Annotated in this window: 48 protein-coding genes and 1 rRNA gene; 15 read left to right on the top strand and 34 right to left on the bottom strand. The window is 44.1% G+C overall.

What is annotated here, in order from left to right; all coding sequences use genetic code 11:
* Both IQ209_RS13495 and gmhB read right to left on the bottom strand, forming a co-directional pair.
* Positions 1-89: ribosomal RNA gene (locus tag IQ209_RS13495) — 16S ribosomal RNA — on the bottom strand; the annotation flags it as partial.
* A gap of 366 nt (positions 90-455) precedes the next feature.
* Positions 456-1,022: a D-glycero-beta-D-manno-heptose 1,7-bisphosphate 7-phosphatase gene (gene gmhB / locus IQ209_RS13490; protein ID WP_193851789.1), complete on the bottom strand. Its 567-nt coding sequence runs from the start codon at positions 1,020-1,022 to the stop codon at positions 456-458.
* A 178-nt stretch (positions 1,023-1,200) separates the two neighbouring features.
* Here gmhB and metN point away from each other — a divergent pair, with 178 nt between their 5' ends.
* The 6 genes from metN (at position 1,201) to proS (ending at position 6,873) form a co-directional block, all read left to right on the top strand.
* Positions 1,201-2,232 carry a methionine ABC transporter ATP-binding protein MetN gene (gene metN / locus IQ209_RS13485; protein WP_193851788.1) on the top strand — a complete coding sequence of 344 codons (1,032 nt, stop codon included), beginning with the start codon at positions 1,201-1,203 and terminating at the stop codon, positions 2,230-2,232.
* On the top strand, positions 2,225-2,878 hold the full coding sequence (locus IQ209_RS13480; RefSeq protein ID WP_193851787.1) for a methionine ABC transporter permease MetI: 654 nt from the start codon (positions 2,225-2,227) through the stop codon (positions 2,876-2,878). The genes metN and IQ209_RS13480 overlap by 8 nt, the downstream gene beginning before the upstream one ends.
* Positions 2,879-3,044: 166 nt before the next feature.
* On the top strand, positions 3,045-3,860 hold the full coding sequence (locus IQ209_RS13475) for a MetQ/NlpA family lipoprotein (RefSeq protein WP_193851786.1): 816 nt from the start codon (positions 3,045-3,047) through the stop codon (positions 3,858-3,860).
* Between the two features lie 88 nt (positions 3,861-3,948).
* A complete protein-coding gene (rcsF, locus tag IQ209_RS13470; protein ID WP_193851785.1) occupies positions 3,949-4,344 on the top strand; it encodes an Rcs stress response system protein RcsF in 396 nt (131 codons plus the stop codon).
* Between the two features lie 22 nt (positions 4,345-4,366).
* Positions 4,367-5,074, top strand: coding sequence for a tRNA (N6-threonylcarbamoyladenosine(37)-N6)-methyltransferase TrmO (gene tsaA, locus IQ209_RS13465; RefSeq protein ID WP_193851784.1), 708 nt, complete (start codon positions 4,367-4,369; stop codon positions 5,072-5,074).
* Positions 5,075-5,151: 77 nt separating this feature from the next.
* Positions 5,152-6,873, top strand: coding sequence for a proline--tRNA ligase (gene proS / locus IQ209_RS13460; RefSeq protein ID WP_193851783.1), 1,722 nt, complete (start codon positions 5,152-5,154; stop codon positions 6,871-6,873).
* Between the two features lie 77 nt (positions 6,874-6,950).
* On the opposite strand, the gene nlpE is transcribed toward proS, so the two are convergent.
* Positions 6,951-7,637 carry an envelope stress response activation lipoprotein NlpE gene (nlpE, locus tag IQ209_RS13455; RefSeq protein ID WP_339378883.1) on the bottom strand — a complete coding sequence of 229 codons (687 nt, stop codon included), beginning with the start codon at positions 7,635-7,637 and terminating at the stop codon, positions 6,951-6,953.
* A 306-nt stretch (positions 7,638-7,943) separates the two neighbouring features.
* Here nlpE and rof point away from each other — a divergent pair, with 306 nt between their 5' ends.
* Positions 7,944-8,207, top strand: a complete 264-nt coding sequence (rof, locus tag IQ209_RS13450; RefSeq protein ID WP_193851781.1) for a Rho-binding antiterminator — start codon at positions 7,944-7,946, stop codon at positions 8,205-8,207.
* A 129-nt stretch (positions 8,208-8,336) separates the two neighbouring features.
* Here the strand turns inward: rof and tilS are convergent, their stop codons facing one another.
* The 19 genes from tilS to rpsB form a co-directional block, all read right to left on the bottom strand.
* Positions 8,337-9,683 (bottom strand): tRNA lysidine(34) synthetase TilS, encoded by a 1,347-nt coding sequence (gene tilS, locus IQ209_RS13445; RefSeq protein WP_193851780.1) that lies wholly within the window; start codon positions 9,681-9,683, stop codon positions 8,337-8,339.
* A 32-nt stretch (positions 9,684-9,715) separates the two neighbouring features.
* Positions 9,716-10,633 (bottom strand): DMT family transporter, encoded by a 918-nt coding sequence (locus tag IQ209_RS13440; protein WP_193851779.1) that lies wholly within the window; start codon positions 10,631-10,633, stop codon positions 9,716-9,718.
* Positions 10,634-10,847: 214 nt separating this feature from the next.
* On the bottom strand, positions 10,848-11,807 hold the full coding sequence (accA, locus tag IQ209_RS13435; RefSeq protein WP_193851778.1) for an acetyl-CoA carboxylase carboxyl transferase subunit alpha: 960 nt from the start codon (positions 11,805-11,807) through the stop codon (positions 10,848-10,850).
* A 12-nt stretch (positions 11,808-11,819) separates the two neighbouring features.
* Complete coding sequence (dnaE, locus tag IQ209_RS13430; protein WP_193851777.1) at positions 11,820-15,302, bottom strand: DNA polymerase III subunit alpha; 3,483 nt, start codon at positions 15,300-15,302, stop codon at positions 11,820-11,822.
* Between the two features lie 27 nt (positions 15,303-15,329).
* The gene (gene rnhB, locus IQ209_RS13425) at positions 15,330-15,923 is read right to left on the bottom strand and encodes a ribonuclease HII (RefSeq protein WP_193851791.1); all 594 of its coding nucleotides are present in this window, start codon (positions 15,921-15,923) and stop codon (positions 15,330-15,332) included.
* Positions 15,920-17,104 carry a lipid-A-disaccharide synthase gene (lpxB, locus tag IQ209_RS13420; RefSeq protein ID WP_193851776.1) on the bottom strand — a complete coding sequence of 395 codons (1,185 nt, stop codon included), beginning with the start codon at positions 17,102-17,104 and terminating at the stop codon, positions 15,920-15,922. Before lpxB ends, rnhB begins: the two co-directional genes overlap by 4 nt.
* Before the next feature lie 7 nt (positions 17,105-17,111).
* Positions 17,112-17,909, bottom strand: coding sequence for an acyl-ACP--UDP-N-acetylglucosamine O-acyltransferase (gene lpxA / locus IQ209_RS13415; RefSeq protein ID WP_193851775.1), 798 nt, complete (start codon positions 17,907-17,909; stop codon positions 17,112-17,114).
* 3 nt (positions 17,910-17,912) lie between these two features.
* On the bottom strand, positions 17,913-18,365 hold the full coding sequence (fabZ, locus tag IQ209_RS13410; protein ID WP_193851774.1) for a 3-hydroxyacyl-ACP dehydratase FabZ: 453 nt from the start codon (positions 18,363-18,365) through the stop codon (positions 17,913-17,915).
* Between the two features lie 162 nt (positions 18,366-18,527).
* Positions 18,528-19,556 (bottom strand): UDP-3-O-(3-hydroxymyristoyl)glucosamine N-acyltransferase, encoded by a 1,029-nt coding sequence (gene lpxD / locus IQ209_RS13405; protein ID WP_193851773.1) that lies wholly within the window; start codon positions 19,554-19,556, stop codon positions 18,528-18,530.
* Between the two features lie 4 nt (positions 19,557-19,560).
* Entirely contained in the window at positions 19,561-20,058 is a 498-nt protein-coding gene (skp, locus tag IQ209_RS13400) for a molecular chaperone Skp (protein ID WP_193851772.1), read from the bottom strand.
* A 72-nt stretch (positions 20,059-20,130) separates the two neighbouring features.
* Positions 20,131-22,512, bottom strand: a complete 2,382-nt coding sequence (bamA, locus tag IQ209_RS13395; RefSeq protein ID WP_193851771.1) for an outer membrane protein assembly factor BamA — start codon at positions 22,510-22,512, stop codon at positions 20,131-20,133.
* A gap of 34 nt (positions 22,513-22,546) precedes the next feature.
* Positions 22,547-23,899, bottom strand: coding sequence for a sigma E protease regulator RseP (gene rseP, locus IQ209_RS13390; RefSeq protein WP_193851770.1), 1,353 nt, complete (start codon positions 23,897-23,899; stop codon positions 22,547-22,549).
* 9 nt (positions 23,900-23,908) lie between these two features.
* Positions 23,909-24,772: a phosphatidate cytidylyltransferase gene (cdsA, locus tag IQ209_RS13385; protein ID WP_193851769.1), complete on the bottom strand. Its 864-nt coding sequence runs from the start codon at positions 24,770-24,772 to the stop codon at positions 23,909-23,911.
* 9 nt (positions 24,773-24,781) lie between these two features.
* Positions 24,782-25,474, bottom strand: coding sequence for a polyprenyl diphosphate synthase (gene uppS / locus IQ209_RS13380; RefSeq protein ID WP_370588422.1), 693 nt, complete (start codon positions 25,472-25,474; stop codon positions 24,782-24,784).
* Positions 25,475-25,796: 322 nt separating this feature from the next.
* Positions 25,797-26,993, bottom strand: coding sequence for a 1-deoxy-D-xylulose-5-phosphate reductoisomerase (gene ispC, locus IQ209_RS13375; protein WP_193851768.1), 1,197 nt, complete (start codon positions 26,991-26,993; stop codon positions 25,797-25,799).
* 184 nt (positions 26,994-27,177) lie between these two features.
* A complete protein-coding gene (gene frr / locus IQ209_RS13370) occupies positions 27,178-27,735 on the bottom strand; it encodes a ribosome recycling factor (RefSeq protein WP_193851767.1) in 558 nt (185 codons plus the stop codon).
* Positions 27,736-27,906: 171 nt separating this feature from the next.
* Positions 27,907-28,635 carry a UMP kinase gene (pyrH, locus tag IQ209_RS13365; RefSeq protein ID WP_099133484.1) on the bottom strand — a complete coding sequence of 243 codons (729 nt, stop codon included), beginning with the start codon at positions 28,633-28,635 and terminating at the stop codon, positions 27,907-27,909.
* Positions 28,636-28,778: 143 nt separating this feature from the next.
* Positions 28,779-29,636, bottom strand: coding sequence for a translation elongation factor Ts (gene tsf, locus IQ209_RS13360; RefSeq protein ID WP_189759670.1), 858 nt, complete (start codon positions 29,634-29,636; stop codon positions 28,779-28,781).
* A gap of 168 nt (positions 29,637-29,804) precedes the next feature.
* Positions 29,805-30,530 (bottom strand): 30S ribosomal protein S2, encoded by a 726-nt coding sequence (gene rpsB, locus IQ209_RS13355; protein WP_193851766.1) that lies wholly within the window; start codon positions 30,528-30,530, stop codon positions 29,805-29,807.
* 401 nt (positions 30,531-30,931) lie between these two features.
* Here rpsB and map point away from each other — a divergent pair, with 401 nt between their 5' ends.
* From map to dapD, 3 genes are all read left to right on the top strand, one after another.
* Positions 30,932-31,729, top strand: coding sequence for a type I methionyl aminopeptidase (gene map, locus IQ209_RS13350; RefSeq protein WP_193851765.1), 798 nt, complete (start codon positions 30,932-30,934; stop codon positions 31,727-31,729).
* 152 nt (positions 31,730-31,881) lie between these two features.
* Complete coding sequence (gene glnD / locus IQ209_RS13345; protein WP_193851764.1) at positions 31,882-34,536, top strand: bifunctional uridylyltransferase/uridylyl-removing protein GlnD; 2,655 nt, start codon at positions 31,882-31,884, stop codon at positions 34,534-34,536.
* Positions 34,537-34,573: 37 nt separating this feature from the next.
* Positions 34,574-35,398, top strand: a complete 825-nt coding sequence (gene dapD / locus IQ209_RS13340) for a 2,3,4,5-tetrahydropyridine-2,6-dicarboxylate N-succinyltransferase (protein ID WP_193851763.1) — start codon at positions 34,574-34,576, stop codon at positions 35,396-35,398.
* A gap of 111 nt (positions 35,399-35,509) precedes the next feature.
* Here the strand turns inward: dapD and IQ209_RS13335 are convergent, their stop codons facing one another.
* Positions 35,510-36,145 (bottom strand): hypothetical protein, encoded by a 636-nt coding sequence (locus IQ209_RS13335; protein ID WP_193851762.1) that lies wholly within the window; start codon positions 36,143-36,145, stop codon positions 35,510-35,512.
* 271 nt (positions 36,146-36,416) lie between these two features.
* Between IQ209_RS13335 and IQ209_RS13330 the strand changes: the two genes are divergently transcribed.
* Complete coding sequence (locus IQ209_RS13330) at positions 36,417-36,803, top strand: DUF3461 family protein (protein WP_193851761.1); 387 nt, start codon at positions 36,417-36,419, stop codon at positions 36,801-36,803.
* A 185-nt stretch (positions 36,804-36,988) separates the two neighbouring features.
* On the opposite strand, the gene IQ209_RS13325 is transcribed toward IQ209_RS13330, so the two are convergent.
* From IQ209_RS13325 to syd, 4 genes are all read right to left on the bottom strand, one after another.
* Entirely contained in the window at positions 36,989-37,435 is a 447-nt protein-coding gene (locus IQ209_RS13325; protein WP_193851760.1) for a flavodoxin, read from the bottom strand.
* Between the two features lie 35 nt (positions 37,436-37,470).
* On the bottom strand, positions 37,471-38,223 hold the full coding sequence (gene truC / locus IQ209_RS13320) for a tRNA pseudouridine(65) synthase TruC (protein WP_193851759.1): 753 nt from the start codon (positions 38,221-38,223) through the stop codon (positions 37,471-37,473).
* 1 nt (position 38,224) lies between these two features.
* A complete protein-coding gene (locus IQ209_RS13315; protein ID WP_193851758.1) occupies positions 38,225-38,551 on the bottom strand; it encodes a YqcC family protein in 327 nt (108 codons plus the stop codon).
* Positions 38,552-39,145: 594 nt separating this feature from the next.
* A complete protein-coding gene (gene syd, locus IQ209_RS13310) occupies positions 39,146-39,697 on the bottom strand; it encodes a SecY-interacting protein (RefSeq protein WP_193851757.1) in 552 nt (183 codons plus the stop codon).
* A gap of 413 nt (positions 39,698-40,110) precedes the next feature.
* Here syd and IQ209_RS13305 point away from each other — a divergent pair, with 413 nt between their 5' ends.
* The 4 genes from IQ209_RS13305 (at position 40,111) to xni (ending at position 45,145) form a co-directional block, all read left to right on the top strand.
* Positions 40,111-41,802 carry a cholesterol oxidase substrate-binding domain-containing protein gene (locus IQ209_RS13305; protein ID WP_193851756.1) on the top strand — a complete coding sequence of 564 codons (1,692 nt, stop codon included), beginning with the start codon at positions 40,111-40,113 and terminating at the stop codon, positions 41,800-41,802.
* Between the two features lie 240 nt (positions 41,803-42,042).
* Positions 42,043-42,888, top strand: a complete 846-nt coding sequence (queF, locus tag IQ209_RS13300; protein WP_193851755.1) for an NADPH-dependent 7-cyano-7-deazaguanine reductase QueF — start codon at positions 42,043-42,045, stop codon at positions 42,886-42,888.
* A gap of 112 nt (positions 42,889-43,000) precedes the next feature.
* A complete protein-coding gene (gene ppnN, locus IQ209_RS13295; protein WP_193851754.1) occupies positions 43,001-44,368 on the top strand; it encodes a nucleotide 5'-monophosphate nucleosidase PpnN in 1,368 nt (455 codons plus the stop codon).
* A gap of 21 nt (positions 44,369-44,389) precedes the next feature.
* Positions 44,390-45,145 carry a flap endonuclease Xni gene (xni, locus tag IQ209_RS13290; protein ID WP_193851753.1) on the top strand — a complete coding sequence of 252 codons (756 nt, stop codon included), beginning with the start codon at positions 44,390-44,392 and terminating at the stop codon, positions 45,143-45,145.
* A 93-nt stretch (positions 45,146-45,238) separates the two neighbouring features.
* On the opposite strand, the gene IQ209_RS13285 is transcribed toward xni, so the two are convergent.
* The 7 genes from IQ209_RS13285 to IQ209_RS13255 form a co-directional block, all read right to left on the bottom strand.
* Entirely contained in the window at positions 45,239-46,648 is a 1,410-nt protein-coding gene (locus IQ209_RS13285; protein WP_370588421.1) for a TolC family outer membrane protein, read from the bottom strand.
* 12 nt (positions 46,649-46,660) lie between these two features.
* Positions 46,661-47,998: an HlyD family type I secretion periplasmic adaptor subunit gene (locus IQ209_RS13280; RefSeq protein ID WP_193851751.1), complete on the bottom strand. Its 1,338-nt coding sequence runs from the start codon at positions 47,996-47,998 to the stop codon at positions 46,661-46,663.
* Between the two features lie 51 nt (positions 47,999-48,049).
* Positions 48,050-49,810 (bottom strand): type I secretion system permease/ATPase, encoded by a 1,761-nt coding sequence (locus tag IQ209_RS13275; RefSeq protein WP_193851750.1) that lies wholly within the window; start codon positions 49,808-49,810, stop codon positions 48,050-48,052.
* Between the two features lie 175 nt (positions 49,811-49,985).
* The gene (locus IQ209_RS13270) at positions 49,986-50,570 is read right to left on the bottom strand and encodes a tetratricopeptide repeat protein (protein ID WP_193851749.1); all 585 of its coding nucleotides are present in this window, start codon (positions 50,568-50,570) and stop codon (positions 49,986-49,988) included.
* A complete protein-coding gene (locus IQ209_RS13265) occupies positions 50,567-51,889 on the bottom strand; it encodes a hypothetical protein (protein WP_193851748.1) in 1,323 nt (440 codons plus the stop codon). The genes IQ209_RS13270 and IQ209_RS13265 overlap by 4 nt, the downstream gene beginning before the upstream one ends.
* A 199-nt stretch (positions 51,890-52,088) precedes the next feature.
* Positions 52,089-52,397, bottom strand: a complete 309-nt coding sequence (locus IQ209_RS13260; RefSeq protein ID WP_193851747.1) for an AprI/Inh family metalloprotease inhibitor — start codon at positions 52,395-52,397, stop codon at positions 52,089-52,091.
* A gap of 170 nt (positions 52,398-52,567) precedes the next feature.
* Complete coding sequence (locus IQ209_RS13255; protein WP_193851746.1) at positions 52,568-54,001, bottom strand: serralysin family metalloprotease; 1,434 nt, start codon at positions 53,999-54,001, stop codon at positions 52,568-52,570.
* Positions 54,002-54,175: the final 174 nt, after the last annotated feature.

The raw sequence follows: 54,175 nt of genomic DNA, 5'->3' as shown, positions 1-54,175 counted from the left end.
AAGCACGCTTTCCCCCGCTGCCGCCCGACTTGCATGTGTTAGGCCTGCCGCCAGCGTTCAATCTGAGCCATGATCAAACTCTTCAATTAAAAGTTTGATGCTCAAAGAATTCTACTGTTAGTTCATAATGAATTAACTGCTTAGTCACTCTTTAAGACTTGAATCTTGCTCGCCTTTCGGCGTATCGATAGTCTCTTGCGAGTGCCCACACAGATTGTCTGATTAACTTGTTAAAGAGCGTTGGCAACCGGAAATCACTTCCGGGTTGCGAGGCTGCGTATCTTACGCTTTCCTCTTACCGTGTCAAGCCTTATTTTTCAGGGCTTTTCACGTTGTCATCCCGACCGGTTTGTGTGTTTGTCGTGACAACGGAAGCGCATTATAGGGAGCCTTCTAATTTAGGCAAGTCTTTTTTGTGATTTTTTATTTAAGCGTTCACAATTTAGCCCAAAAGGTCATTTTTGCCTATTTTTTATTACATTTGGCAAGTCTGACAGACTATTAATGACCAAATCCGCAGCTTGTTCTGCCTCTTCTGTTATCGGTTTTCCTGTGCGAACGAGAACGCTGGTTCCAACTTTCGCAGCTTTGGCTGCCAACATATCTTCTATTTTGTCTCCTACCATATAAGAAGAAGACATATTGATATGTAATTCTTTCTGCGCATCTAACAACATACCTGGTTGTGGTTTACGACAGTCACAGCTCTTCCTATATTCTTCATCCTCTGCTTCTGGATGATGCGGACAATAATAGATGCCATTAAAATCAACACCTCTATCCGCCAATGACCAATCCATCCACTCTGTTAATTGCATAAACTGATCTTCAGTAAAAATCTTACGAGCAATACCTGACTGATTGGTCACCAAAACCAGAGCATAGCCCATTTTTTTCAATTCCAGCATGGCTTCAATAGCACCATCAATAAATTGAAAATTATCTATCTCATGTACATAACCATGATCGATGTTAATTGTGCCGTCACGATCTAAAAATACGGCGGGAATACCTTGAGTCACCTGATTACTCCAAGAATGTACCAAGTGGACAGTATCGCATGATTTATTACTGATTGAGAATGCAGCATTTAATTTATTCCTAGTTGACTTAGACGTCTAGACGCCTTAACATCCACTTTAATTCATGACTTGTTGAAATGTTCTCAAGTCATTCATCTTTACATCTAATAAGAAAAAAATGATAAGACTGACTCAGATAAATAAGATATTTCAACAAGGAAAGCGCACGATAAAAGCGCTTTCAGATATCAACCTACATGTCCCGCAGGGGCAAATATATGGCGTTATTGGTTCTTCGGGTGCAGGCAAAAGTACCTTAATTCGCTGTGTGAATATGCTTGAACGGCCAACTTCTGGTCAGGTATTAGTGGCAGGGCAAGATCTCACTTCTCTTTCAGAACGTGAGCTTACTCGTGCCCGTCGCCATATTGGTATGATTTTCCAGCACTTTAATTTGTTATCATCCAGAACCGTGTTTGGCAATGTTGCGTTACCTTTGGAACTTAATAACACACCTAAAGCCGAAATAAAGGCCAGAGTTAACGAATTACTAGAGTTAGTTGGCCTTGCTGAAAAACATGATGCTTATCCTGCCAATTTATCAGGTGGTCAAAAGCAGCGTGTTGCGATTGCACGGGCCCTGGCAAACTCGCCCAAAGTGCTTTTGTGTGACGAAGCCACCAGCGCTCTGGATCCAGCAACAACACGTTCTATTCTGGAATTATTAAAAGACATTAACCGTCGCTTGGGTTTGACCATTCTTCTTATTACCCATGAAATGGATGTCGTTAAACGTATTTGTGATCAAGTTGCTGTCATCAGTGGTGGACAATTGATCGAACAAGATGTTGTGAGCGAGATATTTTCGCATCCCAAGACACCGGTTGCTCAGGAATTTATCAAATCTACGTTGCATTTGGATATTCCAGAAGATTACTTGCAGAAGTTGCAACCGGAATACGCGCCTGATCGCAGTCCATTATTGAAGCTGGAGTTCACAGGTAAATCCGTTGATGCACCTGTAATCTCGATAGCCGTTCGCCGTTTTAATATCGACATCAGCATATTAAGTTCCCAAATTGACTATGCCGGTGGTGTTAAATTTGGGGTTATGCTGGCTGAATTAGATGGGGAAAGCGATAGCATCAAATCAACAATTGCATTTTTAGAAGAGCATCATGTGAAAGTAGAGGTTCTCGGTTATGTCTGAAGGAATGATTTTATTAATGGCTAAAGGAGTCTGGGAAACCCTCGTCATGACTTTCGTCTCTGGTTTCTTTGGCTTTGTTATTGGATTGCCGGCGGGTGTGCTTCTATATGTTACTCGCCCTGGGCAGATAATTGAAAATGGTACGTTTTATCGCATACTTTCTGCATTGGTAAATATTACGCGTTCAATACCTTTTATTATTCTATTGGTATGGATGATCCCATTTACCCGTCTGATTGTGGGAACATCAATCGGTTTGCAGGCAGCCATTGTTCCGCTGACTGTGGGTGCTGCACCATTTATTGCCCGCATGGTGGAAAATGCATTATTGGAAATTCCGACTGGTTTAATTGAAGCAGCGCGTGCAATGGGAGCAACCCCATTTCAAATCGTCAAAAAGATCTTATTGCCGGAAGCATTACCCAGTTTGCTTAATGCCGCCACTATCACTTTAATTACATTAGTTGGCTATTCCGCAATGGGTGGCGCTGTTGGTGCCGGTGGTTTGGGCCAGATTGGCTATCAATATGGTTATATCGGCTACGATGCAACAGTGATGAATACCGTATTAGCATTATTAGTTGTTTTAGTGTTCTTGATTCAGGTCGGCGGTGATCATTTAGTGAAAGCCGTTAATCGCAAATAAATTATTTTCAACAAAGTGGCAAGGCTTATACCTATACCCGACAAATTTCAAGTTGCTGCTTTATTGGCTGCAATTTGAAAGATGAAGGGAATAAGAGCCTCATTATAGTAGTACGCAGTAACTTGATAAGACAGGTTATAAATCAGTATTCAATAGGGGTGAAAATATGTCAGTAAAATTGAAATCTATTGCAGCAATCAGTGCATTGTTAGGTACATTAATTCTTGCGGGTTGCGGACAGGAACAACGTGATCCAAACCATATCAAGGTTGGCGTTATTGCAGGACCTGAACTTAAAGTTGCTGAAGTGGCTAAACAAGTGGCTAAAGACAAATATGGCCTTGATGTTGAGCTGACGACATTCAATGATTACGTTCTGCCAAATGAGTCATTGAGTAAGGGGGATATTGATGTGAATGTCTTCCAGCATAAGCCTTTTTTAGATCAGCAAGTGAAAGAACGTAACTATAAATTAGCCATTGTTGGTAACTCTTTCATTTTCCCAATGGCGGCGTACTCCAAAAAAATTAAGTCACTGGATGAACTGCAAGAAGGTTCTCAAATTGCCATCCCTAACGATCCGACGAACCAAGGCCGCGCTCTGTTGTTATTACAAAAACAAGGTCTTATCACTCTGAAAGAGGGTGTGGGTCTACTGCCAACTATTTTGGACATTACCAGCAATCCTAAGCACCTGGATATCGTACAGTTGGAAGGTCCACAATTACCACGTGCACTGGACGACCAAAAGATTGTTTTCGCTATTATCAATAATACCTATGCGGGGCAAATTGGTTTAACTCCAGAGCAAGATGGCATCTTTGTTGAAGATAAAAACTCACCTTACGTCAATATCATTGTCAGCCGCGAAGACAATAAGGACGCTGAAAACGTGCAAAAATTTGTGAAAGCGTATCAGTCTCCAGAAGTAGCAAAAGAAGCCAATGAAGCCTTTAAGGGGGGAGCAATAAAAGGCTGGTAATCTTTCCTATTTAGTTAATCAAGCTTAAAATCATTGGGTGGATATAAAAATATCCACCCATTTTTAATTTTAATGAGGATTCAACTCGATGCGTGTGTTATCTGTCTGTTTCATAGCGCTCTTTATAGCTGGGTGTACTTCACCATCAACCCAGTTCAATAAATCTAGTATGTCAGATCCGAAGTTGAAACATCAGTCAGTCAAAAAAAGCAAGGTATCCTCTTATGTTCGCCTCTATACCAAGCCGGATGAGCTTTTAGGTTTACCATTTAAAGAGTTAGGTATTGTAGCCGGAGAATCCTGCCGTAATACGTTGCAAGACTCTCCCGCCAGTATTGCAACCGCACGACAAAATATGCTGGCAAAAGCCTCTTATCTAAACGCAAACGCAGTCTTACTTCATCAATGTGCAATTTTACCGGGTCAGGGTTGCTACCAAATTGCTATTTGTGAAGGCACTGCATTACTGACAACCAATAAATAATTGTTATTAATAAAAAGCGCTCATGGCAGATTTTCATTTTACGCAAATAGGGACCATTCATTCTCCTTACAAAGAGAAATTTGCCATTCCCCGTCAACCGGGTTTGGTCGAAGATGGTAAAGGGCAGCTAGAGTTACTTGCGCCTTACAATCAGGTTGATGCAGTACGCGGGCTGGAGCAGTTCAGTCATTTATGGATTATTTTTGTTTTCCACCAAACCATGAATGGTGGCTGGAATCCATTAGTGCGCCCACCCCGTTTAGGCGGAAATGCCAAAATGGGTGTTTTTGCCACTCGTTCAACCTTCCGCCCCAACCCAATTGGCATGTCACTGGTAGAATTGAGAGATATTCAGTGCAAGAACAACCGAGTCATTCTGGAACTGGGTAGTTTGGATTTGGTGGATGGGACACCGGTTATCGACATCAAGCCTTACCTGCCTTTTGCCGAATCACGACCAGAAGCCAAGGCGGGTTTTGCCCAAGCCGCACCAGAGGCAGATATGACAGTGAATTTCTCACCAGAAGCGGAATACCAACTTTTATCCCACAAAACCCATTATCCTCATTTGAGGCGCTTTATCAGCCAAGTATTGGCTCAAGATCCTCGTCCTGCCTACCGTAAAAAAGCGCAGGAAGACCGCATATATGCTGTTCATCTCTTGGATTTTAACGTCCGCTGGCGCGTTTTTAATGCCATAACCGAAGTGGTTTCTATCGAACACCGCTAAAACTCCTTTTGACATCGCAATCTCACTGGTAGACTAGCGATTTGCCTTTATTTTTCGCTATCCAATGGAAACTTACTATGCGTACTAGCCAATATCTGCTCTCTACGTTAAAAGAGACACCTGCTGATGCAGAAGTCGTCAGTCATAAACTGATGCTTCGTGCTGGAATGATCCGTAAACTCGCTTCAGGCCTGTACAACTGGATGCCAACAGGTGTTCGCGTATTGAAAAAAGTTGAAAACATTGTTCGTGAAGAGATGAATAATGCGGGAGCGGTTGAGGTTTCCATGCCAGTCGTTCAGCCAGCAGATTTGTGGCAGGAAAGTGGCCGTTGGGAACAATATGGCCCAGAATTACTGCGTTTTGTTGATCGCGGTGAACGCCCTTTCGTTTTGGGACCAACCCATGAAGAAGTTATCACTGATCTGGTTCGTAACGAAGTCACTTCCTATAAGCAGCTTCCACTGAACCTGTTCCAGATCCAGACCAAATTCCGTGATGAAGTTCGCCCACGTTTTGGTGTCATGCGTTCACGTGAATTTATCATGAAAGATGCATACTCTTTCCACACCAGCCAGGAGTCCCTGCAAGAAACTTACGATAAAATGTACGATGCCTACAGTAAAATCTTTACCCGCATCGGCTTGGATTTCCGCGCAGTTCTGGCTGATACGGGTTCCATCGGTGGCAGTGCTTCCCATGAATTCCAGGTCCTGGCAGACAGCGGTGAAGATGATATCGTTTTCTCTACCGAGTCTAATTATGCGGCTAATATTGAATTGGCTGAAGCAGTCATGCCATCTCAAGAGCGTGCGGCTCCGTCTGAAGAAATGCGTCTGGTCGATACACCAAACGCCAAAACCATTGCTGAGCTAGTAGAACAATTTAATCTGCCAATTGAAAAAACCGTTAAGACTCTGATCGTTCATGCCGCAGAAGAAAGCGGGCATAAATTAGTTGCCTTGCTGGTACGTGGTGATCATGAACTGAATGAGATCAAGGCAGAAAAACTGTCTTTGGTCGCCAGCCCACTGACTTTCGCGACCGAAGAAGAAATCCGTACCATCGTGGAAGCAGGCCCTGGCTCTTTAGGTCCAGTCAATCTGCCCATGCCTGTCATTATTGACCGCAGCGTATCTATCATGAGTGATTTTGGCGCAGGCGCTAATATTGATGACAAACACTATTTCGGCATTAACTGGGAGCGTGATTTACCACTACCAGAAGTGGCTGATATCCGTAATGTCGTTGAAGGTGACACCAGCCCAGACGGTAAAGGAACACTGTTAATCAAGCGTGGTATTGAAGTTGGTCATATCTTCCAATTAGGCACCAAGTATTCTGATGCCTTGAAAGCCACTGTGCAAAATGAAGATGGACACAATCAAGTTATCACTATGGGATGCTATGGTATTGGTATCACCCGTATCGTTGCAGCAGCCATTGAGCAGAACCACGATGATCGTGGCGTTATCTGGCCAGATGCTATTGCCCCATTCCAAGTGGCTATTCTGCCAATGAACATGCACAAATCTTACCGCGTGAAAGAAGTCGCTGAAAAATTGTATGCCGACTTACGTGCCAGCGGCATTGATGTCATTTTTGATGATCGTAAAGAACGCCCTGGTGTTATGTTTGCTGATATGGAACTGATCGGTGTACCACATTCCCTGGTTATCGGTGATCGTAACTTAGATAACGGTGAGATCGAATATAAATACCGCCGTACTGGTGATAAACAGATGCTGAAACTGGAAAATATTGTTGATTACCTGAAAGGCCATATTCAACAAGCTTAATTTTGTTTGTCAGCTTTTAGAAAACCTGCGTAATGAATACGCAGGTTTTTCAATAGATTATGCACCGCTGTTGTGTGTTATTTCTTAGTATGGCAGGAAGAGGCTTTATCAAAATGAATTTTACCTGTTTGGACCACGGCATTATCAAACAAGCCATCTTCCATTGAAGGACGAACCGTATAATAGCCTTCTATTTCCACATAAACAGGGGTTCCACCTTCTACGCCCATGGCGCTATAGCCACGTTCTAAATCGATATTTTCCGCAGCATCATAACGCTTTCCTGTACCACATTCTGTAAAGAGAGCGGAATCAGCAAAATAGCTGTATTCTCCGGCCAGTTTTTTCGGTTTGACTTTATCTAATTCATAATTGAAGCTTGATTGAATTGGCTCGCCGTCGATATCCAGCATAACCAAATTTTCGCCTTTCATCTGATAATAAGATTTTTGGCCATCTTGCTGACTTAAGACAATCTTTTTACCGTTTATCACCCAATGACCGGTTTCAAAAAACGTATTTTCTTCATTTTTGGCTTCTAAATAGGTTTGCCCCAATATATATGTCCCATCTTTAGCAAGTTGTAAGGTAGTCTCGATACCTGCACAATCCGCACAAGGTACAACACCACTAAACACGTTTTCGGTTGGCGGAGACTTTTCCTCAGATACAAGGCTATCCTGGGTTACGGAGGTATTCTGGCATCCTGTAGCGGTGAATACACCAGCAACCAACAATGCAAGCAATATTTTTTTATTCATCATTTGATCCAATAAATTCAAAAAGATAATTACCGACTTCCAAGCAAAGCATAAACTTTACCTAATAAAATTGACATTACTCTACTGGGTTCCAAAATGCACGGAGAGAGCAATCGAATAGCATGACTTTATTTTATTGCATACTGGTAAGATACAGATTTCATCCGCTTTCTGTTTCAACGAAAGTCTCACCGACTTATTCGTATAACGGGAAGCTTACTGTGCTATAGTCGTAAGTAGCATTTTGCATTTGATTTTGGTCAATCACGGGCGGCACGATAACCGCCACTAACATAGTGGTGAGCAAATATGTCTATAGATAACGAAGAATATCAACCAATTAACTGTGATGATTACGATAACCTTGAGCTAGCATGCCAACGCCAGCTACACTTGCATCTCCAATTGCGAGATGGTGAAACACTTGAAGGAAAAGCTAATAAGCTGATTTTAAGAAAAAAAATTGAATATCTTCTCGTCGATTCAAATGAAGGAACCCGTGAATTAAGGTTAGATTACATTATTAGTTTCAGCAATCCAGAAATTGGAACGATTGTTATCGAGCATTCTTAAATCTGATCGCGAATAACGATTAGCACCTTCTGCCCAAAGTCCTTATTAAGATAAGGACTTTTTATGTAAAAATATTTATAAATCAAGGAGTAATACTCTACAACCCACGTTATGTCACTCACCCTGCCATTAAATATGGTGGGTAATTTTCTTCCACTGAACTGAAATTCCTTCGTTATCAGGCAAATTCTGCCCTTCTTTAGTGATGAAAACCCCCAACGCGGCTATCAGTTTTTCGTTGTAATAGAGCAAAGGTGTTCTCTCTCTGAGCCAAGGCGCAACCCCAAATTCTTGCCACAGTTTTTTACTGTGGCGGGAATGTTGTCGTCCCACAATACTAATATTCCCCTGAACACCAAAACGAATTGTCACTTGCTCATTAGCGGTTGGCTTTCTGACTGTCATGCCATTTTCTTTAGCGCAGAGCAGCGTTCCCAACCCATCTGGTAACGTCAATGCCTGTTGTAAATCCCATGCAAGAATAGTTCCCGCCAGATTTTGATATTGCGGAAGTAACCAAAGTTGCTGCCGATAACGACGAATATCATAGTGCCCTAACCTAAAACGCGGTTCTGCATCTTGTCTGGCGAGTGCCACTTCTGACCAAATACGTTGAAGCTGCTCTCGTGCCGGCATTTTTACCCCACACTGACTGAGCCATCGCCGCAACAATGCATTTCGTTTTGCCTCAGAACTGCTTTCCAAAGGAGGAATAGATATCGAACCTTCTGCGGTAATCAATGAATCCAAAGACTCTTGCAGCAATTCATCCAGTAATTGTTCTTGCTCACCACACAAGCTGGCGCTACGGGAAACTGCCTGGGGGAAATGAGGCCAACGCTGATTGAGTAATGGCATGATATTCAGACGCAGGAAATTACGGTCATAACGATCATCTTGATTACTGTCATCCTCTACCCATGGTAATTTTTGTATCAGTGCGTATTCTTCCAATTCTGCACGGCTTACATTTAACAATGGACGAATTAATGTCGTTCCTGCAAATGGCATTCTGGCAGGCATGGAAGATAATCCCGCCGGGCCACTGCCCCGTTTCAATGCTAATAAGAACGTTTCTGCCTGATCATCAAGATGTTGTGCCGTGATTAAAATTTCATCCGGTTGTAACTCACGTTGGAAAGCGTGATAACGTGCATTTCGAGCCGCAGCTTCAATCCCATTCTGGCGAGTATTAAGCTGAACTTTTTCGGTTCGGAAATCCACCTGCCAGTCAGCACAAACCTGACGGCAATGCTCGCCCCATAAATCCGCCTTTGGATTTAAGCCATGATGAATATGGATTGCCCTTAACGCCATTCGTTCACGACTCAATTGATAAGATTGGATTCGCAAACGAACAAGCAAATGCAGCAATACCGTGGAATCTAAACCGCCACTAAATCCGATCAAAATCTTTTTATGCTGACCAATTTGCTCTGCCAACGCCGTGAGTAGAAGATCATGAGTACTTGCCATTATAGAGCCAAACCTTTTTTCATTTTGCCTGATCAATCCTCAATCAGATCATCCATCAATTCATCTTGTTCAGAAGTCTTTCTCTTAGCACTGATACAGAGTAATCCAGAAATGATAACCAACACTAACCCAATCACATAAGCAGGGACAAACGCATCACCAAAAAACAAAATAATCCACATCATCGACAAGACGGGTGATAAAAATAAGATTGAGGCAATCTTATGAGAATCTGGGCTATTCATGGCCTTGAACCAAATAATATAAGAGACTCCATTCAGTATGATGCCATTAAGCAATGTTGGCATCAGTGAATCACCGACAGGTAAATTAATGCTACTAAAAGCAAACATAAATACCGAAGAGACAAAGGTAGAACAGAGGAATACCCAGAATGTACTAATATAGGGATCAATAGCAAATTGCCTCGATAATACCGACATTAATGCAAAACAAAATGATCCACTAAATACCAACAACAATGCCTGCGGATGCTCTACCGCAATTTCGGTAATATTTCCTTTCGTGAAAGTGATCACAACAGCCATAAAACCCATGGCAATGCCAATCATTTGCCTGATCGTTAATTTTTCTTTAAACAGGAAAAATGACAATGCAATAATCATTAACGGCCAGCTATATTGGATCACCAAAACAGCAACACCATTTTCAATGGAATAACCATAGTAAAGCAGCAAATAGAAGAAACAATCCAAAGCACCTAAGATCAAAACCTTAAGCATAACGGGCAAAGGAATGAATAAAATGCCCTTCCAACTTCTCCCCATCATGAGAGCAACGACAAATACCGCTAAAACAGACAAAATATTTGACCAGAATAAATATTGAAAGTGATCCATTTCTTTCTGACCAAAACGCGATATAGAAGGAATAAAGCTCCAGATAAACACGCAAGAAAACGCATAAATAATATATTTATATTTGGCCATAGAAAACTCAACTTATTATTTTAAAGCCCAGCCCACAAGGCACCCATTCCATCCCAATATCATTGGGCATGATAATATTAGATTAGATACGCCGTGATGATTTCGCCCTCACAAACAGCAAAACAGGCGGAAATACCAGGGAGCTATCACTCCTTAGTATTTCCACCTGATAAATACGTTCAAGCCGCTATTAGCGATTCAAATATTTCAGATCTTAGCAGTAACCGTATTGCATTAAACGTTCATAACGACGGTTAACTAATTCTTCACTGTCCAGTTCACTCAATTCAGAAAGATCAGCCAACAATTGAGCCTTCAAGGTTTCGGCGATTTTTTCATAGTGACGGTGTGCTCCGCCCAATGGTTCAGGAATAACAGTATCAATCAGATTCAATTCTTTCAGGCGTGGTGCGGTATTCCCCATTGCTTCAGCCGCCAATGGTGCTTTTTCAGCGCTTTTCCACAAAATGGAAGCACAACCTTCAGGAGAGATAGTAGAGAAGGTGCTGTATTGCAACATGTTGACTTTATCACCAACACTAAGCGCCAATGCACCACCAGAACCCCCTTCGCCAATCACAGTACAGATGATAGGTACAGAAAGATGAGACATTTCACGCAGGTTACGTGCAATAGCCTCTGACTGACCACGCTCTTCTGCACCTACCCCAGGATAGGCACCAGGAGTATCAATGAAAGTAATGATTGGCAATTTGAAACGTTCGGCCGTTTCCATCAACCTCAGCGCCTTACGATAACCTTCCGGTGATGGCATACCAAAATTACGGCGGATCTTCTCTTTGGTTTCACGCCCTTTCTGGTGGCCTATTATCATGACAGGACGGCCATCAATACGCGCTAATCCTCCCACAATAGCCTTGTCATCTGCGTAAGCACGATCACCCGCTAACTCTTCAAAGTCAGTAAATATACGCTGAATATAATCCAGTGTATAAGGACGCAGAGGATGGCGTGATAGCTGGGAAATTTGCCATGCCCCTAAATCAGCGAAAATTTTGCGAGTCAGCTCCAGGCTTTTTTCCCGCAGACGCTGGACTTCTTCATCCAGATTGATATCTAGCTTTTCATCTTGACGGCTAACTGCGGTAAGCGAATCAATTTTCGCTTCCAGCTCGGCAATCGGCTGTTCAAAATCCAGAAAATTCAGACTCATAATGTTCCTATTCTAGTCAAATTCTAATTCTACCTGCTCATTACCCAGCAGAGTTCGCAGATCGGTCAAAAGGGTGTCTGTTGGCGTTACCCGCCATGTCGCCCCGAATCGTAAACGGGCGCGGGCATCTACCCGCTGGTAATAAAGATGAACCGGTATCGTACCTGAACGGTGTGGCTCCAATGCACCACGAAGACGGCTCAATAATTGTTCATCAATTTGCCTGTCTGATAACGAGATAGCAAGCCCACGTGCAAATTTTTCACGTGCCTCGCTGATATCCATTAATTCACGAACTGTCATTTTAAGCCCACCGCTGAAGTCATCAAAGCTGACTTGTCCGGTAGCAATCAAAATTTTGTCCTGTTCCAATAAATGCTGATACCTTTCCAGCGCATCAGAAAACAGCATGACCTCCAGGCGTCCTGAACGATCATCCAATGTACTGATACCAATCCGGTTTCCCCGCTTGGTCGTCACTATTTTGGAAGCTAATACCAAACCTACCACAGTTGTTACCTGGCCACGAGGTGTCGGGTTCACATCTTTTAGACGCAATCCATTGGTATATCGTTCAATCTCTTTCAAATAACCTGTGATTGGGTGTCCCGTTAAGTACAAACCCAGAGTCTCCCGCTCACCATCCAATACCACCTGATCTGGCCATTTCGGAGTACTGGCATAGGAACGCTCAACTTGTTCTGGTTCTTCAGCCAACACACCAAACATATCGGTTTGCCCTGTAGCTTCGGCTTTGGCATGTTGATCCGCTGCTTTCAGCGCTCCTTCCAGGGAAGACATCAGTGCCGCACGATGTGGCCCCAACCGATCAAAAGCACCGGACATGATCAGTTTTTCCATCACCCGACGGTTTATTTTTTTGGTATCAACACGTGCGCACAGGTCGAATAGCTCTTTGAAATGCCCCTCTTTCTGTCGGGCTTCGAGAATCGCTTCAATCGGTCCTTCACCCACACCTTTAATCGCACCAATGCCGTAAACAATTTCGCCATCATCATTGACATGGAAATGATACAAGCCGCTATTAATATCAGGAGGAAGAACTTTCAGCCCCATGCGCCAGCACTCATCCACCAGCCCAACGACTTTTTCAGTGTTATCCATATCCGCTGTCATTACGGCAGCCATAAATTCTGCTGGATAGTGCGCTTTCAACCATAACGTTTGGTAAGAAACCAGTGCATAAGCTGCGGAGTGAGATTTGTTAAAGCCATAACCCGCGAATTTCTCTACCAAATCGAAGATTTTCATGGCGAGCGTACCATCAACGCCCTGTTTTACCGCTCCCTCTTCAAATACCGACCGCTGTTTAGCCATCTCTTCTGGTTTTTTCTTACCCATCGCACGGCGCAACATATCTGCCCCACCAAGGGTATAACCAGCCAAAACCTGCGCAATCTGCATCACCTGTTCCTGATACAGAATGATACCGTAAGTCGGCTCCAATACAGGTTTTAAGGATTCGTGCTGCCATTCAACATCAGGATAGGAAAGTTCTTCCCGACCATGTTTACGGTCGATAAAGTTATCTACCATGCCTGATTGCAACGGCCCAGGACGAAACAGTGCCACCAATGCGATCATGTCTTCAAAACAGTCAGGGCGCAGACGTTTGATTAAATCCTTCATTCCGCGGGATTCAAGCTGGAATACGGCCGTGGTTTCAGAGCGTTGCAGCATATCGAAACTTTGCTGATCATCCAGCGGAATAGCTGCAATATCAATCGGTTCCAGCCCTTTTCTGGCACGACGTCCATTCACCATCTCAAGTGCCCAGTTGATGATGGTCAGGGTTCTCAGGCCAAGGAAGTCAAACTTAACCAGGCCTGCGTATTCCACATCGTTTTTGTCAAACTGGGTAACCGGGTTTTGCCCTTCTGGATCACAATAAATCGGTGCAAAATCAGTAATTTTAGTTGGTGCAATAACAACACCACCGGCATGCTTACCTGCGTTACGAGTGACACCTTCCAGTTTGCGCGCCATGTCTATCAGCGCTTTAACCTCTTCATCCGCTTCGTAAATTTCAGGTAACTGTGGCTCGGCGGCAAACGCTTTTTCCAGTGTCATACCCGGATCAGAAGGCACCAGTTTCGATATCCGATCCACAAATCCATAAGGGTGCCCAAGTACACGCCCAACATCGCGGATAACCGCTTTCGCCGCCATCGTACCAAAAGTGATGATCTGCGATACCGCATCTCGCCCGTACATATCTGCAACGTGATCGATAACCTGATCACGTTTTTCCATACAGAAATCGATGTCAAAATCGGGCATGGAAATACGTTCAGGGTTAAGGAAACGTTCGAACAGCAGATCGAATTCCAGCGGATCGAGGTCGGTAATTTTTAACGCATAAGCCACAAGGGAGCCGGCACCAGAGCCTCGCCCTGGACCAACGGGAACACCGTTGTCTTTCGACCACTGGATAAATTCCATTACGATCAGGAAGTAGCCAGGAAATCCCATCTGGTTGATAACGTTCAGCTCAATATCAAGACGCTCATCATATTCTGCACGTTTTTGCGCCCTGACTTCTGGATCGGGATAGAGAAATTCCAGACGTTCTTCCAACCCTTCCTTGGATTTTTCAATGAGAAAATCTTCAGTACTCATTTCTCCCGTCGGAAATTGCGGCAGGAAATATTCACCAAGACGGATCGTGACATTACAGCGTTTAGCAATTTCTACGCTATTTTGTAGCGCTTCAGGAATATCTGAGAAAAGCTCGCACATCTCCTGCTCGCTGCGTAGATATTGCTGAGGGCTGTAATTTTTAGGACGTTTCGGATCAGACAGTGTATAACCATCGTGGATAGCAACCCGAATCTCGTGAGCTTCGAAGTCTTCGCTTTCAAGAAAACAAACGTCGTTGGTTGCCACAACAGGAAGATTTTTTTCTGACGCCAGTGCCACTGCCGCATGAAGATAGTTTTCTTCATCCTGACGTCCAGTACGGATCAACTCAAGGTAATAGCTGTCAGGAAAATGTTCCTGATAAAAATCGAGGCATTGCTCCACCATCGCACGATTGCCACGCAACAGGAATTTACCCACATCCCCCATGCGCGCACCCGACAGCAGGATCAACCCTGTTTTGTATTTCACCAGCCATTCCCGCCGGATAGTCGGGCCAATCGCGCCATAACCTTTTTGGTAAGCTTGAGAGATCAGCAAAGTCAGATTTTGGTAACCTTCATTATTACGGGCAAGGATCGTCAGATGGGCATATTCATCCCCCAACAAATCACTTTCCACATAAAAATCTGCACCAATAATGGGCTTGATACCGGCACCATGAGCGCTGCCATAGAATTTCACCAATCCACATAAATTGGTAAAATCCGTGATCGCAAAAGCTGGCATCCCCAATTTGGCGACTTTTTTCACCAATGGGCCGATCTTAGCCAAGCCATCAATCATTGAATAATCACTGTGAACACGTAAGTGTACAAAACGTGGTTCTGTCATAATCTGTCCAGATACTTACCCCAGATTTTATCCAAGACCTAGCGCCCGTTTAACTGGCGCAAAACTCTTACGATGATGCTCCGTAGCGCCCAAAGAAGCCAATTTTTCCAGATGCAGGGCGGTTGGATAACCTTTATGTTGCGCAAAACCGTAGCCAGGGAACTGTTTATCCAGTTCTGCCATTTCCCTGTCACGTGTTACTTTGGCAAGAATGGAGGCGGCGCTGATTTCTGCAACCAGGCTATCGCCCTTCACGACAGCTTGGGCTGGCATGGCTAATGCCGGACATCGATTGCCATCAATCAGAACATAATCCGGTATGAGTACCAACCCCTCAACGGCTCTTTGCATAGCCAGCATGGTGGCGTGGAGAATATTAAGCTGATCGATTTCTTCCGGCTCTGCACGCCCCAGGCTCCAACACAAGGCTTTTTCTTTTATTTCCCAATATAGGGCTTCACGGCGCTTTTCCGTCAGTTTTTTCGAATCCATCAAGCCAGCAATGGGCTTAGCCGGATCAAGAATAACCGCCGCAGTCACTACAGCCCCTACCAATGGGCCACGCCCAACTTCATCAACACCGGCAATCAAATTCGCCTGTGGATAAACAAAATCCATTATCTTCTCGCTAATTCCAGAACGGCTTGCGCAGCCTGTTCATCGGCATCACAGCGAATGCTTTCATGCAAATGCAAGAACGTTTGTTTCAACGCTTCCACATCTGCACCACCTTGCACAAGAGGTAACAGTGCCTCTGACAATGCCTGAGGTTCGCATTCATCCTGTAGTAATTCTTTGACTAATTCTTTTCCTGCCAGCAAATTAGGCAAAGAAACATACGGTGTTTTCACCAAACGTTTTGCCAGCCAAAATGTAAAAGGTTTCATTCTATAGCCCACCACCATTGGGCATTTGGCTAGCATACATTCCAGCGCAGCCGTACCGGATGCCAGTAAAGTAGCATCACTGGCAATCATGGCTTCACGCGCTTTGCCATCCAATAAATGGAGCTGCAAATCCGGTGCTATCTCGTTTTTAATGCGCTGAAACTGTTCACGCCGTTTGGCATTAACCAGAGGAACCAATACATGCAAGTCGGGAAATTTTTCCCGCAATAATTGTGCGGCTTTTAAAAAGTCAGCACTGAGCATCTCTACTTCAGCATGACGACTGCCAGGCAAAATCGCCAGACAGTGCGCAGCCAAGGAAATATCCAATATTTTTCTGGCGGCGGCTTTATCGGGTTGCAAAGGCATCGCATCTGCCATTGTGTGCCCAATAAATCGGCACGGAACGTTAAATCGATCGTAGAAGGCTTTTTCAAAAGGTAAAAACGCCAATACCAAATCCGTTGCCCGCCCCATTTTAAACACTCGTTTCTGACGCCATGCCCATACTGATGGGCTAACGTAATGGATCGTTTTAATTCCCTGCTGTTTAAGCCTGCCTTCCAAAGTAATGTTAAAGTCAGGTGCATCAATGCCAATAAACACATCAGGCTGCAACGCGGTAAAACGCGCGGTTAAGTCTTTGCGTATTTTCAACAAACGGGGTAAACGTCCCAAAACTTCAACGATCCCCATTACGGCCAGCTCTTCCATCTCATACCAGGCTTCACACCCTTCTGCCTGCATAAGTGGACCAGCAACACCCACAAAGCGGACGTGCGGAATTTTTGCTTTCAATGCGCGGATCAGCCCTGCCCCAAGGATATCACCGGATGTTTCTCCGGCGACCAAACCAATTGTCAGCGTGCGCTGATTATCAACAGAAGAAAAGGTAGTCAAAGGAATATCCTTCATCTACTTATTAACGAATGATGCCACGGCTGGATTTTACGGAATGTTCCAGAAAATCACTAAATACTTTCACATGCGGGTTGTTTTCCGCCTGGAGATCAATCTCTTGTCTGGCTTCTTCCAATGTTTTTCCGCTGCGATAAAGCGTCTTATAGGCATGACGAATTGCATGCAGAGATTCTTTGTCAAACCCACGACGTTTCAGGCCTTCGATATTCAGCCCGAAAGGTGTTGCATGGTTTCCCTGTGCAATGATGTAAGGAGGAATATCCTGAGCAACGCCGGAACAACCACCAACCATCACGTGGGAACCAATTTGACAGAATTGATGCACGGCTGTCATTCCACCAATAATGACATAATCACCCAAAATAACATGTCCACCCAATGTCCCATTGTTCGCAATAATACAATGATCACCAATGATACAGTCATGGGCGATATGGGCGTTGATCATCAACAGATTGTCACTACCAACTTTAGTCACACCCCCACCCTGAACAGTGCCTCTGTGGATAGAAACACTTTCACGAATGCGATTACGGTCACCAATTTCAACGCGGGTTGGTTCACCCTGATATTTGAGATCCTGATTGACCTCACCAATGGAAGCAAATTGATAAATCTGGTTATCACAACCAATTTTAGTTATCCCATTAACCACAACATGGGATTTCAACTCAGTCCCTTCACCAATCTCAACTTGGGCACCGATATAACAAAATGGGCCAATGCGAACATTGGCACCAATAACAGCACCCTCTTCAATAATGGAAGAGGGATGAATAACAGCGGTCTGATCAATCATGGATTAAGCCTCACGACGGCGAGCACACATCATTTCAGCTTCGCAAGCCACTTCTCCATCGACTTTCGCTACGCCCCTGAAACGCGCAACACCGCGACGTTCTTTAATAAATTCTACTTCCATGACCATTTGATCACCTGGCAGAACCGGACGCTTAAAGCGAGCGCCATCAATCGCTGCAAAGTAATACAATTCACCTGGCCCCAGTGATCCAACACTTTTGAACGCCAGAATGCCGGTAGCTTGAGCCATTGCTTCAAGGATCAAGACGCCAGGAAAAATAGGCTTACCAGGGAAGTGTCCCTGAAAGAATGGTTCATTAAATGATACATTCTTGACTGCGCGCAGAAATTTACCTTCCTCAAAGTCTAAGACGCGATCTACCAACAAAAATGGGTAGCGGTGAGGCAGTAAATCTAAAATCTCTTCAATTTGCAGAGTATGATTATCACTCATCTAAATACTCTTCCTGTCATATAAGAATCATAATATTAACGACACGGCCTGCGTTAACTCCAAATTCAGAGCTATCAGGCAGGCCGCAAAAATCAAAAGCACAACCAAAAATGCTAATTAAAAACGTTTAATCAAAAATGTCTATCCAAAATGCGGGTATGATTACTCGTTTTCACCTTCCAGTTGACGTTCAACTGACTTCAAGCGCTTATTCATCTCATTGATGTTCATGATTAAAGCGGCAGTCTTGCGCCAAACTTTGTTCGGTTGTAACGGGAACCCCGATGAGTATACGCCAGGCTCTGTGACTGAACGTATCACCATGCTCATACCCGTCACGGTCACTTTATCACAGATTTCCATGTGCCCATTGATGACACTGGCTCCACCAATCATACAGTAACGGCCAACTTTCAAACTACCCGCCATAATGACGCCACCCGCCACTGCGGTGTTGTCTCCTATCGTCACGTTGTGGGCAATCTGACATTGATTGTCTATGATAACACCATTACCGATGACAGTGTTATCCAATGCGCCGCGATCAATTGTTGTGCAAGCGCCGATTTCAACGCGATCTCCGATGATCACTGTGCCTAACTGTGGAATTTTAACCCAATTTCCACGCTCATTGGCATAACCAAAACCATCAGAACCGATAACAGTCCCTGACTGGATCAAACACGACTCACCAATTTCAACATTGTGGTATATCGATACATTGGCCCAAAGACGGGTTCCTGCACCAATCCGCGCATTTTTTCCAATAAAACAACCCGCACCAACGATAACATTATCACTAAGCATAACGCCGGATTCGATAACCGCATTTGCACCAACCGCCACATTTTTGCCCAGTACCGCCTCAGAGGAGATAACGGCTGATGGGTGGATATCCTGTGCAGGTTTCGGGGTCGTATCCATAATTTGCGCCATGCGTGCATAGGCAAGGTAAGGATCATTAACCACCAACGCGGCAACTTTGCAGTGAGGGAGGTCTGCTTCACGCAGCACAACAGCCGCAGCCTGACAGGTAGCAAGTTTGTCAGTATAACGACTGTCGGATAAAAATGTAATTTGCTCGTTATTTGCTGAATACATCGGCGCAATACCGGCGATGACAATATCGCCATCACCGTGCAATTGCGCATTCAACTGCTGAGCGAGATCAGCCAATCGAATTGAAACCATTTACTTACTTAACCTGTTTCAGTACTTCGGCAGTGATATCTTTACCAGACGTAGAATACACCACGGTATTCGCATCCAGAACCAGATCGTAACCTTCTTTGCCCGCAACCACTTTAACTGCATCCTGAATACGGTTCAGAATCTTACCGCGTTCTTCCATCTGACGACGGCGGTTGTCGTTTTCAAAACTTTGCGCTTTCTGAGCAAAGTCATCACGTTTCGCCATCACTTCTTTTTCCAATTTTTCGCGTTCACTGGCCTTCATGGTTGAGCCATCACGCTGTAATTTTTGGATTTTAGTTTGCAGCTCAGATTCCATACGTTGTAATTCGGTTGCGCGGCCTTTAAATTCGTTTTCCAACTGTTTTGCCACAGCTTCACGGGCAGGTAACTGTTGAAAAACTTCAGCAACGTTCACTAAAGCTATTTTATCTGCCGCCTGCGCACCCGCAGAAAACGCTAATGCGATCCCCAAACCTGCTGCACACAATATTTTCTTCACTATAAACTCCTTTGACCTACGCTATTTTTACATATTAATAATAGGGCGATTTTTACCAAAAATGATTAATAATTACCAAACTCCACCAATATTGAACTGGAACTGCTCCGCTCTATCACCTGCATATTTCTTAATGGGCTGCGCATAAGAGAAGCTCAATGGTCCTAATGGTGATATCCATTGCAAAGCAATACCGGCCGAAACCCGGATGTTATTTGGCTTGCTGTAGTCCGGCAACCCAGCGTCAGTCTTATCCCAATTGGTGTCCCACACGGTCCCCGCGTCCACAAATAGCGAAGTTCGCAGAGAGTTGGCATATTTAGCATCCAAGAACGGTGTCGGGGTAATCAGTTCGAAACTCGCAACCGCGGTCGCGTTACCTCCTACTGCATCACGGGATGGGCCATTTTTCTCTGGATTACCACTTTTATCTAGATAAACCGCTTTCGGGCCAATATTATTCGAGCGAAAGCCGCGAACACTGCTGGAACCACCGGCATAGAAGTTTTCATAGAATGGCATTTCCTTGCCACCAAAACCACCACCATATCCCAGACGTGTACGTCCCATCAGCACCCATGCGTGATCATCATCCAATGGATAATAAGCGGCTGAGTTCCAGGTGATTTTATAGAACTGGTTGTCTGAACCAGGAATGGTCACTTTCGTATCCAGAGAGGATTTCAGGCCAGATGTCGGGAAGAAACCACGGTCAAGGTTGTTGTAAACCCATCCTACTGTGACGGTGAAGTCATTAGAATCAAATTTCGCTTTGTCTTCAAAATTTGGATGTTTACCCATTTTACTCCAATAACGCCACATCGCGCGCTGTGGTCGCATGTTAGACAGAGAGTTATGGATATAACCCAGTCTAAACGACAGGCCGTTATTTTCATTCAATGGGAAGCCGAGCGTTCCCTCAGTACCGTATGCTTTATTGGTATAATTCGAAAGATCAGCATCATCAGCGCGGAAATCGTTATAGAACACACGCCCACCCAAACTGACACCATCGACAGTGAAGTAAGGGTTAGTCATCGATAAATCGGCGGATGTTGAATAGTCATTTTTACTGGCGTTGATGCTCATGGAGTTCCCTGTTCCCAGCCAGTTGGCCTGCTGAAGACCAACCTGGAAACCCATGCCACTTTCTGTGCCGAAACTCACACCAAAGTTCATAGAACCCGTATTGCGTTCTTTGACTTTGTAAACCACATCAACTTGATCTGGACTGCCTGGTACACGTTCCGTTTCCATATCAACAGACTCAAAATACCCTAATCGATTGAGGCGTTCTTTACCCTGTTCAACCAAATCACTCCCCAGCCAAGCGCCTTCCATCTGACGCATTTCACGGCGTAATACCGAATCTTTACTCACATCGTTGCCTGAAAAACGGATTTTACGCACGTAGAAGCGATTGCCAGCATCAACATTCACATGCAGCTTAACCGTCTTATCGGCGTCATTGATTTCAGGTTGGGTCATTACGCGAGGATAAGCATAACCGTGGCGACCAAGCAGGTTTTTGATGGCGGTTTCCATCTTGGTGACTTCTGCACCGTTATACAGCGAACCTGGTTCGATTTTAGTCAATTCTTCGATTTGGGACTGGTAACCCGCTAAATTACCATTCAAATCAACCCCAGCGATTTTATACTGATCGCCTTCGGTGATATTGACAGTGACATAAATACCTTTCTTATCTGGTGTCAGGTTAACTTGAGTTGAGTCAATATTGAAACGAGCATAGCCTCGATCAAGATAGAAACTGCGCAAGGTTTCAAGGTCACCTGCCAATTTTTGTTTCTGGTATTTCTGGTCAGCCGTCACGTTCCACCAAGGAACATCATCCCTCAGTTGGAACTGGTTAAGCAGCTCATTGGTTGAGAAGGATTTATTACCAACAATATTAATTTGTTGGATCTTGGCAGAAACCCCTTCAGAGAAAACAAGCTTCAAATCAACACGGTTACGGGGCAGTGGCGTGACAACCGCTTTTACTGTCGCGTTGTATTTACCCACACTGTAATAGAAATCTTCCAGTCCCTTCTCAATATTGGACAGCATAGTGCGGTCAAGGGCTTCACCAACACGAACGCGAGAGGCTTCAAGGTTTTGCCTGAGCATATCATCTTTCACCGATTTGTTGCCGGTGAAAGTAATGCTGGCGATGGTTGGCCGTTCTTTTACCTGAACAACAAGTGAATTGCCATCACGTAAGACACGAACATCTTCAAAGTTTCCAGTTGCGAACAATGAATGAATTGTGCGGCTAAAATCTTCATCACTAACCGTATCACCCACTCGAACTGGCATGTTCAGTAATGCTGCACCAACGGTGACGCGTTGAAGACCCTCAAAGTGAATGTCCCGAACTACGAATCCGTCTGAACTGTATGCAGTGGCGCTGCCGAACAGCAGCGACGCTATGAGCAACTTTTTCATCGCCATCGTTGTTATGCGTTTTCCTAACCGGTCTCCCACCTTAAAAGCGGGAGAAATCATTGAAAAGTGCAAGCCCCATTAATAACACCAGTAATATAGCACCAATGCGATAACTGAAGTCTTGTACACGCTCGGAGACTGGCCCCCCCTTGATCTTTTCGATAGCAAGGAAAAGCAAGTGTCCACCATCTAGTACAGGTAATGGGAACAAATTAATGATCCCAAGATTGACGCTAATCAGCGCCAAAAACATTAAATAATACACCAAGCCAGAATCAGCCGATACTCCGGCGCCTTTAGCAATGGAAATCGGGCCGCTCAGGTTATTCAGTTTTAAGTCACCCACAATCAATTTGCCGATCATATTGACAGTCAGCTTCATTAATTGCCACGTTTTGTCTCCTGCCTCATAAATGGCAGAAAAAGGTCCATATTGCTGAATAACCTTGTATTCATCCGCCAATGGAATGATTTTCAGTTCGGTGCCAGCAAACCCCTCCTCATGGCCGTTGGATAATTTTCTGACTTCAGGGGTCAGGGACAAGGAGAGCATTCCCCCCGCTCTCGCAACGTCCAATTTTAGAGGAACATTAGGATTCTTCCTGACAAAAGATGAAAAAGTGTGCCATACATCGACATCTTGATCGTTGACTTTAACGATCCTGTCCCCACTTTGTAAACCTGCTTTTTCAGCGGCTGAAGCAGGATAAACTTTTTCCACTTGCGAACTCAGCCGTGGTACAACAGGCATAATGCCCAAAGACAGCAAAACATCCTGCTTGGACGGATCAAAGGTCCATTTACTCAAATCCAGTGTTTTTTGCACATTATCAGGCACATTCAGAGGCAAAACATCCATAGTGACCGATGTCGCCCCCACTTTACCTATCATGACAAGACGTACTGAATTCCAATCAGGAGTTTCGATACCATTAACGGCTTTTAGTTCCATTCCAGGCAAAATATTTGCCTGTGCAGCAATCGAGTTTGGCTTAACATCCAACACTACCGGGCGTACAGATGGCACGCCAATCACAAAAACCAGCCAATAAGCGATCACCGCCAGAATGAAGTTTGCGATTGGTCCAGCGCTGATAACTGCCGCGCGCTGGCCAATGGTTTTGTTATTGAATGCCATATGACGACGTTCGGCAGCAACTTCCCCTGCCCGCTCGTCGAGCATTTTGACATATCCACCAAGGGGGATAAGAGCGATAACGTATTCGGTTCCCTGTTTATCTGTACGACGCCAAAGCACCTTGCCAAATCCGATGGAAAAGCGTTCAACATAGATACCGCATCGTCTGGCAACCCAAAAATGACCAAACTCATGCACTGTGATGAGAACACCCAAAGCAACAATAAATGCAGCCAGATTCCAGAGAATATCCATTACGTACCTTCAGAGAGTAAATCCAGAAGAAATCAACATAACCAGCCCAGCAAACACTGGAACTGCCGCAGTTAGACTATCGACCCTATCCATGACACCGCCATGCCCAGGAATTAATTGACTACTGTCTTTGATCCCAGATTCCCGCTTGAACATACTTTCAGTTAAATCACCAAAGACCGAGGCAATGACCACCACCGCAGAAATCAGCAACAAATGTTCTGGCATCGCGGGGACAGGAGCAAATTTACCGAACAACCACGAAATCAGTGCAGCCGTTAATAACCCACCAACCAACCCCTCAAGCGTTTTGCCAGGGGATACTTTTGGGGCCATTTTATGTTTACCCATTGTACGGCCAAAAATATAAGCGCCTGAATCGGCAGCCCATACCAACAGCATGACGTACAGCAACCACCATGCGCCATCATAGGGATTATTTTCATAGCCCTGGGTGCGCAGTACCATCATCCCACAATAAAATGGCACGATAGTCATAACCCCGAATAGCAGACGCAAGGCAACCGACGATTTCCAGATGGACGCAGAAGCCGGGTAAGTCACCACCAATAAAATGGCGACCACCCACCAAAGCATGCCAGCCCACAACAGGTACACAATTTGTGGTTTTTCAATGAGGTGAAAAAAATCTGACAAAGAGTACTGCAAGGCTAATAGCCCTATAGCAAATAACACAGCCAGCGTAATGCGTTTGACTTGAGTGAAGAGACCTGCAAATTGCCCCCACTCCCATGCAGCAAGTGCTGAAACAGCAATGACAACTAACCCAAATCCTGCTGGGGGGAGGAAAAACAGCGCTACAATAACAAGTGGAATCAATATCAACGTAGTTAAAAGACGGTACTTCAGCAAGTTCTCCTCCTATGATCCCACTTCGGCATCGTCTGGTGTTCCGCCAAATCGGCGTTCTCGTTTGGCAAAGGCATTAATCGCACCTTCAAAAACAGTTTCATCAAAATCAGGCCAAAGTATATCGGTAAAATACAATTCTGCATAAGCGATCTGCCATAGCAGGAAATTACTGATACGATGTTCGCCGCCAGTCCTAATCACCAGATCCACTTCGGGCTGCTGACTTAAATTGATGAAGTCATCAACTGTCACTTCGGTAATCTCTTCGGGAGATAATTCATTGGTTTTAATCTTTTCAGCAATTTGCTTAAAACTCTGAACCAGATCCCAACGACCGCCATAGTTAGCAGCAATATTAAGCTGCAATCCGGTATTGCCTGCTGTTAGTTCAACAGAACGGCGGATACGCTCCTGCAACCGTGAGCTAAAACGACTGATATCACCAATCACAGACAATTTCACATTGTGTTTATGCAGGCTCTTTACTTCATTATCGAGAGCAAAAACAAACAACTCCATCAATGAACTGACTTCCTGCTGTGGGCGATTCCAGTTTTCGCTACTAAAAGCATATAGCGTCAATGAATTAATATTATGTTTCACTGAAAAACTCACGGCACTTCGTACGGCTTTAATTCCTGCACGGTGGCCAAAGACTCTTAATTTGCCCCGTTTTTTTGCCCAGCGACCATTACCATCCATAATGATGGCGACATGTCTGGGTAACGTTGGCAATGAGTCATTATCACTGGGAGATATCACTCAAAATAATCCTTAAATAACTAAGCTGACTTTTTGGTAAACTCAATCACTTCCAAACATGAAAAAGCCGTGTTACGTGTCAACAATTAGCACGGATATCACGGCTATTTCAGGCACGACTGAATGAAAGCCTTTAACCTGCGCTTATCTATGATTAGAATGCAAGCACCAGATAATTGAAATGGCTATTATAGCAACTGTAATTTACCCGCGAACTATATCATTTGCCAAAACGCAAACCTATACTTATTAATAAAACTTGCTATTTGGCAAAAGTGCTTATGGCTTCTTTCGCTAAAGCCCTGGCTATGTTATCGATTTCTAAGACCTCTTCGATACTTTGAGGTTCAGATAAATTTACTTTTTCAACGACCAACCGATTGATTGTCGCAATATCTGTGAAACGGATTCCACCTTGCAAAAAAACATCTACGGTTTCTTCATTTGCAGCATTCAACGCCGTTGTTGCCGCCTGCCCCTGGTGGCAAGCTTCAATCGCCAGTTTCAAACAGGGATAACGCTGATAATCCAGGGATTCAAAAGTGAGCATGCTCAATTCGGTAAAATCCAATGGCTTTGCCCCGGATGGAATACGATTAGGATAAGCCATCGCATAAGCAATTGGGGTACACATGTCTTGTGTTCCCAGTTGTGCAATGATGCTGCCATCCTGATAACGAACCATCGAATGAATGACCGATTGGGGGTGCAATAATACTTCCATTTCATCTGCGGATGCATTGAACAGGTAACGCGCTTCGATATATTCCAAGCCTTTGTTCATCATGGTAGCAGAATCCACCGAAATTTTACGTCCCATTGACCAAATAGGATGAGCACATGCTTCATCCGGAGTTACGTTGGGCAGATTCTCCAAAGGCGTCTTGCGAAACGGCCCGCCCGAACCTGTCAGGATAATGCTGGAAATACCGTGCTTTTTTAGATTTGCCTTGCCAAGATTGTGCTGAACCCCCTCCGGCAGACTTTGGAAAATAGCATTATGTTCGCTATCAATTGGCAGCAATTGCGCTTTATATTGGACAACCGCATCCATAAACAGACGGCCACTGGTAATCAAAGATTCTTTGTTAGCCAGCAGAACTTGTTTACCCTTACGGATAGCGGCCAAAGTCGGCAATAAACCTGCGACGCCAACAATGGCTGACATGACTTGATCGACATCTTCCAATGCAGCTAAATCACAAATAGCGTCTTTACCAAACAGCACTTCGGTTTGACTTCCCTGCGCCTGTAACAACTGACGCAGAGCTTTTGCTGACGGCTCATCTGCCATTGCTGCATATTGTGGGTGGAATTCCAAACATTGCTGTGCCATGACTTCAATATTTTTCCCAGCAACCAGTGCGATGACACTGAATTTCTCCGGGTTATTGCGGACAACAGAAAGCGTACTTTTCCCAATCGAACCCGTTGAGCCAAGAATAGTTAACCGTTTCATTTTAATACTCTAAGTATGCTACTGATACAAAATTGCAATGGAAAATCGCAACAGGAAATTGTCATAGTTTGAGCGGTGCAGATCGCTATGTCCATCACTTGAGAAAGAAATGTGATACGAAGTGTCATATCCAGGATAAGAACAACGCCGCAATTCTTGCGGCGTTGTATGCGTGAAACGGTAATTAGAAATCCATCAACTCAGTTTCTTTATTAGCCAGCGCTTCATCAATTTTCTTAATGAAGCTGTCAGTCAATTTCTGAATTTCATCTTGTGAACGACGTTCTTCATCTTCACTGATTTCTTTGTCTTTCAGCAGTGTTTTGACCTTATCGTTCGCATCACGGCGAATGTTACGGATAGAGACACGGCCCTGTTCCGCTTCTCCACGAACAACTTTAATGAGATCCTTACGACGCTCTTCTGTCAAAGGTGGCAATGGAACGCGGATAATTGTTCCGGCAGAAGAGGGGTTCAGACCCAGATCAGAAGCCATAATGGCTTTTTCAACTGCCGCGCTCATAGAGCGATCAAATACCGTGATCGCCAACGTGCGGGCATCTTCTGCAACAACGTTTGCAATCTGACGCAGTGGAGTCGCAGCGCCATAATATTCAACGCTGATGCCATCCAACAGGCTAGGAGAAGCACGGCCAGTACGAACCTTGCTAATTTGATTTTTCAGTGCTTCGACGCTTTTTTCCATGCGGTCTTGTGCGTCTTTCTTGATTTCATTAATCACGTTACAAACCCTTGGGAGATGGTTATTTTTTAGGCCACACTGCGTAAATCAGTGATAAGTGAACCGAATACGCTACGACATATGTGACCCTGTGTCATTAAATTTGGCGCATCAGGACGCTGATCATACCGTCAAATTTCACCAATGTCTCTGAGCACGAACTGTGAAAAATCAGCCGTGAGAAATCAACGTACCTTCACTTTCTCCCATCACAACACGACGAAGTGCGCCTGGTTTGTTCATATTAAAAACACGAATTGGCAGGTTATGGTCACGAGCCAGCGTAAAGGCCGCCAGATCCATCACTTTCAATTCACGCTCCAATACTTCCTGATAAGTGAGCTTATTGTAGAGAACGGCTTCAGGATCTTTTGCAGGATCAGCAGAATAAACGCCATCAACTTTAGTTGCTTTTAACACAACATCCGCTTCGATTTCAATGCCACGCAGACATGCAGCGGAATCTGTTGTAAAGAACGGGTTGCCAGTACCCGCAGAGAAAATAACAACACGACCGTGACGCAGTAAGCTTATCGCCTCAGCCCAGCTATAATTGTCACACACGCCATTCAGTGGGATGGCCGACATCAAACGGGCGTTCACATAAGCACGGTGCAAGGCATCACGCATTGCCAGACCATTCATCACCGTCGCCAACATGCCCATGTGGTCACCGACTACACGGTTCATTCCTGCCTCTGCCAAACCGGCACCACGAAACAGGTTACCGCCGCCAATAACGACACCGACCTGAATACCCAGCTCAACCAGTTCTTTGATTTCCTGAGCCATGCGGTCTAAGACGCTGGCGTCGATACCAAAACCTTCTGCGCCTTGCAGGGCTTCTCCACTGAGCTTAAGCAGGATTTTCTGATATACGGGTTTTGCATTGGTTGCCATGGTGTTCAGTCCTAAGCAGATAAGGATATTGGGGATCTATTAAGATTTACTCAACTACTACACATCCACGCGATAAAGCCCAGATGTAAAAACTCATCATGAGATAAAACAGAACCGCCAACTGGCGGCTCCGTTCAAGAAAATTAAGACTGTTTGCTCATTGCAGCAACTTCTGCTGCGAAATCAGCTTCAACTTTCTCAATACCTTCACCAACTTCGAAGCGGATGAAGTTGATAACCTTAGCATTGTTTTCTTTCAGCAGATCGCCAACAGATTTGCTTGGGTCCATCACAAAGTTCTGGCCAGTCAGAGAGATTTCGCCGGTGAATTTGTTCATACGGCCAGAAACCATTTTCTCTGCGATTTCGCGAGGCTTACCAGACTGCATTGCGATTTCCAGCTGGATCTGGTGCTCACGCTCAACAACGTCAGCAGGAACGTCAGTTGGGTTCACGTATTCTGGCTTGCTTGCCGCAACGTGCATTGCGATGTGTTTGATCAGTTCTTCGTTGGCGCCTTCAGCAGCCACCAGAACACCGATACGGGAACCGTGCAGGTAAGAACCAACCGCTTCACCTTCCAGAATAGCAACGCGACGAATGTTGATGTTTTCACCAATTTTCGCAACCAGGCCAGTACGCTGTTCTTCGAACTTCGCTTTCAGTGCATCGATGTCAGCGTTTTTGTCTGCCATAACAGAAGTGATCACTTCTTTACCGAACGCCAGGAAGCCAGAGTCTTTAGCAACGAAGTCAGTTTCACAGTTCAGTTCAACGATAGCTGCGAATTTAGCATCAGCCGCAACTTCAACCAGAATAACACCTTCAGCAGCAACACGGCCTGCTTTCTTAGCCGCTTTTGCCTGACCTGATTTACGCATGTTATCGATCGCCAGTTCGATATCACCATTTGCTTCAACCAGTGCTTTTTTACATTCCATCATGCCTGCGCCAGTACGCTCACGCAGTTCTTTTACCAGAGCAGCGGTAATGTCAGCCATTTGTTTTATTCCTCGATGTGTCTAGCGGGAAGATAATATTCCGCGTGGAAAGTTCTATATCAGATAATAGTTCTATATCAGATAGGTAAAGGGGGCCATAACAGGCCCCCTAACCAATATATTTCAATACCTGGTCAATAAGGGCTCAAACAAAATGAGCAGGCCTTATTATTCAGCGTCTACAAGACCTTCTTCAGCCTGAACAGCCAGATCTTGAGAACGACCTTCACGAACAGCGGTAGCTGCCGCAGTCAGGTACAGTTTAACTGCACGGATTGCGTCGTCGTTACCAGGGATGATGAAGTCAACGCCATCTGGATCAGAGTTGGTATCAACGATAGCGAATACAGGGATACCCAGGTTGTTTGCTTCTTTGATAGCAATGTGTTCGTGTTCAGCGTCGATAACAAACAGCGCATCAGGCAGACCGCCCATGTTTTTGATACCGCCCAGGCTGTTTTCCAGTTTGCCAAGCTCACGAGAACGCATCAGCGCTTCTTTTTTAGTCAGCTTGTCAAAAGTACCGTCCTGAGACTGAACTTCCAGATCTTTCAAACGCTTGATTGACTGACGAACCGTTTTCCAGTTAGTCAGCATACCACCTAACCAACGGTGGTTAACGAAGTATTGGTCACAGCTCAGTGCTGCTTCTTTTACTGCTTCGCTCGCAGCACGCTTGGTGCCAACAAACAGAATTTTACCTTTACGGGAAGCGATTTTGTTCAGCTCTGCCAACGCATTGTTGAACATTGGAACAGTTTTTTCCAAGTTGATGATATGAACTTTGTTACGAGCACCAAAGATGAAAGGTTTCATTTTTGGGTTCCAGTAACGAGTCTGGTGACCGAAGTGAACGCCCGCTTGCAGCATATCGCGCATGGAAACAGTTGCCATTTTAGACCTCTATAAAGTTAATTGGGGTTATGCCTCCACAGATCCCATGACACCGACTCCTTGACTGCGGGCGATTCATATACATGAGTTAACCGCATAAGAGCACCCCGGTGTATGTGCCGATCCGTGTGTGTTATTTACACATAATGAGTTTATTTAGTATCCTTGACCAATCGCATCACATCAGAAACAATTACGCAGAATACCGGCGCGCTTTATACCATAAACCACCACCAGACTCCAACATTTGTTACAGCTACGTTTGTTACAGCTATGTTTATTATGGCGACTGATGCGGGTTATATTGGCATCCATTCGGTGGGCTGATACCATTACCGACAATACTTTCCTTAATTAATATCAAGTAGTCGGTAATTTTCCGACTTAAATGGACCCATTTCATGGCTATTTCTATCAAAACAGAAGAAGACATTCAGAAAATGCGGGTTGCCGGACGTCTGGCCGCCGAAGTTCTGGAAATGATTGAGCCTTACGTTAAGGCTGGCGTCACTACGGGTGAACTTGATCGTATCTGCCACAAGCACATTACCGAAAAACAACAAGCCATCTCGGCTTGTCTGGGCTATCACGGCTTTCCTAAATCCGTGTGCATCTCCGTCAATGACGTGGTTTGCCACGGCATTCCAAGCGATGATAAGGCCCTGAAAGAAGGTGATATCGTCAATATTGACGTGACAGTCATCAAAGATGAGTTCCACGGTGATACTTCTAAAATGTTTATTGTCGGCAAGCCCACCATTCAAGGTGAGCGCCTGTGTCGCGTAACGCAGGAAAGCTTGTACCTTGCCCTGAAAATGGTTAAACCCGGCATCCGTCTGCGTACCATCGGCAAAGCCATTCAGCAGTTTGTCGAAAGTCACGATTACTCTGTTGTCCGCGAATACTGCGGTCACGGTATCGGCAGAGGCTTCCACGAAGAACCGCATGTTCTGCATTATGATGCTGATGATGGCGGTGTGGTATTGCAAAAAGGCATGGCATTTACTATTGAGCCGATGGTCAACGCGGGTGATTTTCGTATCCGCTCCATGAAAGACGGCTGGACAGTTAAAACCAAAGATCGTGGTTGGTCTGCACAGTACGAACACACTATTGTCGTTACCGATAATGGTTGTGAAATCATGACATGGCGCCAAGAAGAAGAAGCGCATATCTCAGCGGTATTAGTGAACGCATAATTGCCAGCTAACCAAATTATTAAACTTAATCAACAAGCTCCCGGCTATCTTCAACTCCCGGGAGCTTTTATCGCTGTGAACAATCCCTGTTCATCCTATTATTTTCTCAGTAATCTGGTCATCATGAGTTTTCTCACGATAGGTTTCTGCATATGCCGGTTGATATCTCCTTAGCGCAAGCCCCCGTTCCGCCTCTTTCTCCTGTGGAGTTTTCCCACAATGATCTGCAATTCCCCACCCTTAAACAGCATATTGATGAATTCCAGCTCTGGCTTGAACACGCATTCAAGGCTGGGATCTCAGCGAACGCACTGATTTACACCCGCAGTGACTATATTGATCAACTTTTAAAACGATTATGGCAGGAACAAGGATTTGATCAGATCGATTCCTTTTCCCTGATTGCGGTTGGTGGTTATGGTCGCCGCGAATTACATCCTCTCTCTGACATTGACCTATTGATTCTGAGCGAATCGCCATTGACTGAAGAGCAATCAACTCGCCTTGGGCAGCTAATTGCCCTGCTTTGGGATATCCGTCTTGAAGTCGGCCACAGTGTCAGGACATTCGAAGAATGCCAGCAAAAGGGGCTTTCCGATCCCACTATCGCGACTAACCTCATTGAATCCCGTTTAATTTGTGGGGATCTATCTCTCTTTCTGCGCATGCAGAAATATATTTTCAGTGATGATTTCTGGCCATCCGCTCAATTTTTCGCAGCTAAAATTACTGAACAACAAGAACGCCATCGACGCTATCACAGCACCAGTTACAATCTGGAGCCTGATATCAAAAGCAGCCCAGGTGGTCTACGCGATATTCACACGTTACTTTGGGTCGCTCATCGCCATTTTGGCGCCACCTCCTTAGATGAAATGGTCAATTTTGGTTTCCTGACCCAGGAAGAACGCAATGAATTGAACGAATGTCAGAATTTTCTCTGGCGTATCCGTTTTGCGCTTCATTTGGTTGTTACCCGTTACGATAATCGGCTGCTGTTCGAACACCAATTTAGTGTCGCCCAACTGCTCGGCTATGAAGGGGAACGAAATCAGCCGGTCGAGCGAATGATGAAAGATTTCTATCGCATGACCCGCCGTGTCAGTGAGCTAAATAACATGCTGCTGCAACTGTTTAATGAAGCCATTTTGGCATTGCAGCCCAATGAAAAACCACGCTTCCTGAACACTGAGTTTCAATTGCGGGGAAACCTTATCGATCTGATCGATGAAACGTTGTTTAACCGTGATCCCACTTCAATATTGAGCATGTTTTATCACATGGCTGAACATCGTGAAATTGAAGGGATCTATTCCACGACATTACGCCAACTACGCTATGCCCGAAGAAATCTGACCACCCCGTTGTGTGAACTCCCCAAAGCACGAAGAATTTTCATGGATATTCTGCGCCATCCCCATGCAGTTACAGGGGCATTACTCCCAATGCACCTTCATAGTGTCTTAGGGGCTTATATGCCATTTTGGAGCAATATTGTCGGCCAGATGCAATTTGACCTTTTTCATGCTTATACCGTTGACGAACACACCATCCGTGTACTGCAAAAACTGGAAAGTTTTGCTGATGAAAATAACCGTGTGATCCACCCTCTGTGTGTTGAACTTTACCCGCGTCTTCCTCAACCAGAGCTATTACGGCTGGCCGCTTTTTTCCATGATATTGCCAAAGGGCGTAATGGTGATCATTCTGAGCTTGGTGCTAAAGATGCCTTCACATTCGCCCAACAGCACGGTCTGACAAACCACGAAGCTGGATTAGTGGAATGGCTGGTGCGCGATCATCTGCTGATGTCAGTGACTGCACAACGTCGGGATATTCAAGATCCAGAAGTCATCCAGCAATTTGCCAGCCAGGTTAAAAACCAAAACCGCCTTAATTACTTAGTCTGCCTGACCGTTGCCGATATTTGTGCAACCAACGCTAAACTCTGGAACAGCTGGAAACAGAGCCTGATACGTGAACTCTATTTCGCCACTGAAACCCAATTGCGCCAAGGTATTCAAAACACACCTGATTTACGGGAACGCATCCGCAACAATCGCTTGCAAGCATTGGCTCTTCTGCGCCAGGAAAATATCGACGAACAGCGTTTACACAATATCTGGAGCCGTTGCCATGCAGATTATTTCCTGCGCCATACCCCCGACCAATTAGCGTGGCACGCCAGCCATTTAATCCATCACACTCCCCCGGAACCCGTGGTTTTGATCAGCACCGCATTTTCTCACGGTGGCACAGAAATTTTTATTTGGTGTCAGGACCGACCTTCGCTTTTTGCAGCCGTTGTTGGGGAATTGGACAAACGTAATTTAAGTGTCCATGATGCTCAAATCTTCACTAATCGTGATGACATGGCGATGGATACCTTTGTTGTTTTGGATCCTAACGGTCATCCTCTGGCGTTTGATCGTCACGAACCTATCCGCCGTGCCTTATTGACAGTCGTGAACGATCCGCATCCTAAGGTACCAAAGGCCCGCAATCTGCCTGCCAAGTTGCGCCATTTTAATGTCCCAACCAAAGTTAACTTTTTACCGACAAAAAATGCTCGCCGTACTTATATGGAATTGGTCGCATTGGATCAACCTGGATTATTGGCACGGGTAGGCAATATTTTCGCTGAATTGGGTGTTTTCTTACATGGCGCCCGCATTACGACTATTGGCGAACGTGTCGAAGACTTTTTTGTATTAGCGGATAAAGATCAAAACGCATTACATAAAAAAATAAGGAATGAACTATCAGAAAGGTTGACAGAGGCTCTCAACACACGAGATAAACTATAACAAGATTCTCTTAACAGAAATTAGGAACCGCATACTTATGCAGCAATTACAAACGACTATCGAAAATGCATTTGAAGATCGGGTTAACATTACCCCAACTACCGTTGATAGCGCAACCCGCGATGCCATTAATCAGGTTATTCAAATGCTGGACAGTGGCAAACTGCGTGTCGCTGAAAAAATCGACGGAGAGTGGGTAACGCATCAGTGGCTGAAAAAAGCAGTATTGCTTTCTTTCCGCATTAATGACAATCAGGTGATGGAAGGTGCTGAAAGCCGCTATTTCGACAAAGTGCCGATGAAATTTGCTGACTATGATCAGGCTCGTTTCGAAAAAGAAGGATTCCGTGTCGTACCTCCTGCGGCTGTTCGCCAAGGGGCTTATATCGCCCGCAACACCGTATTGATGCCATCTTACGTCAACCTTGGGGCTTACGTGGATGAAGGCACAATGGTAGACACTTGGGCAACAGTCGGTTCCTGTGCACAGATCGGTAAAAATGTTCACCTATCCGGTGGTGTTGGTATTGGTGGTGTTCTGGAGCCATTGCAGGCCAACCCAACCATCATTGAAGACAACTGCTTTATCGGTGCACGCTCTGAGATTGTCGAAGGCGTTATCGTAGAAGAAGGCTCTGTGATCTCAATGGGGGTTTACATCGGCCAGAGCACCAAAATCTATGATCGCGAAACCGGCGAAATCCATTATGGCCGCGTACCCGCGGGTTCTGTCGTCGTCTCCGGGAATCTTCCGTCTAAAGATGGCAGCTACAGCCTGTATTGTGCTGTTATCGTGAAAAAAGTTGATGCCAAAACCCGTGGCAAAGTGGGTATTAATGAACTGCTGAGAAATATTGATTAACGATATAAACTTTCTATTTCATAAGAAACCTGATATCTCCCCGCTTCGCGGGGAGATATCACACGTATCTTGAAGTTAGATTGGTATAGAAGATAACTTACTGAAACAATTCTATTGAATAGGTAACTCATTTTTAGAAATGATTGCTAATCTATTTTGGTAGTGTTCAGGATCTCCCCATAACCACATTTCTTGACTGCTAACATCATTTTGGGTCAGAATTTTGTGCAATTCACCAGAAATCATGTCATAAGAATAAACATGCATATTATATGCTAGTGCGTCATACATCCGATCCTGCCAAAAAGCCATACCGTCAGTTGTCTGGTTCATATCTGATACAATGACATCATACCGTTCAATTAAATAATCAAAGAATACCTTACCGGCTAAGTCACGTAGGACAGCTCGATGTTGGGGTGTCCTAATTCGCCACACAAGAATTTGTGTTACAGGGCGGCAATTTAATACAACATCTGGCTGTATAACTACCCTGTTATAATAAACAACTTCTTTAGAGACATCATTAATTAAGGCTAGCTCAAAATGAGACTGACTAATCCACTCCCCCAATCGGCCATCGACACGAACCATGCGATAACCAGGAGAAAATACTAACCCTCTTATCTGATTTGTAATATCTGTTCCGCCCATTAATGAAATATAGAGGGCATGATTATCTGAGCCTTCGTTCAAATGAGCAAAAACTGCATTAATCTTTTCAGGATCCACCAATTTTTTTGGCATGTCTTCCTCTCAGCTCTACTTACCTAAAATGGACAATACAGTTACCAAATTGATAAATATCTCTTGACGTGATATTAGTTTGATTGAATATTAAGTTCAATAAGAAAACATGTTACTTTGTTGTTCTACTTTTCTACTGAAAACCAACCTGTTTCGGTTAGTATTTCCTCAATCCCTATTAACCATTTGACTTTTAACAATTATGAAATGGATAATAAATCCACTATTTTTTTAGCCTTTCCATTTCATTTAGATGACTAGGTGGCGCGTTATGTACGATAACTTGAAAAGTTTGGGGATCACACATCCTGAAGATATTGATCGCTATAGCCTCCGTCAGGAAGCGAATAACGACATTCTGAAGATTTATTTCCGCAAGGACAAAGGCGAATTCTTCGCCAAAAGCGTTAAATTTAAGTATCCACGCCAGTTAAAGACCATCTCTGACGCCCACTCTAGCCAGGGTTATAAAGAAGTCAAAGAGATCAACACCAACCTACGTTATGTCATTGAAGAGTTAGATCAGATTTGCAAGCATGATCATATAGAAGTGGATTTGCAACGTAAAATCCTCGACGACTTACGCCATCTCGAAAATGTCGTTGCGAATAAGATTGCAGAAATAGAAGCAGATTTGGAAAAGCTGGCCCGTAAGTAATTATGTCAGTTTGTCATACACCGCTTATCCTCCCCAATTTTCGAACCCAATAAAGGTATATACCAATCTCACTTCAAGATGCGTGTGATATCTCCCCACTTCGCGGGGAGATATCAGATTTCATAGCGTGTTGTAAATTGCAACTTGAAGATTAATGCGTATAAGCGGTGTAATAGACTATTTCCTTACAACAAAGTCCCCCACTCCTCAATCCAGTCTTGGGCAAAGACTTCAGGTTCAACAACCTCAATTGCATCAATCAACAGTACCTCGCCGATTCGTTTGGCTCCCTGTTCCTGTAACAGTTCATCAAATGTACGGCCACCACCACAGAAAGTGTCGTAACTGCTGTCACCTAACGCAATCACGCCGTAGCTCAGATCGGGCTGATAACCCAACTTACCATTTAATTCTGTATAAAGCGGCTGGATATTGTCAGGCAGATCACCTTGCCCCGTTGTTGAAGTGACCACTAAAACAACGTGTTGCAAATACTCTTGCCATTGTTCTAAGGTTGCATCTTCAAAAACCTCAACCTTATGCCCCTGCTGCTCAAGTATCTGCTGTGCTTCTTCCGCAACCGCTAACGCATTGCCATAAACTGTACCAACGAAAACACCAATCTTTGCCATAGATATTGATCTCTTTAATCGGTTTGATACTGCGTTTATTCATGAATAGTCAAACATTCCAGATCAGGTACAATACCCTGCCAGTCAAATTGCTCAAGCAAATGCTGCCATGATTGATCCCAGCGCGCAGTGAGGAGAAGGCGCTCTCCTGTCACGGGATGCTTGAGTTGAAGACAGCTGGCATGCAGCATTAACCTGCCAGTCTGATAATATTTAGCAACTCCTCGATTTTGTCGCAAATCGCCGTGCGTCGTATCCCCAATGATCGGGTGTCGAATATGTGCCATATGTCGTCGTAATTGATGCTTACGACCCGTTTTTGGCATCAGCTCCAACAGACTGAAACGAGATGTTGGATAACGCCCTATTTCAACCGGACACTCTACTTTTGCCAACGAACGATAATAAGTAACAGCGGGTTGTGCTTCTCTATCTGTATCAGCAAATTTATCCGCAATTTTATCCAACTGTTCCATTAGGGCATAGTCGATAATATCATCACCTTCAACATAACCCCGCACAACTGCGTGATACGTTTTTTGTATATCGTGAAATTCAAATTGTTGTGCAAGTGTCCTGGCTACTTCGCTTGAAAGCGCCATCAATAAAACGCCCGATGTTGGTCTGTCCAGACGATGGACGGGAAAAACATGCTGTCCAATTTGATCGCGCAATGTCTGCATCACAAAAACAGTTTCATGACGCGCCAACCAACTCCGGTGAACCAACCAGCCGGCAGGCTTATTGACTGCAACAATATGCTTATCCTGATAAATAATCTCCAGCATATTAGGTATCCTGCGTAAACAGGTTGTCCAATGCCCGTAAGTGTTCAAGTAAAGGGAAAAAACGCTCTACTTCTTCTTTATACACTTCTTCAAAATACGGAGCGATGGTAAATGCCGTCGGCAAACAGGCTTCTTGTTCTATCAAGGCACGCATCCTTGGAATTAATACCCACTGGAGCCACTCTTCTGCTGACATTGTATCAATGGAAAAAGGTTCGATACTTTCAAAGGCTTCTGGTCTAGGCGGATAATTTTGCCATATTCCCACCGTTTTCATGGTAGCTTCAATTAATTGCAATTTATGTAGAATTTGTTTCTCGATACTCATGATGTTTCGTCTGATGCTTGTCTATTGCTCAGATGACAAAAACTGCCACCGTGTCATTGGGACGTAAGAGTATCATTGATATGATTTCAGCGGAAAAGTTACGGTAGGAAAAGTGGCGGCAATAGTTAAAGCAAATAGTTAAGACGATACAAGTGAAGTAAGAGGAGAGATATTCTCTCTCCTCTTGAGTGGCTGTCATAGCAATCCTGCTACATGGGGTGCTTCCTGCTCATTTCCCTGACAAAATACATCCCTGTCAGTTATCCTTTATGCAATCATTATACTGATAGTTTTTAGCGTTCCTGCCTGTACCTAATCATCCTTGTACCATCTTCCCGATGGATTTATCCCTGGTTATTGTTTTGCAGTAGTTCCTTACGGAACAGTGAAAGGATCTACGATCCAGACTCTTGAAACAAGCTACTGAATCAGCATGGTAAGAGATATGAAAAATTCACCTTGAGATAAAATTACACATGTTATTGATATAGAATAAAAATAATTTCAATGAATAATATTCACGTCATGATTATAAGAAATATCTCACGTAAAATGTGAGATATCTCTTACAAAAAAGCCAATCAATATCTGCAATCAACCGCACACAACGGGATTGATAACCGAAAGGAAATTTGCCAAATCTGTGGATAAAATTTCCCGTTCATGGCTGCCAAACTGCTCAAGAATCACTTGCCCTGTCAAATTACACACAGAAATCAACCCCATATCGGAATCAGTCGTCCCAATAAAGACGGTAGGTGAGAGCTTTAACCGCTTCTGTGTAACAAGATGACCAATCAGATTTTCCTGCAAGCGAATAAAATCATCTTCACTCCATACCTGAATCAGGCTGAAATTTTGTCCGGCAAAACAGGCAGTCATATCACCTGCAAACTGCATCACATAGTAATTATGGATGGCGTCCTGCAAACGGATCTCCAGTGCAGTTTCTACCTTGCTAAGTTTTTCTTGGACAGAAAACGGCCGTGGAAGCCAATACACCGTACCATCTCCCGTGCGCTCGATACAGGGTGAAGGAATGCCATACAACTCACTGCTGGCTGGCGGAAACCCTGTTTTCTCTTGCCATAATTCAACATAACGTCGGGTAAAATCAGGGAGTGCCTCTGTCACATTAAAGGTCATATGATTATATCATCCACATTTTCAAGCTTATAAGAGTGATGTTACCATCTATTTCAATAAATTATAAAATTTATCATGGACTTCTATTTTATACCAATCCAACTTCAAGATGCGTGTTATATTTCCCCGCTGCGCGGGGAAATATAAGGCCTCGCCTCGTCTTGCGGATTGCAGCTTGAAGTTTATTGAGTATATATCTACAGATTTCAAATTAAAAAATGCAGGTTATAACATTATCAAATAAGCAGTAGATATATTTTTACATCTACTGCTTATCAATTTATAGTATTCACTGCCCATTCAAATGATGATCTATATTTCATTTCCATAAAATAGTTCTTAACAAATAGATATATTGTTGAACTTATATTAAAAAGTCACTCCCTATAAATTAAAAACTAAGGAAATAGAACATGCCATCGCCAGATACAATCAAAAAAGAAGATATTTCTTTACAAAAAGAGACAATTAACGAAATAGAATATGACTTACCTAATTTCCCCCAAGAAGTAACCTGTAAAATGATCAACTTTAAAAATTGGTCAGGGGAAATTTGTGCCAATAATATACCATGCTGCATACCGAAGACGATTGAAGAGGTGATTTCCGTTGTCAATTGGGCATGGAAAGAGAATTATAAATTAAGACCTATCGGACAATCACATAATTGGTCATCACTCATATTGGAATCAGGTCAAAATTTCAAGAATCACATTATGTTGATGGATCTTTCCTCGTATTTCACCCATGTTAATATCGAGCATCGTACCCAATTTTCTATAGTAACTGCACAACCCAGCGTATTGATGGAAACATTAATGACCCAGATGGAAGAACAAGGTTTGGGCTTTACTGCCACCCCTGCGCCTGGCGGTTTAACACTTGGCGCAGTTCTCGCAATAAACGGGCATGGAACAGCTATCAAAGCCGTTGACGAAATTCCACTGTCTGGGCATACATTTGGCTCTCTGAGTAATACGATATTATCTCTGTCTGCTGTTGTATGGGATAAAGAAACTCAGCAATATATTGTTAAACGTTTTGAACGAGATGAACCTGATTGCGCTCCTCTACTAACGCATATTGGCTGCGCCTTGATTTTAGAAGTGCAGTTTCAGGCGGGTAAAAATCAACGCCTTCGGTGTCAAAGTTTTACCGATATTCCTGCGGATGAGTTATTTTCCCTGCCAGAAAATGCCAAAGAAAAACGGACGTTAAGTTATTTTCTGGATCAAAGTGGTCGGGCCGAAATCATTTTATTTCCCTTTACCAAGAAGCCGTGGCTAAAAGTCTGGAGCGTGGCCCCAACCAAACCAACCACCAGTATCGAAGTGACAACGCCTTATAACTACCCATTTTCCGATAATATTTCATTAACTGTATCAGATATCGTGGAGGATGCGGTTACTGCATTCCCATGTATAACGCCTTTAATGAATCGAAGACAATATCGGTATGTACATGATTCCTTGCAAAAGAAGGGAAAAGATATCTGGGGTTGGAGTAAGAACCTGTTGTTATATGTCAAACCAACCACATTGCGTGTTACAGCAAATGGTTATGCGATATTGACACAACGTACTCACATCCAGCTTGTAACGAACAAATTTTATACCCAATGGAAAGCACTCATACAACAATATGAAGAACAACTAAAATATCCCATCAATAGTCCTCTTGAAGTGAGGGTAACGGGATTAGATGATCCTGCTGAAGTCATGGTAACAGGAGCAACGGTTCCCAGTTTATCCGCCATTCGTCCCCGTTTAGATCATCCAGAATGGGATGTGGCTGTTTGGATTGATGTCTTAACTTTTCCAAAAACCCCCGATGCTATTGAATTTTTTCGCCAACTTGAACAATGGCTATTCAACGAATTTGACGGTTCTTATGCCTCTGCTCGTGTTGAATGGAGTAAAGGCTGGGCTTATGGTTCTAAGACTGCATGGGAAGATAAAGAGATATTAACCAAAACAATTCCAGCTTCATTTACTGATGGCTTGCCTGCTGATAACAACTGGGCTTCGGCAGTTTCGGCATTAAAAAAGTACGATCCACATCACTTATTTAGATCACCATTATTGGATACATTGCTGTCCGATTAATTGTTTTTTGGTTAATAGAACCCTAATAAATAGTAGATATAGCAATATATCTACTATTTAAATTCAGCTTGCCTAGCCATCACGCTAATCACATCAACAATAATGCTGGTTCGATAACCCTGGGAAAAAATACGAACCATTTGGATTCCTTGATACACTACAGATGATTTTAGTCACTAAGACGCTTTTTGTCGTAAAGACTATCCCGATCATAAGATTTTTCAGGCTTAAGGAATCCTAATGTCTTTATATCAAGATAATCATGCACTTTCCCAACTCACATTGGGTAAACCAACCCCTTACCGCGATAACTACGATCCGACTTTATTACAAGCGGTTCCCCGCAGTATGAACCGGGAACCACTTAGGCTGTTTCCTGATAATCTCCCTTTTCATGGTGCAGATATCTGGACGATGTACGAACTCTCCTGGCTCAACACACGCGGCGTTCCTCAAGTTGCCATCGGTCACGTCAGCTTAGATGCGGCCAGTGAAAACCTTATCGAATCAAAAAGCTTTAAACTTTATCTCAACAGCTTTAACCAAACACGCTTTGCAGATTGGGAAACGGTACAGAAAACGTTGCAACAAGATTTATCCGTTTGCGCCAATGGTAACATTGAGGTTGTTCTGCATCCCCTGCACGATTTCAGACAACAACCAATTACCGATTTTGCTGGGAAATGCATCGATAATCAGGATATTGAAATTGATGATTATCAATTCAGTCGCGATTATCTTAACAACGCGGCAACTGGCCCTGTCGTTGAGGAAACGCTGGTTAGCCATTTGCTAAAATCAAATTGCCTCATCACCAACCAACCCGATTGGGGATCGGTTATGATCCGCTATCAAGGCCCAAAAATCGATCAGGAAAAACTATTGCGCTACTTAGTTTCTTTTCGGCATCACAATGAATTTCACGAGCAATGTGTCGAGCGCATTTTCAACGACTTAATGACATTATGTGCGCCTGAAAAACTCACTGTTTATGCACGCTATACTCGTCGGGGAGGGTTGGATATCAATCCGTGGCGCAGTAACGAAGCGTTTATTCCAGCAATCGGAAGGTTAGCCCGTCAATAATCGAAATAACCTGGATGAGTGACCGCTAGCTAAACTGTAGATAAAGTCAGTTATACCCTATTGGGTATAAATCATTACTGAGGAATCCCCCAAGGGGTAAAAGGAGTCATTCTTGATTACACATGTCAATCCATTAGGATCAATGGATTTACTCTCTCAGCTTGAAGTAGATATGCTTAAGCGTACCGCGAGCAGTGATTTATACCGCCTTTTCCGTAACTGTTCATTGGCGGTTCTTAATTCAGGTAGTCAAACAGATAACAGTAAGGAATTACTCTCAAAATATCAAAATTTTGATATCAACGTACTGCGCAGAGAGCGAGGCGTAAAGCTGAAACTGATTAATCCCCCCGAAGAAGCTTTTGTCGATGGTAAAATCATCCGTTCTCTGCAAGCCAATCTTTTTGCAGTACTGCGCGATATTTTATTTGTCCACGCGCAAATTACCGATGCACAGAAAGCAAATAATTTGGATATGGGAAATGGTATGCATATTACCAATACCATTTTCTCCATCCTACGCAACGCCAAAGCTCTGCATATCTCAGAAGATCCTAATATGATTGTTTGTTGGGGTGGCCATTCCATTAATGAGAAAGAGTACTTGTATGGGCGCAAAGTAGGCAATGAGCTTGGATTACGTGAACTGAATATCTGTACGGGTTGTGGCCCTGGTGCAATGGAAGCACCGATGAAAGGTGCCGCAGTGGGACATGCCCAGCAGAATTACAAAAAAAGTCGTTTTATCGGCATCACAGAACCTTCAATAATTGCGGCAGAGCCACCTAATCCGCTAGTGAATGAACTCATTATCATGCCTGATATTGAAAAACGTCTGGAAGCTTTTGTCCGTATTGCCCATGGCATCATTATCTTCCCCGGTGGAGTGGGAACGGCAGAAGAATTGCTGTATTTGTTGTCTATCCTGATGCATCCTGAAAACAAAGATCAAGTTCTGCCGCTGGTTCTGACTGGCCCCAAAGAGAGCGCCAATTACTTTCAGGTGCTGGATAAATTTATCGTTAATACCCTGGGGGAGCAGGCTCGCCATCACTATCGCATTATTGTGGATGCCCCTTCAGAAGTCGCACGTATAATGAAAAAAGCCATGCCGAAAGTCAAAGAAAAGCGCCGCGCAACTGGAGATGCCTATAGCTTCAACTGGTCACTGAAAATCAGCGCTGATCTACAATCGCCATTCATACCAACCCATGAAAACATGGCTGACTTGAATTTATACCCAAACCAGCCAGCGGAAAAACTTGCCTCAGCGCTACGGCGCGCATTTTCTGGTATTGTGGCGGGTAATGTTAAAGAAGTGGGTATCCACGCTATAGAAAAACATGGGGTATTCAAGATCCACGGCGATGCGGATATCATGCATCGCATGGATAACCTCCTGCAAGATTTTGTCGAGCAAGATCGCATGAAACTTCCCGGAGGCGCTGCTTATGAACCCTGTTATGAGATAATCAAATAAATCGCGGGTACTTTTTCTCAAATGATACATCTTTTAATTGTGGACGCCTTAAACCTGATTCGACGCATCCATGCAGTGCAGGGAAGCCCTTGCATTCCTGCCTGTGAACATGCGTTAAAGCAGTTAATCGTCCACGCATCACCCACCCACGCTGTTGCGGTATTCGATGAAGATGGCCGCAACCCCAGCTGGCGTCACCATCTTTTCCCTGATTACAAAGCAGGTCGCCCTGCCATGCCGGACAACTTGCAGCAAGAATTGCCCTTAATTAAGCAGGCATTCAATGCGCTAGGGGTAACTTGCTGGCACGCAGAAGGGCATGAGGCGGATGATTTAGCCGCAACACTGGCAACCAAAGTCGCCAATAGCGGGCATCATGTCACTATCGTTTCAACGGATAAAGGCTATTGCCAGCTCCTTTCGCCCAATATCCAACTTCGTGATTATTTCCAAAAACGTTGGCTGGATCTGCCTTTTGTCCAGCAAGAGTTTGGCGTTGAACCTGGCCAACTTCCTGATTACTGGGGGCTTGCAGGTATCAGTAGCAGTAAAATCCCCGGCATTCAGGGAATTGGCCCCAAAACGGCCGCCACACTGCTGCAACAAGCGGATTCGCTGGATAATCTATTCCAAAATCTGGATACCCTACCGGATAAATGGCGAAAGAAGTTAGCGTCTCATAAAGAAATGGCTTATATCAGCCGTGAAATTGCTTCGCTAAGAACGGATTTGTCTCTACAGGGGAATTTGCAGCAACTGCGGCTTATCAATAGATAAATATAACGCTTTCTACGATGTATAACGCGTGATACCCGTTTTTATTATGCAGATCTTGAGGATAAAGAAAACGGGTATCACACTGTAATCATCTCAACCAAAATAATCAGAAATTAACTGAATATGTTCACCCTGTAATTGGCCGGATTCATCTAATAACCCAATCCACGCTTTCATATAGTCATATTTTGCCTGAGAGAGTTCACGACGGGCGGTATAAAGCTGTTGCTCAGCATTCAATATATCGACATTTACCCGCTGCCCCAACGCCACACTTTTTTGCGTCGCTTTCACTTGTAATGCAGCCGCTTCCACCGCCGTTTCATAGGCGCGTATTCGTTTTTCACCATTCACACAAGCGTTATAGTTACGCCGCAGTGCATTCAGGGTTTCCCCCGTCTGCGCATCCATTTCGAATTTAGTCTTGCCATAATTTGCGGCTGATTGGCGCACCGCTGCCGCCGTGCCTCCGCCATTATAGAGATTCATGGACAGTCGTAAGCCAATGGAATCCGTCCGGTATTTTTGGTCGATACTGTTATCGCTACTGGATTTATTTTCACTATGGGAAGCATAGAGTTCCAGTTTCGGCAGATATCCCGCCCGGTTACGCTCAATATCATGGTACGCCACATCCACTTTCTGGCGGGCAGCAGCCAGTTGTGGATTCTGACGTAATGCCCGTTGTTCCCAATCAACGTAGTGTGCTAAATCCAATTTAATGGTTTTAAACCGTGGGGAATCAGATAAACGCTTAACCGGTACATCTGCTGGCAACGGTACGCCAACTAATAACTGCAAGCCACGAATAGCAGCATCCAGTTCATCTTGCACCGCTAATTCATCAGCCAAGACCTGACTGTAACGCGCCTGGGTTTCCGCTACATCGGTACGAGTGCCTTCACCGGAAGCAAACAATTTCTGGTTGCGTTCCAGTTGCTCCTCATAAGCCACCCGCTGTTGCGCCACCTGTGCCAATCGATCCTGCGCATAAGCGACAGTCACATAACTGTTCACTACCCTGACTGCCAATTGCTGGCTATCCGCCCGAAAGCGACTATCACTCATCAAAGTATAAGCCTGACGAGTTCGATAACGCGCCCATACCTCGAAATCGATCACAGGTTGGGTCAAAATAATCGCACCACTATAGCTGTCATACTGTCGCTCACGGCTCTCTTTGATGCTTCTTCCCCGCTGGTCTAAAGATTGCGAATCCATCCTCTGCCAATTTTTGGGGGCATTCTGGTAACTAAAAGATAGCTTGGGCAACAGTTCCGCAAGCCCAAGATTTTTCTCCTCCTGTCCTGCTTCCTGCTCTTTGATCGCAGCCTGAAACGTTGGATCGTGCTGCAATGCCAGCGCATAAGCCTCCGTTAAGGAAAGCGCGCTGACAAAACGGGGAAATATCAATATCGACATCAGCAATACTGACGCTGGCAAGAATTTCCTGAAAAATAGGGGAGATAAAGAAGTCCGTCTATTGGCAAAACTGTGATACATCAACATCCCCTATTACTCCTCAATCAGTGAGGTAGAAGCCCTGTCCATTAATGGTTTGAACAGATAACTCAACAACGAACGCGAACCTGTTTTGACGAATACCTCAACCGGCATCCCCGGTTTGATATTCAATCCTGCCAGTTTCTCCATGCTTTCAGGACTGACTTTCAATCGCATCTGATAATAAGGCTCTCTTGTTCGCTCATCCACCAAACGGTCAGCCGAAACCACCATCACCTTACCTGTGACTTTCGGTGTCCGGTTCTGGTTAAACGCAGTAAACATCAAATCAACATCCTGCCCCACGGTAACTTTATCAATCAGGTTCACCATCAAACGCGCCTCAACTTCCAGCGCCCGCTGAGTTGGCAGGATCTCCATTAATTTCTCACCCGCCGCTACGACGCCACCTTGGGTAAACACGGTTAACCCAACCACTGAACCATCCACTGGCGCAATAATAGAAGTCTGTGACCGATCAAATTGTGCCGTTTCCAGCTTATTTCCCAGCTCATTCACCAGAACCTGTACATCGGCCAATTGGCTGCGCACCTCACGTTGGTAATCCGCCTGACGCTGGATAACTCGCTGCTGCGTTTCCTGCCGCTGTTTTTCAAGCTGGCCAACTTTTCCTGTCATTTCCGCGATACTGCCACTTAATTCACTTTGGCTACGCAGTAATTCCAGATAACGGTTGCGGGGGAAATAGCCCTCTTCCATTAAGGGCCGCAAATTCGTCACCTGCTCCTTAAGCGAAACTTGCTGTTGCTGTTTACTCACCAAGGCTTCCCGTAACCCCTTGATTTGAAAATTCAGTCCCTCTTCGGCTTGCTGCATTCCCGCCAAATCACTGCGCAACATTTCACGACGTGATAAAAAAAGCTGTCTTTGCAAGGCCAGAGTCTCGTTAATGCGTGGCTCCGATGGCTGATCCAATAACATCGGCGGAAAAACAATGACATCCTGCCCTTGCTGTTCGGCCAAAAGTCGAGCTTCTGTTGCCAGTGTGGTATAAAACTGCTGTTTCAGTGAATCAATTTGTGCATTAACCTGCACCTGGCTGAGCTGAACCAAAACCTGCCCGGCCTTTATTTGTTCCCCCTCTTTCACCTGAATTTGGCTGATAATGCCATTAAGCGGAGACTGTATCGTTTTGCGATTACCATCAACGACGACAGTACCAGAAGAAGCCACCCCTTTATCGAGTGGTGCAAATGCCGCCCAGATGAAAAATCCCACAATGCCGATCCCAATAATCAACCAACCTATTCGCAGGTAACGATTTGCATCCAGCGGCAATAATTCCGACACCTCATTTTGGGCATCCTTTGCGTTAATCTGATAGGACATCTTTACTCCCAGATAGAAATATCCCAAGGATTGAAATAGGGCTGAATCATGTTACGAGGCACGTTCGACCGTTTTTAACTGTGACGAAGATTGAGACAGCGCCGCCATCACTTGCTGGGAAGGGCCAAACATTTTCATTTTCCCCTGTACCAACAGCAAAATTTGGGTTGTTTGCGAGAGCAATGAAGGCCGGTGAGTGATAACGACCACCGTTTTCCCCTGTTTCCGTAATTGTGCTATCGCATGGCTTAAGGCTTTTTCGCCAATATCATCCAGATTCGAGTTAGGCTCATCCAGCACCACCAGCGATGGGTTGCCATACAAGGCACGGGCCAAACCTATTCGTTGTTTCTGTCCACCGGATAACCCCATTCCACCGGCGCCAATGACCGTGTCATAACCCTGCTCTAGATTGAGCACTAATTCATGGACACCGGCTTTTTTCGCCGCTTCGATAACTTTTTCCGGTGCAACGTCATTAAAACGCGCGATATTCTCCGCAATCGTGCCGCCAAACAATTCAATATCCTGCGGCAGATAACCAATGGATGCCCCTAACTCATCTTTATTCCATTGGTAGATATCCGCATCATCAAGCCGTACAACGCCTTCTTGCGCTGGCCATATCCCTACCAGCAGGCGGGCTAATGTCGATTTCCCTGACGCACTGGGGCCAATCACACCCAGCACTTCACCGGCATTCAAGGCAAAGTTGATATCCTGCAAAACATATTGGTTATTGGGTGATGATCCGTTTTGCGAAGCCGGGAGTGCCCGTGTTTTACCCGGAGGCATTGCTGATACTTTTTCCATCAGTAACACACCTTTAGGCTGCGGTAATGACATACCACTTTTGCGTTCCGGTTGAGATTTCAGTAGCTTATCCAGCCGTTGCCAGGACAAACGGGCTGCACTCCAGCTCTTCCATGCCTGTATTAACTGTTCAATCGGCGACAATGCTCTTCCCATCAAAATGGAACCAGCAATCATCATGCCGGGTGTGATATTCCCTTCAATCGCCAGCCATCCCCCCAAACCAAGAATCAACGACTGCAAGGCCATACGGACCGTTTTGGTCAACGCTGTAATAGCGGCTGAACGTTCACTGGCAATACGCTGAAAATTGAGAAAACGCTGATGCAAGTTAAACCAACGACGGCGCAATGCTGGCAACATACCAAGTGCTTCGATCACTTCGGCATTACGCAGGTTGGTACTGGCTAAGTTGGCGGATCGCAAAGACAGATGACTGGCTTCTGCCAATGGCGCTTGAGATAACCACTGGTTCAATACCGCCAGCATGATCAATATGATCGCCCCAAATAATGCCAACAACCCTAAATACGGGCTGAACAGGAAGATGACGCAAAGATAGACAGGAAACCAAGGCGCATCAAAAAAGGCAAACAGGGCATTGCCGGTCAGGAACTGGCGGATGGTCGCCAAGTCATTCAGCATCTGCCCGGCATCGGTGGAACCGTTTCTCAGGTTGGATTCATAGGAGGCGGTATAAACCCGTTGGTTCAGGCACATATCAAACTGGCTGCCGATGCGGATCACTACCTGGCTGCGGATATATTCCAGCCCGCCCATCATGGCGAACATTCCCAGCGTGATCAATGTCAGCATCAGTAAGGTTATTTCATTACTGGATGGCAGTACGCGATCATAGACTTGCAGCATATAAATCGTAGGAACCAGCATCAGCAAGTTGATGAATGCCGTAAATAATCCAATAGTCCAGAAGACCTTGCTGCGTGCACGGATAACACCCGTGATTTCACTCCCTTGCTGCTTGAGATTACCCACCATTCTTCTTTTCCTGTTTAAAAAAACATCAACTATAATTAACAACAAAAACAGCAATAATTAATTTTTAACTCAGCTGTTTATTCATCATACGGCAGCTATCATCTCCTTCTTTGGCCACCGTATTTTTAGATGATTTTCATGAAATCAAATTATGCTATTTATTGAATGTCGAAATTTATTTTCCTGATTTCTTTAATTTAACGACATCATTCCAATTGTTAATAAAATACGTGCATTCATTACACCCAATTTGACTTGCTTTCTTATAATATTCCTTCGCTTTATTAAAGTTTTGTTTTACGCCTGTTCCATTAAAATAATTAGTCCCGATAGCGCTGTAACCTTCAAAATAGCCATTTTCTCCAGCCTGTTCAAAAAGAGAGCGGGCTTCAGCGAGTTTATTTTCTTTTTCAAGAATAAATCCCAAATTAACCATAGACTCTAACTTATATTTATCATTTCTGGAAATAGATAAATGATATCTTTCACTGGCCTCCTGATGATGACCCACAGTGTCTTGTATTACGGCAAGCATCCAATTTGCTTCGGGATCTCCAGCATCCGCTTTATTTACTAACTCAAAATATTCATTTTCATTTTTAGGGATTGGAATAGGTAATGCTGATAAAAAATTATCTGGATAATTAAATATAGCCGATGGAATGTTATGCTTGCTCATGTTTGAACTCTGCACCATAAAAGATAAAAATAATATAGAATAAATTAAATTCTTTTTATTTTTAAAAAATAAACCAATCATAATATAGCCTCGCTAAAAGTATCATTTACTCCTACTATGTCTATGTGAGAGGTAACTGATTCAATTGTTTTACTTTTGTTCACTGCAAAATATACATCAACTATCTTAGTTACATTTCCATTATTCCAATTCACGGTGCTTTCCAACTCATGGATGTTACCGTTAATGTCTTTGAATCCATTTTCCTTATATGCAAGATTGATAGAGGAAATTCCTGATTCATTTAATTTATGCAGCTCTCCGCTGTCAGTTCTCGCATCATGATTAGAGTCAACCCATAACTCTAGTGAGTTCCATAGGCTATCATTTTGATCAAAAACACCATCATTATTATCATCCAGATCGGCTAATGCAGCGAATCCATTATCTGCTTTGGTGCCATTTTTTAATATGGAGTTATTCCCAAATAATTCATTTCCATTATTTATTTTTCCATCTTTATTTTTATCCCACACCAAAAATGCACTGTTTGACTCTATCCATCCTGAGCTTTCAATAATTCCGTTATTATCGTGATCAAAAAATAGGTTACCGTCTTCTGCTATAGTGACAACACCATCACCAGTGAGATCAATAACAAGTGGTGTTTCTTTGTTTTCAAATTCATCAATGTGTTGTTCAATAATCTCTTTCACCTGATTTGGATCTAAATCTAGAAGACGTATCACCCCATCTGGAGTTAATCCGTGTAATGGTTGAATGTAATCTAAATAATGTACATCATTATCTGCCTCTGTGACTTCTAAAATAGAGTTTACAAAATCTATACAATTATTGGTAAGGAGATTATAACTTTTTTTGAAATCTGAATGATTCGCCCATTGATTATCAAAATTACCATTTTTCAATTCAGAAATGTATCCCTCTATATTATCAACAACATTCTTTGAATATAATGGATATGTGACACTGAAAACTTTTGATGCATCGTATGCCATAGAGTCTCTAAATGTTAGGTTATCAACTCCTCCGACTCTTTTGTCATCACCTAAACCCCATCCGATAGATTCTCCCTGAAATTCAACCCATGCATGTCCAAAACGAGATTCGCTAACTTTACCTGCTTCATTCGTATATTTTGTCCCTGATGGCGCTATTTTTATTGTTATACCACCATGGTATGGTAATAAGTCGGCGTCAGTTTTGTTATGATATGTGCCTGGGAACTTTCCACGCATGACGTCGTAGGCTCCAATAAACCCATATGAGTGTCCAGATGGTATTGGCGACATAGGCCCAGATGGCAAAGGTGACCAAGGCTTAGTTGTTATCGGTGACATAGGCCCAGAGGGTGTAAATGGAAATGGGAAAACGGGCATAACGGTTTCCTTATTGAAAGCTAAAGAGATTTCACTTCACCTTGATGAAGGTTAATGATAATAACAATCATTTTCAACAAAAATATTAATAATCACCAACCAGCTACCTAAGCCAAGGATCAACGACTGCAAGGCCATACGTATAGTTTTGATCAACGCCGTGAGAGCGGATGATCGTTCACTGGCAATATGCTGAAAATTAAAGGAATGTCATGACCAGTTCCCTGCCATCAACAAAGTAAGCAATCCACTGTTCTGACTCAGGACTGAAAAAAGCCAAACTATTGCCATCATTATCGGTCAATGTGATGCCATCTGGGGACGGATACCATCCTGCAACAGGCTGCCCAATCAACTCAGTGACACACGCATTCCCTTTCAAAGCCCAAAGCGAACTTTCGGGTAAATGGGTATCGGTCAGTTCAATACTGCACAGCTTATTTCCATCGGAGAGTTGCCATAACCCTTTTAACTCACCCGCAGTTGGAAGCCTCAAACTACTCGCCATACATCCTCCAGCAAAAAAGAGAGAAAAAATTATTGATAAGAGCAATTTTGATCGATAAAACCGACCGCCACAAAACAAGAAATTCACCATTTCCACCTTTCCACCATGTCCACAATATTGCCGTATCCCGTGGGGAATACGGCAATATTTTATTAATGTGATGACATCAATTAGACGATGAAATCTGCTTCAGTTAACGGTTGACCGACAACTTTCACCAGAAAATCATTGCCAGCCAGATCACCACCAAGGCTGATTTCCAGATCGGTGACCTCATTCATTTCATCATAAGTGAACAACACTTCGCCCGCCTTACCTGAGAACGAATCGACAAATTTAATATCGCCATTACCACCGAAATTGAATTCAGACAGATCGATCTTGTCTTCACCCGAGACGAAATCGTGGATCCAGTCTGGATTGTCTTTCAGTGATTCTTTGCCATCCAGGTAAACAAAGGTATCGTTACCTTCACCGCCCCACAGATGATCACCGCCCAGACCGCCATAAATGATGTCATTACCGGCGCCACCTTTCAGGATGTTGTCTGCGCTGTTACCGACCAGAATGTCGTCGCCGCTGCCGCCGATCGCGTTCTCGATAACAACACCACGAGCGATAGAAACGTTACCTTTCAAACCACCAACATCAGAGAAAGCACCTTCATTCAGGTTGATACGCTGATTTTGAGTAAAACCAGAGAAATCAAAGGTATCTTCACCACCCGCATCCCAGACACTGAACACCAGTTTGCTGTCCGCATCCGTTGCGGTCAGGAAGTCGCGGTCAGTATTGGAATTGAAACCATATATGGTGTCTCCCTTACGGGTTTCCATATTTGCGCCATACAGCTCCTGAATGGCAGAGATATCATTCAACAGAGGCGCCGATGAATATTCATATTTAAAATCTTGGCCTGTATATTTTTCACTGAAATAGCTCATGACTGTATAGGCACGAGAATCTTCGAAATATTCGGCTTTAGTGATATAACCTGGACGCACTTTATCAGAAGCATCGTAATCGGCAGGGTGCTCCAATCCTAGTGCATGGCCAATTTCATGGGTGAAAGTCTGGCGAGCATATCCATTCACATCAATATCATTGTCTGTAAAAGTATGGCTTGTCGCGTCATACCATGTAAAAGCGGTTTTTTGTCCTTGCGGCAGAGTGGCAAACGCATAATCATCGTCGTCACTATGATCAAAGAAACCAAAAGTAATATTCGCTTTTCTAGCACTACTGACTTCGGTAAATTTAATATTGGCAACGTCAGACCAGGCTTGTAAAGAAAATTTCGCTGTTTCTTTTTGTTCTTCATTAAAAGCACTGAAACCAGAAATTTTAAACAACGGCATGATAGCCGGTGTCGATTCCATGAAATGGTACGATAATTCCAAGGTGCCAGAAGAATCAACATACTTATTGGACCACTTATAGTGGCCTCGCAGAAGCTTATCAGGCGCATTGTCTCCTAATGGATCATGAGCAACCCGAATAGAAGTATCGTAATTTGGAACATAGGCTTTAAGAAATGAATTAACTTCCTGAACGGAATTGGAATCAGATAACCCCGTATAGGTATACTTTTTCTTTGAGGCCATATAAATCTCCTGTAAAAACAAGACAAATACCCTAAAAACCCGAAATTTTGATAATAACGGAGGTAAGAGTTTTAAATTCTTTCTAAGGCCCACTTAGAAATAAAACTCCAGAATAAAATAGCGTTAGTTACTGTCTGTGTAAAAATAATTAATATACTTTTTTAGAATACATAT

The organism is Xenorhabdus sp. BG5 (assembly GCF_015163665.1).
In the GTDB taxonomy this organism is placed as follows: Bacteria; Pseudomonadota; Gammaproteobacteria; order Enterobacterales; family Enterobacteriaceae; genus Xenorhabdus.
The sequence above is the reverse complement of the archived record's forward strand: the minus strand, read 5'-3'. Positions and strand labels throughout refer to the sequence as shown.

Excerpts from the sequence above, each read along its gene's own strand:
- metN (WP_193851788.1), top strand. The coding sequence starts at position 1,201 with ATGATAAGACTGACTCAGATAAATAAGATATTTCAACAAGGAAAGCGC.
- IQ209_RS13480 (WP_193851787.1), top strand. The coding sequence starts at position 2,225 with ATGTCTGAAGGAATGATTTTATTAATGGCTAAAGGAGTCTGGGAAACC.
- IQ209_RS13475 (WP_193851786.1), top strand. The coding sequence starts at position 3,045 with ATGTCAGTAAAATTGAAATCTATTGCAGCAATCAGTGCATTGTTAGGT.
- rcsF (WP_193851785.1), top strand. The coding sequence starts at position 3,949 with ATGCGTGTGTTATCTGTCTGTTTCATAGCGCTCTTTATAGCTGGGTGT.
- tsaA (WP_193851784.1), top strand. The coding sequence starts at position 4,367 with ATGGCAGATTTTCATTTTACGCAAATAGGGACCATTCATTCTCCTTAC.
- proS (WP_193851783.1), top strand. The coding sequence starts at position 5,152 with ATGCGTACTAGCCAATATCTGCTCTCTACGTTAAAAGAGACACCTGCT.
- nlpE (WP_339378883.1), bottom strand. The coding sequence starts at position 7,637 with ATGATGAATAAAAAAATATTGCTTGCATTGTTGGTTGCTGGTGTATTC.
- rof (WP_193851781.1), top strand. The coding sequence starts at position 7,944 with ATGTCTATAGATAACGAAGAATATCAACCAATTAACTGTGATGATTAC.
- tilS (WP_193851780.1), bottom strand. The coding sequence starts at position 9,683 with ATGGCAAGTACTCATGATCTTCTACTCACGGCGTTGGCAGAGCAAATT.
- IQ209_RS13440 (WP_193851779.1), bottom strand. The coding sequence starts at position 10,633 with ATGGCCAAATATAAATATATTATTTATGCGTTTTCTTGCGTGTTTATC.
- accA (WP_193851778.1), bottom strand. The coding sequence starts at position 11,807 with ATGAGTCTGAATTTTCTGGATTTTGAACAGCCGATTGCCGAGCTGGAA.
- dnaE (WP_193851777.1), bottom strand. The coding sequence starts at position 15,302 with ATGACAGAACCACGTTTTGTACACTTACGTGTTCACAGTGATTATTCA.
- lpxB (WP_193851776.1), bottom strand. The coding sequence starts at position 17,104 with ATGAAGGATATTCCTTTGACTACCTTTTCTTCTGTTGATAATCAGCGC.
- lpxA (WP_193851775.1), bottom strand. The coding sequence starts at position 17,909 with ATGATTGATCAGACCGCTGTTATTCATCCCTCTTCCATTATTGAAGAG.
- fabZ (WP_193851774.1), bottom strand. The coding sequence starts at position 18,365 with ATGAGTGATAATCATACTCTGCAAATTGAAGAGATTTTAGATTTACTG.
- lpxD (WP_193851773.1), bottom strand. The coding sequence starts at position 19,556 with ATGGTTTCAATTCGATTGGCTGATCTCGCTCAGCAGTTGAATGCGCAA.
- bamA (WP_193851771.1), bottom strand. The coding sequence starts at position 22,512 with ATGGCGATGAAAAAGTTGCTCATAGCGTCGCTGCTGTTCGGCAGCGCC.
- rseP (WP_193851770.1), bottom strand. The coding sequence starts at position 23,899 with ATGGATATTCTCTGGAATCTGGCTGCATTTATTGTTGCTTTGGGTGTT.
- uppS (WP_370588422.1), bottom strand. The coding sequence starts at position 25,474 with ATGGATGGTAATGGTCGCTGGGCAAAAAAACGGGGCAAATTAAGAGTC.
- ispC (WP_193851768.1), bottom strand. The coding sequence starts at position 26,993 with ATGAAACGGTTAACTATTCTTGGCTCAACGGGTTCGATTGGGAAAAGT.
- pyrH (WP_099133484.1), bottom strand. The coding sequence starts at position 28,635 with ATGGCAACCAATGCAAAACCCGTATATCAGAAAATCCTGCTTAAGCTC.
- tsf (WP_189759670.1), bottom strand. The coding sequence starts at position 29,636 with ATGGCTGACATTACCGCTGCTCTGGTAAAAGAACTGCGTGAGCGTACT.
- rpsB (WP_193851766.1), bottom strand. The coding sequence starts at position 30,530 with ATGGCAACTGTTTCCATGCGCGATATGCTGCAAGCGGGCGTTCACTTC.
- map (WP_193851765.1), top strand. The coding sequence starts at position 30,932 with ATGGCTATTTCTATCAAAACAGAAGAAGACATTCAGAAAATGCGGGTT.
- glnD (WP_193851764.1), top strand. The coding sequence starts at position 31,882 with ATGCCGGTTGATATCTCCTTAGCGCAAGCCCCCGTTCCGCCTCTTTCT.
- dapD (WP_193851763.1), top strand. The coding sequence starts at position 34,574 with ATGCAGCAATTACAAACGACTATCGAAAATGCATTTGAAGATCGGGTT.
- IQ209_RS13335 (WP_193851762.1), bottom strand. The coding sequence starts at position 36,145 with ATGCCAAAAAAATTGGTGGATCCTGAAAAGATTAATGCAGTTTTTGCT.
- IQ209_RS13330 (WP_193851761.1), top strand. The coding sequence starts at position 36,417 with ATGTACGATAACTTGAAAAGTTTGGGGATCACACATCCTGAAGATATT.
- IQ209_RS13325 (WP_193851760.1), bottom strand. The coding sequence starts at position 37,435 with ATGGCAAAGATTGGTGTTTTCGTTGGTACAGTTTATGGCAATGCGTTA.
- truC (WP_193851759.1), bottom strand. The coding sequence starts at position 38,223 with ATGCTGGAGATTATTTATCAGGATAAGCATATTGTTGCAGTCAATAAG.
- IQ209_RS13315 (WP_193851758.1), bottom strand. The coding sequence starts at position 38,551 with ATGAGTATCGAGAAACAAATTCTACATAAATTGCAATTAATTGAAGCT.
- syd (WP_193851757.1), bottom strand. The coding sequence starts at position 39,697 with ATGACCTTTAATGTGACAGAGGCACTCCCTGATTTTACCCGACGTTAT.
- IQ209_RS13305 (WP_193851756.1), top strand. The coding sequence starts at position 40,111 with ATGCCATCGCCAGATACAATCAAAAAAGAAGATATTTCTTTACAAAAA.
- queF (WP_193851755.1), top strand. The coding sequence starts at position 42,043 with ATGTCTTTATATCAAGATAATCATGCACTTTCCCAACTCACATTGGGT.
- xni (WP_193851753.1), top strand. The coding sequence starts at position 44,390 with ATGATACATCTTTTAATTGTGGACGCCTTAAACCTGATTCGACGCATC.
- IQ209_RS13285 (WP_370588421.1), bottom strand. The coding sequence starts at position 46,648 with ATGTATCACAGTTTTGCCAATAGACGGACTTCTTTATCTCCCCTATTT.
- IQ209_RS13280 (WP_193851751.1), bottom strand. The coding sequence starts at position 47,998 with ATGTCCTATCAGATTAACGCAAAGGATGCCCAAAATGAGGTGTCGGAA.
- IQ209_RS13275 (WP_193851750.1), bottom strand. The coding sequence starts at position 49,810 with ATGGTGGGTAATCTCAAGCAGCAAGGGAGTGAAATCACGGGTGTTATC.
- IQ209_RS13270 (WP_193851749.1), bottom strand. The coding sequence starts at position 50,570 with ATGATTGGTTTATTTTTTAAAAATAAAAAGAATTTAATTTATTCTATA.
- IQ209_RS13265 (WP_193851748.1), bottom strand. The coding sequence starts at position 51,889 with ATGCCCGTTTTCCCATTTCCATTTACACCCTCTGGGCCTATGTCACCG.
- IQ209_RS13260 (WP_193851747.1), bottom strand. The coding sequence starts at position 52,397 with ATGGCGAGTAGTTTGAGGCTTCCAACTGCGGGTGAGTTAAAAGGGTTA.
- IQ209_RS13255 (WP_193851746.1), bottom strand. The coding sequence starts at position 54,001 with ATGGCCTCAAAGAAAAAGTATACCTATACGGGGTTATCTGATTCCAAT.